52 protein-coding genes, 1 tRNA gene and 14 pseudogenes (1 of these 67 cut by a window edge) are annotated in these 55,201 nt (G+C 68.0%); 34 read left to right on the top strand and 33 right to left on the bottom strand.

Features of this window, described 5'->3' with window-relative positions:
* The 3 genes from ACWD3E_RS37580 to ACWD3E_RS37570 all read right to left on the bottom strand — a co-directional run.
* Positions 1-1,295 carry the 5' portion of a tetratricopeptide repeat protein gene (locus ACWD3E_RS37580; RefSeq protein ID WP_451391991.1) on the bottom strand. Its footprint begins 127 nt before the window's first position, so the window shows 1,295 of its 1,422 coding nt (coding positions 1-1,295); its start codon is at positions 1,293-1,295; the stop codon falls past the left edge of the window.
* 24 nt (positions 1,296-1,319) lie between these two features.
* Positions 1,320-1,748, bottom strand: coding sequence for a hypothetical protein (locus ACWD3E_RS37575; protein WP_451391990.1), 429 nt, complete (start codon positions 1,746-1,748; stop codon positions 1,320-1,322).
* A 226-nt stretch (positions 1,749-1,974) separates the two neighbouring features.
* A complete protein-coding gene (locus ACWD3E_RS37570; RefSeq protein ID WP_451391989.1) occupies positions 1,975-2,241 on the bottom strand; it encodes a hypothetical protein in 267 nt (88 codons plus the stop codon).
* A gap of 680 nt (positions 2,242-2,921) precedes the next feature.
* On the opposite strand from ACWD3E_RS37570, the gene ACWD3E_RS37565 reads away from it, so the two are divergent.
* The 3 genes and pseudogenes from ACWD3E_RS37565 (at position 2,922) to ACWD3E_RS37555 (ending at position 5,131) form a co-directional block, all read left to right on the top strand.
* Positions 2,922-3,128: a hypothetical protein gene (locus ACWD3E_RS37565; protein ID WP_451391988.1), complete on the top strand. Its 207-nt coding sequence runs from the start codon at positions 2,922-2,924 to the stop codon at positions 3,126-3,128.
* Positions 3,129-3,479: 351 nt separating this feature from the next.
* A pseudogene (locus ACWD3E_RS37560) lies at positions 3,480-4,197 on the top strand (IS701 family transposase); the annotation flags it as partial.
* Positions 4,198-4,405: 208 nt separating this feature from the next.
* A complete protein-coding gene (locus ACWD3E_RS37555; RefSeq protein ID WP_451391987.1) occupies positions 4,406-5,131 on the top strand; it encodes a hypothetical protein in 726 nt (241 codons plus the stop codon).
* Between the two features lie 1,503 nt (positions 5,132-6,634).
* Here ACWD3E_RS37555 and ACWD3E_RS37550 read toward each other — a convergent pair.
* The 3 genes from ACWD3E_RS37550 to ACWD3E_RS37540 all read right to left on the bottom strand — a co-directional run bounded on the left by ACWD3E_RS37550 (position 6,635) and on the right by ACWD3E_RS37540 (position 8,978).
* Complete coding sequence (locus tag ACWD3E_RS37550) at positions 6,635-7,159, bottom strand: peptidylprolyl isomerase (protein ID WP_451391986.1); 525 nt, start codon at positions 7,157-7,159, stop codon at positions 6,635-6,637.
* A gap of 957 nt (positions 7,160-8,116) precedes the next feature.
* Positions 8,117-8,404 (bottom strand): hypothetical protein, encoded by a 288-nt coding sequence (locus ACWD3E_RS37545; RefSeq protein WP_451391985.1) that lies wholly within the window; start codon positions 8,402-8,404, stop codon positions 8,117-8,119.
* Between the two features lie 163 nt (positions 8,405-8,567).
* Positions 8,568-8,978, bottom strand: a complete 411-nt coding sequence (locus ACWD3E_RS37540; RefSeq protein WP_451391984.1) for a hypothetical protein — start codon at positions 8,976-8,978, stop codon at positions 8,568-8,570.
* A 78-nt stretch (positions 8,979-9,056) separates the two neighbouring features.
* Here ACWD3E_RS37540 and ACWD3E_RS37535 point away from each other — a divergent pair, with 78 nt between their 5' ends.
* From ACWD3E_RS37535 to ACWD3E_RS37525, 3 genes are all read left to right on the top strand, one after another.
* Entirely contained in the window at positions 9,057-9,548 is a 492-nt protein-coding gene (locus tag ACWD3E_RS37535) for a hypothetical protein (protein WP_451391983.1), read from the top strand.
* 1,212 nt (positions 9,549-10,760) lie between these two features.
* Positions 10,761-11,879, top strand: coding sequence for a DUF6183 family protein (locus ACWD3E_RS37530; RefSeq protein ID WP_451391982.1), 1,119 nt, complete (start codon positions 10,761-10,763; stop codon positions 11,877-11,879).
* 427 nt (positions 11,880-12,306) lie between these two features.
* A complete protein-coding gene (locus ACWD3E_RS37525) occupies positions 12,307-13,134 on the top strand; it encodes an IS701 family transposase (RefSeq protein WP_451391981.1) in 828 nt (275 codons plus the stop codon).
* A 161-nt stretch (positions 13,135-13,295) separates the two neighbouring features.
* On the opposite strand, the gene ACWD3E_RS37520 is transcribed toward ACWD3E_RS37525, so the two are convergent.
* Positions 13,296-14,024, bottom strand: a complete 729-nt coding sequence (locus ACWD3E_RS37520; RefSeq protein ID WP_451391980.1) for a TetR/AcrR family transcriptional regulator — start codon at positions 14,022-14,024, stop codon at positions 13,296-13,298.
* Between the two features lie 89 nt (positions 14,025-14,113).
* On the opposite strand from ACWD3E_RS37520, the gene ACWD3E_RS37515 reads away from it, so the two are divergent.
* Positions 14,114-14,974 carry an SDR family oxidoreductase gene (locus ACWD3E_RS37515; protein WP_451391979.1) on the top strand — a complete coding sequence of 287 codons (861 nt, stop codon included), beginning with the start codon at positions 14,114-14,116 and terminating at the stop codon, positions 14,972-14,974.
* Positions 14,975-15,584: 610 nt separating this feature from the next.
* Here ACWD3E_RS37515 and ACWD3E_RS37510 read toward each other — a convergent pair.
* The 3 genes and pseudogenes from ACWD3E_RS37510 to ACWD3E_RS37500 all read right to left on the bottom strand — a co-directional run bounded on the left by ACWD3E_RS37510 (position 15,585) and on the right by ACWD3E_RS37500 (position 17,737).
* Positions 15,585-16,292 carry a transposase gene (locus tag ACWD3E_RS37510; protein ID WP_451392033.1) on the bottom strand — a complete coding sequence of 236 codons (708 nt, stop codon included), beginning with the start codon at positions 16,290-16,292 and terminating at the stop codon, positions 15,585-15,587.
* Positions 16,293-16,298: 6 nt separating this feature from the next.
* Positions 16,299-16,664 (bottom strand): annotated as a pseudogene (locus ACWD3E_RS37505) (Tn3 family transposase); the annotation flags it as partial.
* Positions 16,665-16,975: 311 nt separating this feature from the next.
* Positions 16,976-17,737 (bottom strand): alpha/beta fold hydrolase, encoded by a 762-nt coding sequence (locus ACWD3E_RS37500; protein ID WP_451391978.1) that lies wholly within the window; start codon positions 17,735-17,737, stop codon positions 16,976-16,978.
* A 62-nt stretch (positions 17,738-17,799) separates the two neighbouring features.
* Between ACWD3E_RS37500 and ACWD3E_RS37495 the strand changes: the two genes are divergently transcribed.
* Positions 17,800-18,231, top strand: coding sequence for a MarR family winged helix-turn-helix transcriptional regulator (locus ACWD3E_RS37495; RefSeq protein WP_451391977.1), 432 nt, complete (start codon positions 17,800-17,802; stop codon positions 18,229-18,231).
* Here ACWD3E_RS37495 and ACWD3E_RS37490 read toward each other — a convergent pair.
* Positions 18,172-18,957 (bottom strand): hypothetical protein, encoded by a 786-nt coding sequence (locus ACWD3E_RS37490; protein WP_451391976.1) that lies wholly within the window; start codon positions 18,955-18,957, stop codon positions 18,172-18,174. The two genes, ACWD3E_RS37495 and ACWD3E_RS37490, sit on opposite strands and share 60 nt — an antisense overlap.
* 473 nt (positions 18,958-19,430) lie before the next feature.
* Between ACWD3E_RS37490 and ACWD3E_RS37485 the strand changes: the two genes are divergently transcribed.
* Both ACWD3E_RS37485 and ACWD3E_RS37480 read left to right on the top strand, forming a co-directional pair.
* On the top strand, positions 19,431-20,000 hold the full coding sequence (locus tag ACWD3E_RS37485) for a DUF4232 domain-containing protein (protein WP_392321723.1): 570 nt from the start codon (positions 19,431-19,433) through the stop codon (positions 19,998-20,000).
* Between the two features lie 408 nt (positions 20,001-20,408).
* Positions 20,409-21,651, top strand: a pseudogene (locus ACWD3E_RS37480) (IS110 family transposase).
* A gap of 686 nt (positions 21,652-22,337) precedes the next feature.
* Here ACWD3E_RS37480 and ACWD3E_RS37475 read toward each other — a convergent pair.
* The 6 genes and pseudogenes from ACWD3E_RS37475 to ACWD3E_RS37450 all read right to left on the bottom strand — a co-directional run bounded on the left by ACWD3E_RS37475 (position 22,338) and on the right by ACWD3E_RS37450 (position 27,236).
* The gene (locus ACWD3E_RS37475; protein WP_451391975.1) at positions 22,338-23,390 is read right to left on the bottom strand and encodes a PP2C family protein-serine/threonine phosphatase; all 1,053 of its coding nucleotides are present in this window, start codon (positions 23,388-23,390) and stop codon (positions 22,338-22,340) included.
* 767 nt (positions 23,391-24,157) lie between these two features.
* Positions 24,158-24,421, bottom strand: a complete 264-nt coding sequence (locus tag ACWD3E_RS37470; protein WP_451392039.1) for a hypothetical protein — start codon at positions 24,419-24,421, stop codon at positions 24,158-24,160.
* 315 nt (positions 24,422-24,736) lie between these two features.
* A pseudogene (locus ACWD3E_RS37465) lies at positions 24,737-25,192 on the bottom strand (transposase family protein); the annotation flags it as partial.
* A 277-nt stretch (positions 25,193-25,469) separates the two neighbouring features.
* Positions 25,470-26,269, bottom strand: a pseudogene (locus ACWD3E_RS37460) (IS5 family transposase).
* A gap of 30 nt (positions 26,270-26,299) precedes the next feature.
* Positions 26,300-26,920: a hypothetical protein gene (locus tag ACWD3E_RS37455; RefSeq protein WP_451391974.1), complete on the bottom strand. Its 621-nt coding sequence runs from the start codon at positions 26,918-26,920 to the stop codon at positions 26,300-26,302.
* Between the two features lie 243 nt (positions 26,921-27,163).
* Positions 27,164-27,236: transfer RNA gene (locus ACWD3E_RS37450), tRNA-Trp, on the bottom strand.
* A gap of 182 nt (positions 27,237-27,418) precedes the next feature.
* Here ACWD3E_RS37450 and ACWD3E_RS37445 point away from each other — a divergent pair.
* Positions 27,419-27,960 (top strand): annotated as a pseudogene (locus tag ACWD3E_RS37445) (hypothetical protein); the annotation flags it as partial.
* 147 nt (positions 27,961-28,107) lie between these two features.
* Here ACWD3E_RS37445 and ACWD3E_RS37440 read toward each other — a convergent pair.
* Positions 28,108-28,449 carry a transposase gene (locus ACWD3E_RS37440; RefSeq protein ID WP_451391973.1) on the bottom strand — a complete coding sequence of 114 codons (342 nt, stop codon included), beginning with the start codon at positions 28,447-28,449 and terminating at the stop codon, positions 28,108-28,110.
* Between the two features lie 114 nt (positions 28,450-28,563).
* Positions 28,564-29,901: an aminotransferase-like domain-containing protein gene (locus ACWD3E_RS37435; protein ID WP_451391972.1), complete on the bottom strand. Its 1,338-nt coding sequence runs from the start codon at positions 29,899-29,901 to the stop codon at positions 28,564-28,566.
* Positions 29,902-29,990: 89 nt separating this feature from the next.
* Between ACWD3E_RS37435 and ACWD3E_RS37430 the strand changes: the two genes are divergently transcribed.
* The 8 genes and pseudogenes from ACWD3E_RS37430 to ACWD3E_RS37395 all read left to right on the top strand — a co-directional run bounded on the left by ACWD3E_RS37430 (position 29,991) and on the right by ACWD3E_RS37395 (position 33,437).
* Positions 29,991-30,614, top strand: coding sequence for a DJ-1/PfpI family protein (locus ACWD3E_RS37430; RefSeq protein WP_451391971.1), 624 nt, complete (start codon positions 29,991-29,993; stop codon positions 30,612-30,614).
* Between the two features lie 138 nt (positions 30,615-30,752).
* Positions 30,753-30,971, top strand: a complete 219-nt coding sequence (locus tag ACWD3E_RS37425) for a hypothetical protein (RefSeq protein WP_451391970.1) — start codon at positions 30,753-30,755, stop codon at positions 30,969-30,971.
* Between the two features lie 382 nt (positions 30,972-31,353).
* Positions 31,354-31,647, top strand: coding sequence for a ribosomal protein L7/L12 (locus ACWD3E_RS37420; RefSeq protein ID WP_451391969.1), 294 nt, complete (start codon positions 31,354-31,356; stop codon positions 31,645-31,647).
* A pseudogene (locus ACWD3E_RS37415) lies at positions 31,648-31,969 on the top strand (transposase); the annotation flags it as partial.
* A 237-nt stretch (positions 31,970-32,206) separates the two neighbouring features.
* Positions 32,207-32,530, top strand: a complete 324-nt coding sequence (locus ACWD3E_RS37410; RefSeq protein WP_451392038.1) for a hypothetical protein — start codon at positions 32,207-32,209, stop codon at positions 32,528-32,530.
* A pseudogene (locus ACWD3E_RS37405) lies at positions 32,488-32,646 on the top strand (hypothetical protein); the annotation flags it as partial. The gene ACWD3E_RS37410 and the pseudogene ACWD3E_RS37405, both read left to right, overlap by 43 nt.
* A gap of 18 nt (positions 32,647-32,664) precedes the next feature.
* A complete protein-coding gene (locus ACWD3E_RS37400; protein ID WP_451392032.1) occupies positions 32,665-33,099 on the top strand; it encodes a helicase associated domain-containing protein in 435 nt (144 codons plus the stop codon).
* A complete protein-coding gene (locus ACWD3E_RS37395; RefSeq protein WP_451391968.1) occupies positions 33,096-33,437 on the top strand; it encodes a helicase associated domain-containing protein in 342 nt (113 codons plus the stop codon). The genes ACWD3E_RS37400 and ACWD3E_RS37395 overlap by 4 nt, the downstream gene beginning before the upstream one ends.
* A 153-nt stretch (positions 33,438-33,590) precedes the next feature.
* Here the strand turns inward: ACWD3E_RS37395 and ACWD3E_RS37390 are convergent, their stop codons facing one another.
* Positions 33,591-34,058 carry a MarR family winged helix-turn-helix transcriptional regulator gene (locus tag ACWD3E_RS37390; RefSeq protein ID WP_451391967.1) on the bottom strand — a complete coding sequence of 156 codons (468 nt, stop codon included), beginning with the start codon at positions 34,056-34,058 and terminating at the stop codon, positions 33,591-33,593.
* A gap of 118 nt (positions 34,059-34,176) precedes the next feature.
* On the opposite strand from ACWD3E_RS37390, the gene ACWD3E_RS37385 reads away from it, so the two are divergent.
* The 5 genes and pseudogenes from ACWD3E_RS37385 to ACWD3E_RS37365 form a co-directional block, all read left to right on the top strand.
* Complete coding sequence (locus ACWD3E_RS37385; protein ID WP_451391966.1) at positions 34,177-34,569, top strand: nuclear transport factor 2 family protein; 393 nt, start codon at positions 34,177-34,179, stop codon at positions 34,567-34,569.
* A gap of 281 nt (positions 34,570-34,850) precedes the next feature.
* Positions 34,851-35,117 carry a hypothetical protein gene (locus ACWD3E_RS37380; protein WP_451391965.1) on the top strand — a complete coding sequence of 89 codons (267 nt, stop codon included), beginning with the start codon at positions 34,851-34,853 and terminating at the stop codon, positions 35,115-35,117.
* 422 nt (positions 35,118-35,539) lie between these two features.
* Positions 35,540-35,695: pseudogene (locus ACWD3E_RS37375) on the top strand (site-specific integrase); the annotation flags it as partial.
* Between the two features lie 259 nt (positions 35,696-35,954).
* Entirely contained in the window at positions 35,955-36,164 is a 210-nt protein-coding gene (locus ACWD3E_RS37370; protein WP_451392037.1) for a hypothetical protein, read from the top strand.
* Positions 36,165-36,289: 125 nt separating this feature from the next.
* Positions 36,290-36,407: pseudogene (locus ACWD3E_RS37365) on the top strand (ATP-binding protein); the annotation flags it as partial.
* 22 nt (positions 36,408-36,429) lie between these two features.
* Here the strand turns inward: ACWD3E_RS37365 and ACWD3E_RS37360 are convergent.
* Positions 36,430-36,888, bottom strand: coding sequence for a hypothetical protein (locus tag ACWD3E_RS37360; RefSeq protein WP_451391964.1), 459 nt, complete (start codon positions 36,886-36,888; stop codon positions 36,430-36,432).
* Positions 36,889-36,926: 38 nt separating this feature from the next.
* On the opposite strand from ACWD3E_RS37360, the gene ACWD3E_RS37355 reads away from it, so the two are divergent.
* The 4 genes from ACWD3E_RS37355 to ACWD3E_RS37340 all read left to right on the top strand — a co-directional run bounded on the left by ACWD3E_RS37355 (position 36,927) and on the right by ACWD3E_RS37340 (position 39,358).
* The gene (locus ACWD3E_RS37355) at positions 36,927-37,520 is read left to right on the top strand and encodes a hypothetical protein (RefSeq protein ID WP_451391963.1); all 594 of its coding nucleotides are present in this window, start codon (positions 36,927-36,929) and stop codon (positions 37,518-37,520) included.
* Between the two features lie 28 nt (positions 37,521-37,548).
* Positions 37,549-38,163 carry a Mu transposase domain-containing protein gene (locus ACWD3E_RS37350; protein WP_451391962.1) on the top strand — a complete coding sequence of 205 codons (615 nt, stop codon included), beginning with the start codon at positions 37,549-37,551 and terminating at the stop codon, positions 38,161-38,163.
* Between the two features lie 197 nt (positions 38,164-38,360).
* Positions 38,361-38,507 (top strand): hypothetical protein, encoded by a 147-nt coding sequence (locus tag ACWD3E_RS37345; RefSeq protein WP_451391961.1) that lies wholly within the window; start codon positions 38,361-38,363, stop codon positions 38,505-38,507.
* A 167-nt stretch (positions 38,508-38,674) separates the two neighbouring features.
* Positions 38,675-39,358 carry an ATP-binding protein gene (locus tag ACWD3E_RS37340; protein ID WP_451391960.1) on the top strand — a complete coding sequence of 228 codons (684 nt, stop codon included), beginning with the start codon at positions 38,675-38,677 and terminating at the stop codon, positions 39,356-39,358.
* Positions 39,359-39,451: 93 nt separating this feature from the next.
* Here the strand turns inward: ACWD3E_RS37340 and ACWD3E_RS37335 are convergent, their stop codons facing one another.
* From ACWD3E_RS37335 to ACWD3E_RS37320, 4 genes are all read right to left on the bottom strand, one after another.
* The gene (locus ACWD3E_RS37335) at positions 39,452-39,838 is read right to left on the bottom strand and encodes a VOC family protein (protein ID WP_451391959.1); all 387 of its coding nucleotides are present in this window, start codon (positions 39,836-39,838) and stop codon (positions 39,452-39,454) included.
* A 138-nt stretch (positions 39,839-39,976) separates the two neighbouring features.
* Positions 39,977-40,327 carry an antibiotic biosynthesis monooxygenase family protein gene (locus ACWD3E_RS37330; protein WP_451391958.1) on the bottom strand — a complete coding sequence of 117 codons (351 nt, stop codon included), beginning with the start codon at positions 40,325-40,327 and terminating at the stop codon, positions 39,977-39,979.
* A 280-nt stretch (positions 40,328-40,607) separates the two neighbouring features.
* The gene (locus tag ACWD3E_RS37325; RefSeq protein ID WP_451391957.1) at positions 40,608-41,246 is read right to left on the bottom strand and encodes a hypothetical protein; all 639 of its coding nucleotides are present in this window, start codon (positions 41,244-41,246) and stop codon (positions 40,608-40,610) included.
* A gap of 540 nt (positions 41,247-41,786) precedes the next feature.
* A complete protein-coding gene (locus ACWD3E_RS37320) occupies positions 41,787-42,710 on the bottom strand; it encodes a phosphotransferase family protein (RefSeq protein WP_451391956.1) in 924 nt (307 codons plus the stop codon).
* A 679-nt stretch (positions 42,711-43,389) separates the two neighbouring features.
* Here ACWD3E_RS37320 and ACWD3E_RS37315 point away from each other — a divergent pair.
* The 4 genes and pseudogenes from ACWD3E_RS37315 (at position 43,390) to ACWD3E_RS37300 (ending at position 45,691) form a co-directional block, all read left to right on the top strand.
* The gene (locus tag ACWD3E_RS37315; protein WP_451391955.1) at positions 43,390-44,340 is read left to right on the top strand and encodes an ankyrin repeat domain-containing protein; all 951 of its coding nucleotides are present in this window, start codon (positions 43,390-43,392) and stop codon (positions 44,338-44,340) included.
* 342 nt (positions 44,341-44,682) lie between these two features.
* A pseudogene (locus tag ACWD3E_RS37310) lies at positions 44,683-44,862 on the top strand (transposase); the annotation flags it as partial.
* Positions 44,863-45,183: 321 nt separating this feature from the next.
* Positions 45,184-45,351 (top strand): annotated as a pseudogene (locus ACWD3E_RS37305) (helix-turn-helix domain-containing protein); the annotation flags it as partial.
* Positions 45,352-45,421: 70 nt separating this feature from the next.
* Positions 45,422-45,691, top strand: a complete 270-nt coding sequence (locus ACWD3E_RS37300) for a hypothetical protein (protein ID WP_451392036.1) — start codon at positions 45,422-45,424, stop codon at positions 45,689-45,691.
* Between the two features lie 143 nt (positions 45,692-45,834).
* Here ACWD3E_RS37300 and ACWD3E_RS37295 read toward each other — a convergent pair.
* Together ACWD3E_RS37295 and ACWD3E_RS37290 are read right to left on the bottom strand one after the other, a co-directional pair.
* Positions 45,835-45,987 (bottom strand): annotated as a pseudogene (locus ACWD3E_RS37295) (integrase core domain-containing protein); the annotation flags it as partial.
* 672 nt (positions 45,988-46,659) lie between these two features.
* Positions 46,660-47,276, bottom strand: a pseudogene (locus tag ACWD3E_RS37290) (SUKH-4 family immunity protein).
* 980 nt (positions 47,277-48,256) lie between these two features.
* On the opposite strand from ACWD3E_RS37290, the gene coaD reads away from it, so the two are divergent.
* Positions 48,257-48,673, top strand: a complete 417-nt coding sequence (gene coaD / locus ACWD3E_RS37285) for a pantetheine-phosphate adenylyltransferase (protein WP_451391954.1) — start codon at positions 48,257-48,259, stop codon at positions 48,671-48,673.
* Positions 48,674-48,931: 258 nt separating this feature from the next.
* Here the strand turns inward: coaD and ACWD3E_RS37280 are convergent, their stop codons facing one another.
* From ACWD3E_RS37280 to ACWD3E_RS37260, 5 genes are all read right to left on the bottom strand, one after another.
* Positions 48,932-49,837, bottom strand: a complete 906-nt coding sequence (locus ACWD3E_RS37280) for a hypothetical protein (RefSeq protein WP_451391953.1) — start codon at positions 49,835-49,837, stop codon at positions 48,932-48,934.
* Positions 49,838-49,965: 128 nt separating this feature from the next.
* The gene (locus ACWD3E_RS37275) at positions 49,966-50,409 is read right to left on the bottom strand and encodes a peptidase inhibitor family I36 protein (RefSeq protein ID WP_451391952.1); all 444 of its coding nucleotides are present in this window, start codon (positions 50,407-50,409) and stop codon (positions 49,966-49,968) included.
* A 463-nt stretch (positions 50,410-50,872) separates the two neighbouring features.
* Positions 50,873-51,409 carry a hypothetical protein gene (locus ACWD3E_RS37270; protein WP_451391951.1) on the bottom strand — a complete coding sequence of 179 codons (537 nt, stop codon included), beginning with the start codon at positions 51,407-51,409 and terminating at the stop codon, positions 50,873-50,875.
* 119 nt (positions 51,410-51,528) lie between these two features.
* The gene (locus ACWD3E_RS37265; RefSeq protein WP_451391950.1) at positions 51,529-51,783 is read right to left on the bottom strand and encodes a hypothetical protein; all 255 of its coding nucleotides are present in this window, start codon (positions 51,781-51,783) and stop codon (positions 51,529-51,531) included.
* A gap of 808 nt (positions 51,784-52,591) precedes the next feature.
* Positions 52,592-52,990, bottom strand: a complete 399-nt coding sequence (locus ACWD3E_RS37260) for a peptidoglycan-binding domain-containing protein (RefSeq protein WP_451391949.1) — start codon at positions 52,988-52,990, stop codon at positions 52,592-52,594.
* A gap of 389 nt (positions 52,991-53,379) precedes the next feature.
* Here ACWD3E_RS37260 and ACWD3E_RS37255 point away from each other — a divergent pair, with 389 nt between their 5' ends.
* Entirely contained in the window at positions 53,380-54,348 is a 969-nt protein-coding gene (locus tag ACWD3E_RS37255; RefSeq protein ID WP_451391948.1) for a winged helix-turn-helix domain-containing protein, read from the top strand.
* A gap of 64 nt (positions 54,349-54,412) precedes the next feature.
* On the opposite strand, the gene ACWD3E_RS37250 is transcribed toward ACWD3E_RS37255, so the two are convergent.
* On the bottom strand, positions 54,413-54,991 hold the full coding sequence (locus ACWD3E_RS37250) for a hypothetical protein (RefSeq protein WP_451391947.1): 579 nt from the start codon (positions 54,989-54,991) through the stop codon (positions 54,413-54,415).
* Positions 54,992-55,201: the final 210 nt, after the last annotated feature.

The raw sequence follows: 55,201 nt of genomic DNA, 5'->3' as shown, positions 1-55,201 counted from the left end.
ATGATCCCGAGCACTGCCATGCAGTTGCCGTTGCCGGCGGCGGATCCCCTGCGGAGCCACATCTCGGCATCTTCTTCCCGGCCGCGGTCCATCCTCAGGTGGGCCACCTTGTACATGCCGTATTCGTTCCCTGCCCGGGCGGCCTGCTCGTACCACCGGTCGGCTTCGGCCAAGTCGCCCTGCCGCTCCGAAAGCAACCCCGCACTGAACATGGCCAAGTCGTTTCCGGTGGCGGCGGCCTTCCCGTACCAGTGCAGCGCATCAGTGAGGGCGCCGCGCTTCTCGAGGAGATAGGCGAGCCGGAACATCGAACGGTCGACCCTGGCCTCGGCGGCCTCCCGGTACCACTGCTCCGCCTCGGTGAACTCTCCGCGTCCTTCGAGCAGGGAGCCCAGGAAGTCCATCGCCGGCGGCACTCCGGCCTCGGCCGCCAGCCGGAACCACTGCTCCGCCTCGCCCGCCCGCCGCTGCTCATCCAGCAGGACCGCCAGCATCAGCGTCGAGCGGAGATCCCCGGCCTCGGCTCCTCGCCGGTGCCATTCCTCGGCCTCGGCGGGCCGTCCCCGTTCCTCCATCCGCCGTCCGAGTTCGAGCATCGCGGGGGTGTGCCCGAAATCGGCGGCCACTCGATAGAACTCCTCGGCCTCGGCGGACTCGCCACGCTCCTCCACCAAGGACCCGAGCAGAGTCAGCAGTTCGGCCATGAGCGTGTACCCCTCCTTCTCGGGTACGTCGTCCGCTCTCGTCAGCATCGCGGCGGCCTCACGCAGCAGCCGCTCCGCCTCGGCCGAGTCGTCGCGCTGCACCGCGAGGCGCGCGAGATCCTTCATCGCCCAGCCCTGCGTCAGAACCTGACCCGTTCCAGTGCAGTCCACGGCTCTGCGCAGCCACTCCTGCGCTTCGTCCAGCCGGCCGCTCTGCTCCAGGAGGAGCCCAAAGCGCCGCATCGAGAAGGCGTCACCACGATCCGCCCCCTTGCGGTACCACTCGCACGCGCCCTCAAGGTCACCGCGCTCCTCGAGGACGTGCCCCACCGAACCGATCGCGTGCACGTTCCCCGCGTCGGCGGCCTGACGACTCCAGCGCTCGGCCTCGGCGGACTCCCCGCGCTCCTGCAGCATCCCTCCAAAGCGGAACATACCCTCGGCATGCCCGGCCTCGGCGGCCCGCCGATACCACCGCTCGGCTTCAGAGCGGTCCTCCCGCTGCTGGAGCAGCCACCCCAGCTGGATCATCGCGTCCGGGTCGCCGCCCTCGGCGGCTTCGCGGTACTGCTGTTCCGCCTGGTCTTCCATCCGTTCCCCGTTCGTTGCGAAGCCTCAAAGGCGGCCCTTGGCGAGATCGTGCAGCATGCTCTCCTTCACCGGGGCCATGCCAATGTGCTCGATCAGTCGCTTGGCGGTGCGCTTGTCCGTCGTCGCCAGCGTCCTCGCCATGTTGGCGAACGCCCCGTCTCGTTCGTGATCTGTCCTGATGGTCAGCGCGATGCGCTCGGCTTCACGGGCATTGACGGCGACCAACTGCTCGGCCAGTACGCGCACCGAGAAGTCCCTGCCGTTCTGTACGACGTGATCCTCGTAGGTGACGGAGTTCGCGATGCGTTCGGCCTCGGCGATGTCGCCCGGTCCGATGGCCACCTGAACGGCGAGGTCGGTCAGGGCGGCTGCCCTCTGCCGCGCGTTCGGGATGGCGCGGGCCATCCGTTCGGCCTGACGTATTTCTTCTCTGAGGCGGCGGCGTCCGGCCATGGCTTCCCCCTGAGGCCCAGGCGACTGCGGTGCTCTTGATGACAGCACGTCACGTGTACGGCCGCAAGGGTGGCGAAGGACCCCGACGGCTCTCGGCCACGAGCCCGCACAGGTCCCGGGGACCGGCGGGCTCGCAACATTCACAAGTTCAACTCATTTGCATTGCGGGAGACGGGCGCGGCCCGGGCGTTGGGGCTGCGGCCGGTGGCGTGAGCGGCCCCGGCCCTCACCCGTTCGGCGCCGTTCCGCGCGGCACACGAGCGGGTCCAGGTACGACGCCATCGGCGCGGGCCTTCGGCCGTGGGCCAGCGTTGCGGAGGTCGTATTCGACGAGACCGGCCTGGTCGACGGTCAGGCCGAACAGATCGCAGATTCGGCGGGGATCGCCTCCGGTGGCCTGGGCCTCGTGAAGGAGACGGTCCTGGCGGAGGCGGCGGGCGGGCATGCCGAGTACGTCGTTGATCCAGACGTGGCTGACGGGTTCCACCGCCACATGCCGTGGTCTGGGAGAGAAACAGGTGGGGGTTGGCGGTGCGGGGCCACCGGCTGTGGCGGTAGTCCAGGTAGGTCGCGAGTCGGTCGCGTACGGCGTCGGCGAGCAGGACCGTGTGGGTGGGCAGGAACAGCCTTCCGTCGCGCAGGTCCGTGGTCAGGACGGTGCGCAGTTCCCCGGAGATGAGCGCGTGAAAGATGACCAGCGCTGACAGGGCCGCCCTCGGAGCGCCTGGTCCTGGAGGACCTGGCGGAGGTCGGTGACCTGGATCGGCAGGGGGATGGTGGCGGTCGGCATGCCGCAGAAGATCCGGGAGAGCGCGCCCAGGCCGCCCCTGCTGGACGCGTTGCTGAGCGCGGCCGACGCCGCACAGAAGGAGGCGATCCTCGCAGCGGCCCGGTCCGCCGGCCTGCTGTGGCGCTGCCCGGCCTGCCAGTGGGGCAACCCGGCTGCGGCGAGCTGTTGCGAGGGGCCAAGGCCCTGCCGAACAGCCAGGCCTGTCATAGGAGTTGACTCAGGGCGCGAGCTCCGCGAGCCGTAGGCAGGAGCCGGCCTCAGCGGGGCGGGTGTCTCCACCCCGAAGGAAAAAAAGGGGGGATGACACTCGCCAAGGTCTAGGTAGTACGGAACTCGTTCGGGCGGGGACCGCCAGACCGTTCGTCGCATCGAGGAGTACTTCCATGAGCGGAGAGACCACCGCTGTCGTCCGCGGCCGCGTCTTGGGAACCGTGCAGCTGCGCCACACCGAACGCGGCACCCCCGCCGCCCGGTTCACCGTGGTGCAGGTCCCGCGCGAGTACGACCGCACCCGAGGACAGTGGCACGACGGCCAGCCGGTCCCGGTCATCTGCACCGTCACCGGGCCTCTCGCCCGGCACGTCGCCTAATGCCTCACCGACGCCGTCCACGTGATCGCCTCCGGGAACCTGGCACTGCGCGACAACATGATCTGCCTCGACGCGGCCCAGGGTCGGCGTAGACCTCGCCCACCACGTCGCCTACATCGACGACACCCTGCCCGCCGTCCTCGCCGGACGCGGCCCCGCCCCGGCAGCACGTGCGAGCGCCGCACCCGAGCCCGCGCATCGCGCCGGGCCGGGGCCGCGTCCGGCCGCAGCTTCCGCCGCCGCACCGGCCGCCGACTGGTGGCAGTCGCAGGCGCGCAGCTCCTGGGACGCCGTCACCGCGCCCAGCCGCACCGCCCGCTGACTGCGCCCCCGATGAGGCGGCGATGCCGCGGCATGAGGCCGCCGGCCATCGTGGCCGACGCCGCCTACGGCACCAACGCCCACCTGCGGGCCGCCCTGGCGAACCGCGGAATCGACTACATGCTGGCCGTCCGAGCGGACGTGACCGCCCACCCGTCCGACGCACAGCCCGGGGCCCCCGGACCGCAACGGGCCCACCGGCTGCCGGCCCCAGCCCCGCTACCGAGACCCGGCACCCTCGGTGGCGGCCCTGACCGCCGGCCGCGGACACGATGCATTCACCCCGGTGACCTGGCGGCAGGGCTCGCGAGGACAGTTACGTTCCCGCTTCGCCGCCGTACATGTCCGCCCGGCGGGCAAGGCCGCCGAGCGTCCGATCAAAACCGCCGCCTCGGCCGAGCAGGGCTGGTGGGACGGGGTGCTGCCCGATTGCTGGCTGCTGGTCGAATGGCCCGAAAAAGCCGACGCTCCCACCGATTACTGGCTGTCCAACCTACCGGCCGACATCCCCATCATCGACCTGGTGCGGCTGGCCAAGGTCCGCTGGCGCATCGAGCACGACTACCGCGAACTCAAACACAGCCTGGGCCTGGACCACTTCGAAGGCCGCTCCTGGCCCGGCTGGCACCACCACATCACCCTCGTGACCGCCGCACATGCCTTCCTCACCGAAGAACGCCTGGCCCCAAAAGCTCCCGGGCCAGCCTCACCTTCTACCAAGTCCTCGACGCCTTGCAGAACACCCTGAGGTGCTGGACCGGCATCCGCACCACTTGCCACCAGCCCCTGCCCAGCAGAACCCTCAAGACACCAAGATCGAGAAGGACCTAACGGAGTCCTACTCGGGGCTTTCGTTTGGACCACCGGACCGTTGGGATGGCACCGGCCCTGGTCCTGGCGGCGGCGAGGATCCTCCTGCCGCCCCGGCCAGGGCTGGTAGGCTCCCGCTGTCGATCATGAGCATGGTCATTCGGTGTATGGAGACGGAGTGGGGGCCCGTGCGAGCGATTCCGATGACTATGGCACTGGCGTGTCTACTGAGCGGGGCTGTGCTCACCGGCTGCGCGACCGGTGGCGGTGGTGCTACGAAGTCCGCGGCCGACTTGCTTGACGAGGCCAACGGCACAATGCGCGCCCTGCGTTCCGTGACCGTGGAGACAACCAACACAACGGCCCACGGCACGGTGACGACCCGACTCAGCACGGATCTTAAGAACCGGTGCAAGGCGAAGACCACCTGGGCCGAGAACGGCAGCCTCGAACAGATCCGGATCGGTGAGACAGACTACGTCCGTCCGGACGAGACATACCTCGAGAACTGGAGCGGCAGGAAGATCGACGGCCTCCGACGGAAGCAGTGGGTGAAGGAACCGTCCGACGAGGCACAGCCGGGCGACGGACTGGCGACGTGCACTTGGACCTTCGCCTCGTTCGGCAACGTGAAGAAGGGCGAGGCCACCCGCATCGGCGGCCGGGAGACGGTCGCCCTGCACGTTACTGACAAGGCCGACAAAGAAGGAAAGTACACCTTCTACGTGGCCACCGAGGGTAAGCCGTACCTGCTGAGGACCGTCTACAGAGGCGGCGGAAACGTCACCACCACGTCCTTCAGCGCGTTTGACGAGCCGTTCAATGTCCAGCCTCCCGCGTCGGCAGGAGTGCTGGACTCAGAAGGACGTTGAGGGCTAGGGCGTGTCTCTTTGATGGGCTGGTCAGCGGAGCATCTGCTCGACCGGTCGCTGTAGGCGTGCTCGCCGCGGTGCACCGCGCGGAGCCGGTGGAGGTCGACGCCATCCCAGCCGCGGTTGCTGGACTCGCGGACGGCGACGCTGGCGTCGCGGGCGGCCTGGAGCGAGCACAGGGCAGGTCGTGGTCGGCGAGATACTCGCGGACCTTGGCCTCCAGCAATGCCGGGTCGCTCGGCCGGTCGGCGGGGTAGTCGTGGTGCCAGTCGCAGTCGTCCAACGGACTGGCGAGGCGTCGGGGAACCACACGGCGCTGTACTGCTCGATCGCGTCACGCAGGCCGTTGGTGTGGGCGCCTTTCCACGGCACCCAGTCGGGCCGGTGCCGCAGCCCGAGTTGTGCGGTTGAAGACCGCGCGTGGAGTCGCGGTGATCGAACGTCTTGTGCTCGGCGAACCGGAGGATGGTGACGTCGAGTTCGCCTCGGTCCTGGTGGAGGGTGGCGAGCCGCAGGCCGGCGTACTCGTTGGCCCATTTGGGTGGGGCTGAAGTTGATCCGCAGCCGCAGCCGGCCATCGGGTATGGGGGTGGCGTAGTAAGTGTCGCCGACGACGGCACTGTCGGCGAAGGGCAACTCGAGTTCGGCGAAGAACTCGCGTGCGTGCAGGACCATATGTGTCTGTCCTGTCCGAGTCAGCGGCGCGGCCCGGCCAGGGCGGGCCGGCTGGTGGTGCTCCAGCGGGGCACGCTGACCGGGGGCCTTGCGGTCGGCCGGCGGGCAGCGGCCTCCCCCGCGATCCGGGGGACAGCGCCAGGAAGCTGCGTTTTCGCAGGTCAGCCCCCGTGGGCACCTGCCTCGAGCTGACGGCACGACGACATGACCGGTGGCAGGAGGGCCATCATCCGCGCTCTTGCCGCGCTGGCGCCACGTGTCCAGCGTGCCGCTGATGCGCGGCAGAGCGACTACACGCTGTCGTCCATCGCGCCCAAGGGCGGCGGCCGAGCGTTCTTGCAGGGGGCTTGATGGATCAGGGGTTGGCAGCCGTACTTGGGGGGTTCCGGTCCAGCTCCACACTCAGAGAGGATCCGCACCGCGCCCTGTCCCCACCGGCAGGAGCTGAAACGGTGGGTGCCAGGCTGACGGAGACCAGCCACCTGCTTGCCGTTGGTGCGCGGCTCTCTCCGCCCCGCCGACACGGAGCACAGGGGGCTCCCCTCGATTGACCGTGCGTGCCGCAACGCAGTTGCGACGGTTGTCGGCGTGACAGCCAACAGGAGCATCAGGGCAGGCGCAAGCGGGAGGGGAATGACAGTTTGGTGTCGCAAAATCCCAAGCGATCTTGCTTCGCCTTCTGAGTCGCCAGGCCACCTGACGAGCCTCGCACGTTACCTGACAGCCCATCAGAACGAACGTCACCTGGGCGGACGCCGGCAACGGCTACTTCACATCACCGTGAGACCAGGCACGTAGCTGGACCCACGGTGACCGCACCACAGTTCATCAGGGCCGGCAGGCGGGCCGGACGCTGAGCAGCTCGGTCCGCAGCACGGGCGTGCCGTCGACAGGCGCCGGGTCCTGCGTAGTTGGCTCGATACCGCCAGCAGCGATCTTGTCGAGCGTCTCCAGCCCGGCGGTACCGACCGTGCCGAACACCGTGTAGTTCGGTCGCAGCGCGGAGTCGCCGTAGACGACGAAGAACTGCGAACCGTTCGTGTTCGGCCCGGCGTTGGCCATCGCCAGCAAACCGCGCCCGTAAAGGCGACGGACGCCGGTCGGATCGGTCGGTGCCGGCGGCAGGTCCACCGGCAGCTCGTCCTTGTACTCGTACCCCGGCCCACCCTCGCCAGTGCTGGTCGGGTCGCCACACTGCAGGACCTTCAGCGTCGGATACGCCGTCAGCCGATGGCACACCGTGTGGTCGTAGAACCGGTGTCGCGCCAGGTGCACGAAGCTCTGGACCGTGCACGGTGCCTTCGCCCGGTCCAAACGCAGCGGGAGCGGGCCCTGGCTGGTCCGGACAGCCATATCGAGCGTGCCGTGACTGGGGGTGTGCCGCGGGTCGGGCGGCAGGGGAACCGGCCGCGCCGCCGGCTCGTCCGGGGTCTGGGTGTACTGGCAAGGACCGTGCGTGGTTCGCGGCGGGGCATCGGAAGCGGAGGCCGTGGTGCTGCCCCCGGACGCGACCAACGCTGCTGCCGCCAATGCGGTCATGAGAGCTCGGTTCATCCTGCACACCCTCCAAAGGATCGCCAGATTTCGGATCGGTCGCAGTCTAGAGCGCGGCCCGGCGGGCGAGGACCCGCCCGCAAGCCACATCCGCCTCCCAGCCTTCGGCCCCCGGCCGCAAGCCACTTCGTTCGGATGCGGCACAGCGTCGGCCGGCCGATCAGGGCGTCCACACTCCGTCGCCCCAGCAGCACCCCTGACCTGTCGCATCTCACCAAGGCATGCAGCCGGCGCATCGGCCCAGCATCGCCGGACCACGCGTCTTCAACAAGGCGATTACCCGCACCGCCCGGGCGCGCCTCCCACCGGCCCTCGCGCGGGGTGAGGGTAGCCACCGAGCCGGCCATGACGTCGACTCCGGCCAACCACCGTCGCGACCTGAGAGCATCGGACTCATAGGCAAGCACTCCCGACCCGGACCGCCGAACCAGCCGTCGGGCGCCGATACCCGCAGCGACGCCGGTGACCCGCTCGCCGCGTACGACGAGCGCCGCCGCCCGCCGCTGGACGTCCACCGCCGGCCGCACCCGCTCCAGGTCGGCCGAAGGCAACACACGCGCGGCTCGCGCCAATCGCGCGGCTGCCAAGGTGCTCGAGTCCGACCCCCTTGTGGGTCACGCGTCCGACCCCAGGACCGGGGAGCCGTCGGGGCCAGCAGCTTGCGAGGGTGCGGGACCATCCCCGTGGGTACGGAAAGCAGACCACGAGCTCCCGTCCACGACAGCTGGAACTTGGGACCATCCCGTGGTGGCGATATCAGAAGGCGCGCGCGATGACGCCTCTGGGGTGACGGGCGATGAACAAGGCCAGGGCGCGGCGAAAGTCGCCGGTCCTGAGCCGGAAGGTGTGGCCGGGGCCGGCTGGGAGAACGTCCCCGCGGTCGTGGTCGTGGTCGTGGCAGAGCTGGTTCACGAACACGGCGAACTCGTCGAGGCTCTTGTTGGTGGTCGTCGTGCCGAGCGCGAGCTGGGTGCCCTTGCGGGATCCGGGCGAAGAGGAAGTCGAGGCTGTCTGGCAGGAGTGCTTCCAGCGTGGTGACCGCATGGGCGACGGGTTCCCCGACGACCCAGGTCGCTGGGATGCCGGCGGTGTCGTCCTCTCCTCTGAAGGCCAGGCTGTGCACCCGCCAGCGGTAGGGGGTGCGTCTTCGTCCCGTTGGATGTGAAGGCATCCTCGCCGCATGTGCTTGACTACTGGCGGGAGGGGGTTATTCCGACTGTGCACTATTCCCTCCTCGCTTGCCTATGTTGGAGTTGGTGGACATGGTGTCCGCGCACTCCGTTTCCAGCACGTCGGCCCGCCGCTTCAGGTCTGCCGCGATGTCATCCCAGTCCGGTCCATGCAGCCAGAGGTTCTCGGCGGCTTCTCGTAGCAGAGCCGGCTCGTCCGGTCGCTGCAGGAGCACCAGTCGATAGGCCAGGTTGCGAACCCAGACCGGCAGCTGGCCGTCGACCACGTGCGGGCACAGCTCACGCAGCATGGCGAGGATTGAATCCGCGTCAGCGAAGGTCAGCTCTTCAACGAAGTAGTGTTCCTGGTGGTCGCCGTCGCACTTTGGCGTAGGACGGTACTCGTCTCCGTAGAGACACCGGGCGTGCTCCGTCAGGGTGCTGTGCATGTCCTGGAGCCTATGCCGCCTTGATCCGCTGGACAGAGCCTGCCCGCTCAGCCTCCCATCTGTGAGGATCGAACAGTGATGCGAACCGTTGAGATCACCGCCGAGCTGACAGTGCCTCTCCGAGGTGAGGTCTTCCACAACCTCCACTGGCAGAAGAAGCTGGACCTGAGTTTGGATTGCTTCACCTGTGCGCGCACCGGGCGCACTACACACTTCCGATATGGCGATGAATGCGCGGTTTGTTCAGGCAGTCAGAGAGCGGAGCACCCGGCTGCGGCCCGTGTCGCCGCCTTCGACGTCACTGACGGGCAGGAGAGGACAGTGCTCCGGGCTGTCGTGGACTATTGGTGGGCGCCGTTCCATGACATCAAGCGGGACCAGCCAGCGGCCGCGCTGACGCGCGCGCCATGGGTCCGGCTGTACCTGGGATACCGCTGCCCAGAATCGCAGCAGGCCGAAGCGTTCAGTATCCAGAGCAACATGGTTCGCCCCGTGAGCCAAGCCTGTACCGACTGTGCCCGCCCTCTCGCCAGCAGCGTGCAGTCCCCCAATATCCGCTTGCTGTCTTGATCCTCATCGCCATACATCCGCGGCCGATGCAAGGAGTCGTTCAACTGTGTGGGCAGGCACTCGCTCGCTTCTTGGTCTGTGCGCCCGTCGTCCCGGCCGACCGTGCCGGTCATCGTCTGTCCTCAACCGCGGCTCGGTGCAGCGGGTCATCGACGCGAAACCCGGCTCGGTACTCGTCGGCTTCGGCATCAAGCCGGCACTCGGGGACAACTGACCACTGAGACCGACCGGCAGGAACGGCTGACAGCCGCCGAGTGGACCGACCTTGCCCAGGGCCTCGCACCGGGTGCTCCCGCCGAGCGTGCTGTCGGCGGGAGCAGTGGTCAACCAGACTCTTACGCGCCCTGCTCGTGCTGACCAACGCCGAGGTCCAGCGCTGGTACTGGTCAGCGGGTGATCGCTAGCAGGGGATCGTTTGCCGTGCGGGTAGTTCGGCCGAATCCAGGCTCCAGGCCGCCGTAGCCTCGTACTCTCCCCGGGATGGTCGCACGGGAGGAGCCCGCAGGTGGTGGACGTGTTGACGTGGGTGATGCAGCGGCGGCAGGTCCAGATGTGGAACTTCCGCCCGATCAGCGTGCGCACCCGGGCGAAAGTCCACACCTGGTCGTCCGCCCATTCATGCGCGGCCGACCCCTCACGACGGTCCACCAGCCCCGCCAACCCGTCGGTTTCATAGCGGCGGCGGTAGTTGCCCACCGTGCTGACGCTGACCTTGTGTCCCGCCGCGGTCAGCTCAGCCACCTTCGCCCGGTCTCGCGCGGTCAGTGACCGCGCAGCGTTGTACTCCGGCTTCGGCTGTGAGTCCCGGGGGGGCCTCCGGTGCCAGCCGTGCAGCACCTCCAGGACGTGATCTTCCCACCACAGGGCCTTTTCCAGCGCCGGCTGCGGGAGCGTCTCCAGCAGCGACACCGCAGGCAGCGGCATCCGTCCGGAACTGTCCACGATCTCGAACGCGGACGGACCAGCGAGGCAGTGCACCATTTGTTCTCGGCCCTCGGCGGGCGGGACGCTCGCCACTTCGGCCGCCCGCGGGTGGATCACATCGTGTGGGCGCCCCGCTGCCGGCTGCATGACGGCATGCGAGCCGCGTCACCCTCCTTCACCGATGTCAGCGTTCAAAGCCAACCCGAACTCCCCTGTGGCACGATGCGCTGACCCGGTGTCGGGACGAGACGGCCGCCCGCACAGCATGTCAGCCTAGAGTTAAGGATCATGGAAGAGCCCGAGGAGAATCTGGCCCGCCTCGTATGGAGCCAGGCCGAGCAGCGCGCCGCGCAAGGTGACACCTCGTTCGTGCGCAGGCTGGGGTCAGAGCTGGCCGACCGGCACGCCGCCGCCCGCGAACAAGTGCGGGCCTACGAACGCCAACTCGCCCACGTCATACGTGTGCTCGCGCTCACGCCCGGCCACGACAGCCTGACGCAACTGCTGCGGCTCCTCGAGGACAAACCCCCCACAGGAACGCACCCCGACCTGCGGACTCCCTTCGTCGCCTCGCTCCTCGCAGAGCATCAGCGGGTCCCCGACCTGGTCGCCACCGTCTTCGACCGGCGTGAGTGGAAGAAGCTGGACGAACTGCGCGCCTGCCTCTACCACGAGCTGCTGCTCCGCGGCGCGGACACCGACACCCACGGGCCCCTGCGGGACTGGACTCTTGTACGACCCGGCTGGCACCCTCTGGCCTGGCTTCCGACACATCGCCGCGACTTCGAAGCCGGCGTGAAATTTCCCAGCCGTTCCTTGCGCGGCTCCGCCAGCGGAGTGTCGTCCCAGCTGCCCACCACGGGCCGGATGGATCCGCCCACACCACGCTCGTCCGAACCGTCCGCCCTCCGCAACGTCGCCACTGTCGACGTGTACGAGACGATCGTCGCTGCTCCGCAGGCAGGCGACTGGGGTGCCTGCGCAGCCTGGGTCTTCCTGCTGGACGAGGCCATCACGCCCGACCAGGTGCCCGCCCTGCTCCCGACGCTGCCCATGGCCTGCATGGACGGACTCGGCCCGACGGATCGTTTCGAGATCGCAGTCCGCCCGATGAAGGACGTCTGGCATCTGCTGTTCGAAACCGCCTCGATGGGAGGCATGTACAGCTCGGGCGTGCACGGTGCCTTCGGAAGGCTGTGGGCATGGCGCTCGATGGCGGCCCTCAGCGGCGCTCCGGCAGACGCGACCGCGCCGGAGGTGGAGCAGCACGTTCTGCAGAGTACGTGGTTCCACTTCGAAGCCGCCGCAGAGTGGTTCCACAACGACATCGGCTCCGACTACGGCATCGCCGCGCTCTCCCCTGACCGCCGCCGGATAGCCGTGCTGGCAGCGACGGACACCGACTAGTAGGCGAGGAATCGCTGCCGGCCGAGCAGCAGATCGAGTGGATGGAAGAGCTGGCGAAGGCCCGGGAAGCCGCACAGGTCAGCGTGACCACGCTCAGGCAGGTGGAGGCGCTGATCCTGCAGATCTGACCGGTGCACGGCCCCGGGGCCTCGTTCCGGACCGGGGCCATCTGCTCTCACATCCGACCCGCCGGCAGGACCGCCATGCCCCGCCCGCTGGGTGCCCGGCGTCTTCCCATGCACCTCCGCCCCACACGCCCAAGGCTTCCTCGTACGACGCCGAGCTTCACGCCCATCAGCCGCTCGGCGGTCCCGACCGCCCGGCCGTGCCAGCTGCCGAAACAGCACCTCGGCAGCCGAGCGCACCCGTTTCGCGCCGCCGCACCAGGGTGCCGGTACACACCAGGGCTGGCTGACACCGGGCCCATGTGCGCGCCAGCCGGGACGCGGCTGGCGGCGGAAGGCAGCCTCACCGGCTTGCCTCCGCGATGATCGAACGGTTCCTGGACGCCGGGCACCACGTGGACTGGGTGACCGGCGACGAGGTCCATGGCGGCAACCCGAAGCTGCGGGCGGCTCTGGAGGAACGCGGCCTGGGCTATGTGCTCGCGGTGGCTTGCTCGGCCGAAGTGGCCACTGACGCGGGGAAGTTCCGCGCCTACGCACTGGCTGCAAAGCTACCCAAGCGGGCCTGGCAGCAGCTGCCCGCCGGACGCGGAGCGAAGGGACAACGTCTCTACGACTGGGCCGTCATCGACCTCGCCGACCCGGGACCGGGCCACCGTGAACTGCTGATCCGCCGCAACCGTATCACCGGCGAACTCGCCTACTACCGCGGCCACGCAACCGTATCGGTCCCGCTGAGCACCCTGGTCAAGGCGGCGGGCTCCCGGTGGCGGGTGGAGGAGACTTTCCAGGCCGAGAAGGGCCTGGCCGGGCTCGATGAGCACCAGGTCCGCCGCTACCCTTCCCGGAGCCGCTGGGTCACCCTCTCCACGCTCGCCCACGCTTTCCTCGCCGTCGTCCGCGCCGACGAACACATCCACCGGACGGGTCCGGACGGCCTCATCCCACTGACCTGCAACGAGATCCAGCGCCTGTTCCTCACCGTCGCCGTCCGGCCCTTCCGCGGCCTTGCCCACCGGCTCGGCTGGTCCGACTGGCGACGCCGCCACCAGGCACGATCACAGATCAGCCATTACCGGCGACAAGCCGCCTCCCAGACAACTAGGTGTATTGACCACGAGTGTTGTTAACAGTGGGCGGCGGAGACGTGATCAAGGTTGGCGGCGCGTTATGGGCGAGGGGAAGCCAGCCGGAGCCGTGTGGTCGCCCACTGTCTCATCTCGTGGACGCCGCTTCATCGCACGATCTCTCCTCGGGAGGTTCAACCTGCACGAGGGCGCCTGACGCGCGATCAGGCATGCGGCGCGCCACCGTCCGCCGCCAGGCGCGTGAGCCACTCACGCAGCAGGCGCTGCTCGGCGTCGCTCAGGACATCGGCGTCGTCGGGGAGGGCGGCGCGCAGCGCGCGGGCCGCCGCGGCGGGACCGGACTCCGCGGCGGGGACCGCCGGCTCGGCGCGGGTGACGGCCGCGACCATGGACTCGCGCAGGACGGTCAACAGCGCCGGATTGCGGCGGTCCACGGGGGTGGAGTGCCAGGTGGTGACCGCGCCCTGGCCGGTTGCCTGGATGATCTGGGCGGCCAGCTCCTCGTCGACCCGCAGCCACCCCCCGGCCGCCAGCCGACGCACCCGCCCATGGAGGATCTCCAAGCCCGCGCGGTGTGCTGCGTCCGATCCTCGGCCGGTCGCCCGGTTCATCACCGCGAACAACTCGGGGCGGGAGACCCCGAACTCGACCACCATGTCCCAGCCACGGCGCAGCTCCTCCACCGGGTCCTGCGGGGCGGGTTCGAGCTGCGCGCGCTTTTTCTCCAGGAACTGCGCGTAGCCGTGCTCGGCGACGGCCTCAAGGAGCCCCTCCTTGTCGCCGAAGAGGCGGTAGATCGCTGGCGGCTGCATTCCGGCCGCGGCAGCGACCGCGCGGGTGCTCACCGCGTCAGGACCGCCGTTCTCCAGCAGCTCGACGGCTGCCTCGACGATACGGCGCCGAGGGCTGTCGGTTGAGTCGCGCGTAGCCATGAACCGATGGTACCGAGGATTTGATTCCATCGGAATTTCCAGTGTTACCGTTGAAGTGATTCCAGCGGAAACAGCGTCGGGAGAACCCAATGATCATCGTGACCGGAGCCACCGGAAAGCTTGGGCGCCGCACCGTCGAGCGCCTCCTGGAGCGCGTCCCCGCCGACCGCGTCGGCGTCAGCGTCCGCGACCCCCACAAGGCCCAGGACCTCGCCGGCCGCGGCGTCCGCGTCCGGCAGGGCAGCTTCGACGACCCCGCCTCGCTCGTGCACTCCTTCGAGGGCGCCGAGCAACTGCTCCTCGTCTCCCTCGACCGCACGGGCCAGGAGTGCGTCAGCGGCCACCGCGCCGCCATCGACGCCGCCATGCAGGCCGGCGTCGGCCGCATCCTCTACACCAGCCAGATGGGCGCCGCCCACGACGCCCGCTTCCAGGCATGCCGCGACCACGCCCAGACCGAGGATCTGCTGAGCGCCACCGGCCTGCCCTGGACCGCGCTGCGCAACGGCTTCTACGCCTCCAGCGCCCTGCAGTTCCTGGAGTCCACCCGCCACACCGGCGACATTGCCCTCCCCGCCGACGGCCCCGTCGCCTGGACCGGCCACGACGACCTCGCCGAGGCCACCGCGGTGATCCTCGCCGAGGAGGCCCGCTTCGAGGGGCCCACCCCGCCGCTCACCGGCCCGGCGGCGCTCGACTTCGACACCGTCGCCGAGATCGCGTCCCAGACCACCGGACGGCCCTTCACCCGCACCGTCGTCCCCGACGACGCCTTCCGCGAGCAGGTCCTGGCGCACGGCGCCCCGGCCCCGATCGCCGACCTGATGCTGAGCATCTTCGCCGCGGCGCGGAATGGCGAGTTCACCGCTGTCGACCCCACGCTAGCCGAGTTGATCGGGCGAGAGCCCGCCACCTTCCGCACCCAGCTGGAGCGTGCCTGGGCCGAATAGATCCAGTGGGGCGCGCAGACGGCCCCGGCCTGACTCACCACCCACAAAGGCTCGTCCTCTGTCGCCCGAGGCCGTCGATCACCAGATCGGCGGCCTCGGGCACAAACCCAGGCTCCGCATCAGATTCCGCACCATCCCAGAGGTTTCCCGTGCCCCACCCCCATGCCCGCATCGGCCTCGCCGCCGCGCTCTTCGACGAAGGCGAGGTTCGCCAACTGGACGGACATGCCCTCATCGGCCATTACCGCGACGGCCTCGAACCGTCTTTTGGGGGCACCAGCTTGCCCATCAGCTCCGCTGCCCGACGGTGGATGGCCAGTTCCGCCTCCAGTTCGGCGATCCGTCGGCGTGCAGCTACGAGTTCGGCCTGGTCCTCGCTCGTCGGTCCGGGCAGCCGTTCGATGTCGATGAGGTGCTGGCGGCGCCAGACGTAGAACGTCTGCTCGCTGATGCCAAATCGTGGGCGATCTGCCGGATCGGCCGGCCGGCTTCGACGAGATCGAGGACCATGCGCCGGAACTCGGCCGGATAACTGCGGGGCAGAGAAGCCACCTTGGGTGTCTGGAGCATCATCTGTCCAGCAAAGTGACTCCACCAGACCCGGAGCACATCAGGCTCGGCAGTGCCAGTCTTCAGGGCGGCGAGGTGATTGCGGACGACTTGGACGCTCCCGTGATAGCCGCATTCGCGGATCTCCTGGAAGAGCTGCGCGCCGCTGGCGGTCCTGGGCAGAGGAGAGCAGGACGTCGAGGTCGGTGTTCTTGGACCGGCGGACGGTTTTGCGGTCCAAGCCCAGGTGGCGGCCGATGGCGCTGATCGTCCAGCCTCGTTCCAGCATCCGGTGCACATCGGCATGGCGGTGGCGGGTGCGTTCCGCCATGGACGTGCGTGGCAGCTCCGCGAGCAGCAGCACCGGAGGTACGTCCGGCACCTCCACGGTCGGGAGCTGTTCGTCTTCCAGGCGTTTTCGCCGGCAGCCGCGGTGCTGGTGGCATGCCTTCTCGACCGCGGACGACAGATTTGGGAGCAGGTGCCAGCGGTCGGCAATCTCCATGGCGTGCGGGGCGGCTTCCTTGATCGCGCGGGTGTAGGCAGCGGCCCGGTCACGGCACACGATCTCGACACCGGGGTGGTCGGTGAGCCAGGCCGCGAGCGTCTCGGAGGACCGGTCGGGCAGCATGTCGACAGGACGGCCAGTCTCGATGTCGACCAGAGGGTTGCCGTATCGGCGACCTCTCCGGAAGGCTAGTCCAAGTAGCCTTCCCAGGACCGCGGCACTACGCCGGTCGCCGTGCACCGTCCAAGCCGCCGTCGTCATCGCCATCCGCGCCAGGGCCTCATCCCGGACCTCGTGGCCCTCACCCCGCAGCTCGGCCACCGCGGCGTCGATGTAGTGCGCAGTCCGAAGGACCACCGCGTTCAGTACCAAGCCGAGCGCGCCGAGCTGGTCCTCCATCCCGTCCCGGTACGCCTGGTGGATGGTGCCGCGCTTGCCGTGGCACACGTCCCGGGCGAGCTTGTGGCGCGACTCCTGGACGGTGAGCTGCCGGTTCATCTGCCAACGGTAGGTTTCGTCGACCGGGTCGACGACGCGGAGCAGGTGTTCGGTCTTGGCGATGCGCCCGTACTCGGCAAACGCCTGCCCCAGCGGGATGGGGCGGCTCTCGCGGCCGAACAAAGACATCCAATCCGACTGAGCGATCGGCACGCCCGATCACTCCGTAGAGAACGCCGCGCACAGCTGACCGACTGAGGGGTGGCGGCGAAGTCGCACACCGGAGCGTCAGCACAGCACCAGCTGCGGCCACGCCGGCGCCGCGCGCCGGACCTTGCCGCCGGGCCCGGGGCCGGGGCCGACGGGTCGGGCTTCTCCTTCAGGTGGAGTGTCCTGGCTCACCGACCGAAACGAGCACCCCCGGCCCTTCGTCTGGACGAAGAGACAGCCAACGAGATCCTCGACAAAGTAGCCGCGTACTACCGACGAATCTCCGACTCGGGACACTAGCTGCGGATCGTCTCGGCGGCGAAGGCGTCCAGCAGGGCGAAGGTGCGCTCCGGCTGTTCCAGATGGGGCAGGTGGCCGGCTTGCGGCACCGTCACATAGCGGGCGTTCTCGAATGCCGCGGCGTAGGCCGATCCGTAGGCGGGGGTGACGATGCGATCGGCCTCTCCCCACAACACGAGCGTCGGCACGGTGACATGTGCGAGACGCGCCCGCAGGGTGGGGTCCGCCATCGCAGGGCCGCCGGAGAAGAGACGCAGGGCCGCCATATTGGCCGCCATTGCCGCACGCCGCTCGGCCGGCAAAGCCTCCGGAGCGACGTAGAAGCGCTCCGAGTCGTAGTACGCGTATGTGGCGACACCCCGGGCGTCGAGTGCGAAGAAGTCGCGCACCGGTTCCTCCTCGACCTCGATGCCGACCGCGTTCACCAGGGCGAGCCCGCTCATCAGCCCCTCCGTGTCGGCGGCCGCCATCTCCGCACCGATCCATCCGCCGAGCGAGGACCCCACGACCAGCACGTCGGACAGACGCCGGTCGCGCAGGAGCCGGAGGTAGCCGGCGGCGAGGTCGGCTACGCGGGTGACGCCATCGGGGCGCGGAGTGCCGTTCCAGCCCGGATGGGTGGGGAGCAGGGCGAGAGCGGTCGCGGCGAAGTGTTCGGCGATGGGGGCGACGGTGGCGGGGCCGCCGCCACCGTGCAGAACGAGGACGGGGCGGCCGGCGGCAGGTCCGGATGCGGCGAGCGCGAGTTCAGGAGTCATGCCACGACTGTAACTAAGGATATTTAGCTAAACAAGCTTAGTCGCCGTGCTAGTCTGCTCGCATGGCCGCTGACCTGCAGACCCTCGGGAGGGCCGTGAAGGCCGCCCAGTATCGACAGCACCGCTCCCTCGACACGCACCTCGCGTCCGTCGGCAGCACACTGGCCCAGTGGGACGCCCTCCGCGCGATCGACAATGCGCCGGGGGCCAGCGCACGGGAACTGGCCGCGACGACGTTTCAGAGCGAGCAGGCGTTCGGTACGCTCGCGGGCCGGTTGGTGGCGCAGGGCCTGGTGGAGCGGCGCAAGGGTCACGGCCGGCGCATCGAGCACCACCTCACGACCGCGGGGAGACAAGTGCTGCGGGCGGGACACGAGGTGGCGGACTCTGCGCTCACGGAGTGCTTCCAAAGGCTGACAGCAGCAGACCGGGCGTCACTGCTGCGTCTGCTGCAGAAACTCGCGGGCGGGCCGGGCGGTGACAGCGTCACCTGACATGCGTGGGCACCCATCGTTCACAGCCAAACGCCACCCCGAAAGGCAGCAGGTTGCGGGCCTGCTGGGCCGCCCGTTCGGCGGTGCATTGCGGGTGCCGCCGCCGATGTGCACCCTCCGGGTGCCGTACTCGATGAAGAACAGGACGAACAGGCGCCGCAGGAAGACCGTGTCCACGTGGAGGATGTCGACGGCGAGGATCCCCTGGCCCTGGGCGGTGAGGAACTTCGCCCAGGAGCGGCTGGCCCGCTGGGATGCCGGAGCGGCCCCGGCCCGCTGCAAGATCTCCCAGACGGTCAAGGCGGCGACCTTCCAGCCCAGGTTGAGCAGTTCGCCGTGGATCCGGCGATACCCCCATCCGTCGTTCTCGCGGGCCAGGCACAGCACCAGGGCGCGCAGTGCCTCGAGCTTGGCCGGGCGGCCCGGGCCTCGGTGCGGACAGGTCCACTTCTTCGCGACCAGCCTCGCGTGCCAGCGCAGCACGGTACGTGGGGTGACCAGCAGCCTCAGCGCCGAACGGCGACGCTTACTCAGCAGCCGGAGCAAGGCTGCGAGCACCGCGCGGTCCGCGCCGCCGAAGGCGGGCTTGGGGCTGCTGCGCTGCAGGACAGCCAGCTGGTGCCGGAGCACCAGTATCTCGACTTCCTTGGCCGTAAAGGACCGCGCCAGCAGGCGCAGCCAGCCGAGCAGCAGGCAGCCGAATCGGCAGACCAGACGGAACGTCACGACTCCCAAACGTGCGCCGACGGGGCCACGAGTCCCTTCGACGTGATCACATCATGACCCCCAAATCGCAGCTCAGCGTAGGTGACAGGACTGTCGGCACCCACAGGCCTGGCCATCGCCGCTCTACACAAGACGATCACCTGCACCACACCAATCCTCCAGGGCCAGAAGCTGTGTCGAGTTCTTGCACGACAACTTGAGTGTTTGTCAGTGCAGGTCAGCGAGTCAGCGCACCTTCGGTGCGCGCCGGGGGCGTGGTAAAACCCGTGGCGCGCTGGAGGTGCTTCTGTCTGCCTTGACGGCCATCTGCACGGGTGCAGCCTGTCGTCACCGTTCCGTCACAAGTGGTCGCCGCACGGAACCCTGCCGCTCTCCCGCCCCGTCTGCACTCACGTACCACGACCACGCGTACCGCGGGGCAACAACCGACGACCGAAACCCGCGGACGAGACGACTCAGGGGGACGACACAGCATGCGTCACAGCAACGGCATTCGCAGGGCGGCTCTGGCGACGACGGCGGTCACGGCCGTCGCGGCGGCGGTGACCGGCATCCTGCCCGGCACCGCCATGGCGGCGAGCACCACCACCTCCACCCCGCCGCCCGCCTGCCCGGCCTCCGCCCTCCAGGTCAGCGCCTGGCAGGCCGTCCACCGGCCCGTCGGGACCGGGACCGGGGCGGCGGTCGTGCAGTTCACCAACGTCTCCCGGAAGACGTGCGTCCTGAAGGGCCATCCGACGGTCGCGGGCGCCGGCAACGGCTCCCCCGCCCACAACACCCCGCTCAAGGTCACCCCCACCGGCAGGGCGGCCACCGTGACGGTCCGGCCGCACGGCAAGGCGTGGGTGAAGCTGACCTTCGTGCAGGTCCAGGGGGAGGCCGACGGCTACTGCGTGTCGGGCAAGGACCCGGTGACGTATCCGACGATGGTCATCGGGCTGCCGCACTCCGGGAAGCACCAGGTCGCCCTGAACGACGGGGTGTGGGCCGAGTGCGACAACAAGGTGACCGTCACCCCGGTCTCGGCGGTCAAGCCTTCCTGACCCCACCGTCCCCACAAATCGAGCAGCCTGCACGACGACCGCAACGCTCTGACCTGCACGTTTACGAGGCACTGCACATAAGTGCAGGTCAGCGACTCAGCGCACCTTCGGTGCGCCCCCGGCGCGCACCGAAGGTGCGCGCCGGGGGCGTGGTAAAACCCGTGGCGCGCTGGGGGTGCTTCTGTCTGCCCTGACGGGGGCTGATTCCGTCCGGGACGCTGGAGGGGCTCGTTCCGGCCGAAACCGATGCTTCTGTGATGCCGGTGAGCTCGCAGGTCAGCGTGGTGCTGGGGGCCGACCACGGGAACCGTGGAGTGTTGCTGTGAGCATGTGCGTCAGAATTCCTAATTCACCCTGGCCCTCCCGGAACGGCATACGGGTCCGTCCGGCGAGAGAGGGAGCAAGACCGTGGACGTGCTGCACGAACGCTGTGCCGGCCTCGACATCAGCAAGAAGGACGCCAAGGCGTGCGTCCGCACCCCGAGTTCGAAGCGGTGGGGGTCCTTCACGACCGAGACCACGACGTGGGGATCGACGACGAACGCGGTCCTGGATCTGCGGGACCATCTGCTCGCCGCACGGGTGACGCTGGTGGTGATCGAGGCGACCTCGACTACTGGAAGCCGTTCTACTACGTGCTGGCCGAGGGCCTGAACGTGATCCTGGTCAACGCCCGGCAGGTCAAGAACCTGCCCGGCCGCAAGACGGACGTCTCGGACGCGGCCTGGCTGGCCCAGCTCGGCGCCCACGGCCTGGTGAGGCCCTCCTTCGTCCCGCCTCAGCCGGTGCGCGAGTTGCGGGACCTGACCCGCGCCCGGACCACCGCCACCCGTGAACGAAGCCGTGTGGTCCAGCGGCTGGAGAAACTGCTGGAGGACACCGGCATCAAACTGTCCGCGGTCGCCTCCGACATCATGGGCGTCTCCGGCCGGGCCATGCTCGAAGCCCTCATCCGCGGCGAAGGCGACCCCCAAACCCTCGCGGACCTGGCCAAACGCAGGCTCCGCAACAAGATCCCCGAACTTACCGAGGCCCTGACCGGACACTTCCGCGAACACCACGCGTTCCTGACCCGCCTCCACCTGGACCAGTACGACCAGCTCACCACGATGATCGACCAGCTCAGCGAACGCACCGAAGAGGCGATGGCCCCCTTTCGCGGCGCCCTCGACCTGCTCGACACCATCCCCGGCATCAACCAGGCCGTCGCCGAAGTGATCATCGCGGAGACCGGCGGCGACATGAGCCGGTTCGCCTCCGCCAAACACCTCGCCTCCTGGGCCGGGGTCTGCCCCGGCCACCACGAGTCGGCCGGCCGCACCAAGAACACGAAGGTCCGCCCCGGAAATCCGTATCTCAAAGGCGCCCTCGGCCTTGCAGCCTTCGGCGCGGTGAGAACAGGGAAACCTACCTCGCCGCCCGCTACAAACGGCTCACCGCCCGTCGTGGCCCACTGCGGGCTCTGGTCGCCGTCGAGCACTCGATCATCACCGCGATCTGGCACATGCTCACCGACCACGTCCCCTACCAGGAGCTCGGCGGCGCCTACTTCACCCAACGTGATCCCGAACGGGCCACCCGCCGGGCGATCACCGCACTCAACCAGCTCGGATACACCGTCACCCTCAACCCGATGGAGAGCGTGGCCTGACCGACCAGAACCAAAACACCCGCCATCAGCATGGCCACAGAGCGCCCACCCCTACCCAAAACCACCCTGACCTGCTGCTATTTACGCGTCAGAGGCTTGTTGTGTCAGCCGGATGCGCCCGACACAACAAGGTGGGCGTCGGCCGACGCGGTACCTACGGTGGCCATGGGCAAAGGCGGAGTGCCCCTGCGTCCGGCCGTGGCCGCGGACGACGATGCGGGGTCGCGGTTGTGCCGTGGAGGCGGGAGCCCGCTGATGCCGGCGGCGAAGGCGACGGCGGTGTGCTGTTCGACCGCGTGCCGCTCCCGGCAGTGGCACCGGATGCGGCGGGCACGGGCGAGGGCCGAGGCGGTGACGGCCGGTGTGAGAACTGACTGCCCGGAGTGCGGAACGTCGTGGACGGTCGGCGTCGACCGTCCAGCCTCGGCTGTGTACTGCTCTCCCGCTGCCGCGAACGGGTCTGGCACAGGCGGCACACGAAGCCGGACGGGGTGTGAGGCCGCGCGTCCTGCGGCGGCAGGGCCGCCGCACGCGCCAGGTCCGCACCTGTCCGACGGTCTGCGGCCGCCGGATGGTGCCAAGTAGCGAGTGGTCGAGATGAGTTGGCGGCACGCGAAGGTCCCCCGGTCTCAGCCACCTCGAACAATTTGCGGCAAACCCGCGCAGGTCAGAGCCTCATCTCAGGCTCAGCGGCTTGGGCGCCGGCGGACGACGAGGGCAGCGATGTCGTCGTCGAGCTCACCACCGCTGTAGGCGATCAGATCGCGGTGGAGATGGTCGAGGAGATGGTGGGGCGCCTCGCCGCTCCATGAACGGATGCGTTCGGCGAGGGGGTAGAAGGCGCCGGTGCGGTCGCGGGTCTCAGTCACCCCGTCGGTGTACAGCAGGAGCTGGTCTCCAGGGTGGAAGGGTGCGAGGTCGACGTGGTACCCGTCCCCCACCAGCATGCCCAGGTTGAGTGGCGGCGAGGGGGCAACGGGCTGCAGCTCCCGGACCTCGCCGCGGTGCAGCAGCAACGGGGGCGGGTGGCCGCAGGTGAGTGTCCGGACCACCGGTTCATCATCCGGGATCTCGGCGAGCAGAGCGGTGATGAAACGTTCAGCGATCTCCGAACCCGGGACCCCCGGGTACTGGGAAGCGTGGCGGCTCATGCTCGTCTCCAGGCCGCGCGCGAGGTGGGGCAGGTCGGGCGCGTCGTGGGCGGCCTCACGGAAGGCGCTGAGCAGCGTCGCTGCCGTCTGGATCGCGAGCAGGCCCTTGCCCCGTACATCGCCGATCAGCAGCCGTACGCCGTGCGGGGTGTGTATCGCCTCGTACAGGTCGCCGCCGATCCGGGCTTCCGCCGCGGCGGCCAGGTACAGGCTCTCGAGCGAGACGTGCCCGAGGTGCCGCGGTACCGGATGCAGCACCGCCAGCTGGGCGGTCTCGGCCACTGAGCGGACCTGAACCAGCTGATGGGCGCGTCGGCCAAGCAGGCGGTTGAAGGAGACGGCGAATGCCGCAATCGCCACGAGGCTGGCCAGCTCAGAGTAGGCGGTCGCATCCCGCAGTGCATCGAAGTCCACCATCAGGCCGACAAAGATGGCGCACGCGCCCACTCCGATGAGCACGGTCCCCCACAAGGGCAACAGCGCGGCGGCAGAAACCATGGCCGTGGCGAGGAAGGCATCCGGCCTGACATCGCGGGGTGTGAAGAGGCCGACGAACAGGCCGATGAACAGCAGCAGAGCAGGCACCACGGGCAGCAACCTGCCCCGCGCACCAGCGCTGTGCGTGACTCCGCGTTCGTCAGGAGACCTTGCCACCGTGCCGCTCCCCAAGGTTGCACAGGTCGAGCAGCAACCTAGGTCCGGAAGCCAGGCCGCCGATTTGAGTAATTTTATCGCCGTAACAACCCGGTGAGCGTTGGTGACGCGCAGGTGTCGCCATCACCGATCCTTCCATTACCGTTCGGGCACCCGCCCATCGCTGCCCAACCGAACGGCAAGCGGGATCACTACCGCGCGCCACGACCCCGTGGCCTGCGAAAATAGGATGCTGATGCCTTGCGCCGCCCGACCTGGACACAAGCCGAAGAGGGCAACCCGGCCTGGTCCTCGCCCGCCTCCGCGAAACGACGCAGCCCGGGGCACGGGGACGGTGCCGCGGGCTCAGGGCTGGATCACGATGCGGACCGGGTTGCCTTCCTTGCTCTCCAGTCGCCGGATGCTTCGGTGATCTCCACCAGCCGCAGTACGGCGCTGACGGAACGGGACACATCGAGACGCCTCAGGGACACCATGCGGACGGGTTCCTGAAGGTGGGCTCCGATATCAGGTGCCCCGCTGCGGTGTGCCGCGACACCGCATACGTCGCCTCTGGCCCCAGATCCACCGGGTCGGGCAAGACACCGACCAGCACGAGCCTGCTCCGGCGGCCCAGCGCGGCGTTGGCCTGCGTCATCGTGCTGCCGCGGGCCACGACATCGAAGGCCACGTCCAGCCCCCCCCTCCGTGAGCTCGGCGATCTATTTCAGTACCCCCTCGGCGGTCGAGTCCAGGGCATGGTCGGCGCCGGGTTCCAGGGCCCGCTCGCGGGCGGCGGGCAGCGGGTCGAGCGCGATGATCGGCGCGGCACCGACCAGCCGAGCGGCCTGCACCAGGCGTGTGCCCGCGCCTGCCAGCCCCCATACGCCGACCGACTCGGCGGACCGTACCCGGCCGGTATCCACGACCGCGGGGTACGGCGTGGAGACAGCACCGGCCAGCACGGTCGCCCGCTCCAGCGCCATGCCCCGTCCGGGACGCGGCACAGCGCGGCGACCGGCACCACCACGTACTCGGTCCAGGCCTCGTCGTAGTCGAAGGCCATCACGCGCTGTCCGGGTAGTTGTCCGGCCCGCCGTCGGCGACGCATGCCCGGCACTCGCCGCAGGCACTCGCGGTGGGCGGTGACGCAGGTCTCCACAGCCCGCCCGAGCCCTTGCCATGAGTGGAACCGGTCGGCGACCTGTACCCCGGTCCCGGCAAATGATCTCCACACCCGGATGGGAGGTCAGCCACGCGGCCAGTGGCCCCGCCTCACGCGTCGGGAGCACGTCGACCACACGATGGGTTTCCCCGCAGGTCAAGACGGTGGAGTAGCTCTGGCCTCGGCGGATCGCGAAGTCGTCCACGCCCAGTACGCGCGGCGCACTCGGTTCCGGGTCCGGCAGAGCCATGACCGTGCGCAGCAAGGTCATCCGGCCCGCGTGTAGGCCCAGTCGAGTGGCCAGCCGGGCGCCGGCCCGGCCGGCGAGTGCGAGACCGGAGCGCCCCAGGACGCGGTCGAGCCGCGTGGTGAAGCGCGCGTACGGGGAAGTCAGCTCAGGAGACGACTCTGCGAATGTGCGGCGCGGGCAATGGGCAGTGCCGCAGACGAAACGCCGGACCACCAGATGGATCACGACGCTCTGCCCACCGAGCGGCCGATCCTTCAGCCTGCGCTGGTGGGAGTCATGCACCTGGCCGGAGAAGCGGCCACAGTCCGGACACGCCGCACCAGCCGCCCGGCCTCTCGCCATAACGTCGACCGCGCCGAAGGCGGCGGTCACCGCCTCGACGTCCAAGTCATAGATCCCGGCAGACACGAGAGAATCCCAGAACGATGCCTCGGCTTGCATGACCAGAACTGTTACCGGCCACGACGCTCCATCGCGGGGTCAGAACCAGACCTGACGGAGCGCGTCATTCTCCCCTGCGCGGCAGTGAGCGTGCGCGGTCTCACGCGAGCCGAGTGCTCGCAATCGAACACTGGCCACTAAGTGAGCGTTTGGTTCTCGCTTGTCTGTTTTATTTGGCTTAGCTGTCGCGCCAGTTGGTGGTGGCTTCGTGGGTGAGGCGGCGGGTCATGAGGTTGATGGCGGCCAGTTGGATCATGGCGGTTGATCGGTGGGGGTGGGTTTCGTAGTCGCGGGCCAGGCGGCGGTGGTGCATGAGCCAGCCGAGGGTGCGTTCGATGACCCAGCGGCGGGGCTGGACGTGGAAGCCGCGGGTGGCGGGGTCGCGTTGGAGGATTTCGAGGTCGATGCCGAGGTGGGCGGCTGCTTCCACGGCTTTGGTCTTGTAGCCGTTGTCGGCCCAGGCTTTGGTGATGGTGGGGTGGCGCTCGCGGACTTGGGTCAGGAGTTGGGTGCCGGCGGCGGAGTCGTGGACGCTGGCGGCGGTGACGGCGACGGCCAGCAGGAGGCCGAGTGTGTCGGTGACGATGTGCCGCTTGCGTCCGATGATTTTCTTGGCCGGGTCGATGCCTTGGCTGGTCAGGTGGACGGTGGCGGAGGTTTTGATGCTCTGACTGTCGATCAGGCAGGCGCTGGGCTCGCTCGAGCGGCCTTCGGCCTGGCGGACTTTGCCGCGTAAGAGGCCGGTGAGCTGGTCGAAGATGCCGTCGGCTTCCCAGCGGGCGAAGTAGCCGTAGACGGTCTGGTGGGGCGGAAAGTCGTGGGGCAGGTAGCGCCAGGGGATCCCGGTGCGGTCGACGTAGAGGATGGCGTTCATCAGGGCGCGCAGGTCGTGGGTGGGCTTGCGGATGCCGTTGCGGGCCTGACGCCAGGCTTCGAGGGTGAACTATCCAATAAGCGAACCAAACGCTCACTAAAAATCGCTACGTGAAGTCGTCTGCGCAACGGCAGCTACCGACGGAGCCTCCGCCCTTCATTGATCATTTCGATCTGTTCGAGAATGGTCGCATTCAGTTGTGCCCGAGCGGCCCTGGCAAGCTCCAAGGCCTCCAAGGTCTCATCGCGTATGGAGGTCTCCTCACCCATGCAACGTCGCAGGACATCTTCACGGACGGCAACCGTCGCATCGCGTAAGCGGCCTAGAACTTGAGAGGCGGCAACGTCCGTTGATCCGTCAGTACCGACTGAAGTTGCGGCAAGCGAGGGGATGCCACGTGGTGGTGTACTGATCGATTCGAGCCAAATGTCGGCATGAGCTAGATCATGTCCAGCTTCGTAGGCTTCTCTGACCGCCTGGTTCATGATCTGATCGAATCGGTCAACGTCCAAAGGTCGGCGCGTCTGCAGATCTTGGATGACCCGTTCCAGCGCATCGATCCACACCCGCCCCATAGTTCTCATCTTAAGTAGCCGAGCGATCTCCTTCTCACGCTGACGAGCTTGTTCCTCAGCCGCCTTCAGCCCAGCTTGCTGCCTCTGTAAACGCAGCGGACCGTAGACAGCCGCGACGCCAGCAACGGCAGCACCTCCCAGGGCCCCTAACAGTCCATACAACGCACTGGTGTCCGCCATGCCTCTCCTCACCCCATCGCTGCAACACTGCCAGTAGCCATACCCGGTTACTCCACCTGCACGGGAGTTCTTCTCCGAACCAGTACAGGACTCCAAGGCTCAAGACGACGCCGACGGCTGGCTCCGCAGCCGATTCGCACTGATGTCGCTGCACTATCCGGTGTAGTTCGCCCATGACGGTGACGTCGCTGACGATCGGGATCCCGCACCTCAGGGAAGTGGCTACGGTCGGCGCCATGGAGGCAGGGGTGGCAGGAGTCGAACCTGCGGCATCCGGTTTTGGAGACCGGCGCTCTGGCCTCTGGGCTACGCCCCTTCGATGGGGGTCAGCTTGGCACGCCCGGCACTCGAGCTCCACGGGATTTCGACGGGGCAGTCTCGTGGTGCCGTGACTGCGGGAGGGGGCTTCGACCTCGCCGACCGCGGCATGAGTGCCAATGGGTCGGCGGTCTCGGGGAGCGGTGAGGTGTCGTCTCGACGCTCTGGTGGAGGTCGGGGATGCCGTCGGTCGTGGGGCTGCTGGAAAAGCGTGAGCTGACCGCTCGCCGTCGTGTGGACGCGCTGCGGGAGGAGGCGGACCGTATCCAGGCCGAGCTGGTCGTGGCCGAGCGAGAGTGGAACGAGTGGGTCATCGCCCGTTCACGCGTCGACGAGGTGCTGTCCCCGGGCGAAGGCGACGTCGCCGACCCGGACGCCGCCGAGGAGCCGTCGTATCGCGGTGAACTGCCGGTGCCGCCTGCATCTTCGGAGGCGGCGAAACCGAAATCGGTGGTGCCGATGTGGCGTGCGGCCTGGCCTGGTCGGTACTGTCGGCGGACTACCAGCGGATCGTGCAGGCTCTCGCGGACCGCGCCCGCCTCGGTCAAGGTCCGCTGACGTGCCAGGAGATGGCTGGCTGCTTCGGCCTGGACCCGGCGCCCGCGAAGATCGAGGCGTTGCGCTCGAAGGCGAAGCGGCTGGCAGCGCGCGGGTGGCTGGCTGAGTCGGCGCCGGGCCGGTTCACGCTCGCGAAGGCCGTGGCCGGGCCAGGCGGCGGGTCATGCAGGGGCATCGACCAGTACACCATCGCCTCCGCGCTGCCGGTGGATCGGTCGAAGTCGGGCACGAGGCGGCGGCTTCGCATCAGGTGGGCAAACAATCGCTCCACGATCCACTGCTTGGGCAGCACGACGAAGCCGCGCATCTCGTCACTGCGCCTGACGATCGCCAGGACCAGGGCGAGGGCGGCGAGGCTCGACGAGGCTGCCGCTGTAGCCGACGTCGGCCCAGACCAGGGCCAGCAGGTGGTGCGCGGCGGCGACCTGGGCGAACAGGACGTGGGCGGCGGCGCGGTCGCCGATGTCCGCCGAGGTAACCAGCACCGCCAGCAGCAGGCCGAGGGTGTCCACCACGACGTGCCGTTTCGGCCCGTTGATCAAGCCACTTACCCGTTGCCAGTGCCAGGGAGGCGTTTTCCGGCCCTTGGCGGTATCGCCCGCCGACCACAGGCTGCCCGAGGCATGTCGACCACACCCCGCTCCGTCGCGCATACGAGGCCGCCCGGGAAGTCTCAGGTCCCAGGCCGACCGGCCACCACGCTGCAGCGCCGACGGCTCTTCGTCCGCAGAGGCCGGGGCGGGCGGAATCGGCTGGTCGCGGGGAGTTCAGGCGTAGGCGTCCTCGATAACGACTCGTCGCACTGTGCGCAGCGACGCCCGGAGACTGTCCAGATCGGTCGAGCCGAGAGCGAGGCGGAGCGCCTGTGGTGTGTGCTTCGAGGTGGTGAAGGGCTCCGCGGTGCTTACCAAGATGTGCTGACGGGCAAGGGTGGCGGTCAGGCGATCGGCGCGTGCGTCGTCGGGCAGCCTCAGCCATGTGAAGTAGGACGAGGGGTGGCTGATGAGTGGTAGGCCTGCCAGTTCTTGTCTGGCGAGTGCTTGGCGGGCCTTGGCGTCGTCTCGTTTCTGCGCTTCCAAGTGCTCCACCGTGCCGTCCTCGAGCCAGCGGCAGGCGATCGCGGTGGTGAGGGCCGGGGTGTTCCAGGTGGTCGCCCGAATCGCGCGTTCGAGCGATGGCACCCTGGACGGCGGGGCGACGACGAAGCCGACCCGGAGGCCGGTGGCGATGCTCTTGGACAGTCCCGAGACGTAGACGGTGATGTCCGGTGCACTTGCGGCCAGAGGCGGTGGAGGGTCCTCGACCAGGTAGGCGTATGCGGCGTCTTCGATGATGAGCGGACCGTGCTGCCGAGCGATCTCGATCAGACGGCTACGGTCAGTTGCTGACATGACCCACCCCAGAGGGTTGTGCAACGTTGGCATGGTGTAGATCGCGCGCACAGGGCGGGTCGCGCACAGCTTCTCGAAGGCATCGAGATCCGGCCCGTCGGTGGTTGTGGGTATGGGCTCCAGGTCGAGATGAAAGGCATGCGCGAGCACCTTGAAACCCGGGTAGGTGAGTGCGTCGACCGCGACGACGTCGCCGGCGTTGAGCGCGGCCATGACGGTGATGGCCAGGCCGTGCTGCGCACCGCTGACGACGAGGATCTCATCCGCGTCCGGAGTGATTCCTCGACGCCGCAGGTGCCGTGCGATCGAGGCCCTGTCCTGGGAACGCCCTCGATGTGGTTGGTAGCGCAGCAGCGAGTCGAGTTCACCAGAGGTGGCCACCTCTCGCAGAGCCTGCCGCAGGAGATCGGCCTGGCCGGGCAGCGACGGATAGTTGAAGTTGAGGTCGACTGCATCCGCGGCGACGACTTGCTGATCGATGCCGTGACCGGCGGGAACCGCGATGTCACGCACGAACGTGCCGCGGCCCTGCTCCCGGCTTACCAAACCCATCGCTTCCAGCTCGGCGTACACCCGGGTCGCGGTCACCACGGCGATGCCCTCGCGGGCGGCGAGCCCACGGTGTGTCGGCAGCCGCACGCCTGCGGCGAGCCGGCCTGTCCGGATGTCGGATGCGAGCGCGTCGACCAGGATTTTGTACCGCGAGGCTGCCACGCACCGAATTGTATCCATGACAATTCTTTGACTGTCCTGTTCGCGTGTTCTTACCGTCAGGACCCCACTCATCCGGAAGGACAGCCGCCGTGCACATCGCCATCCTCACCTTCGAGGGCTACAACGAGCTCGACTCCCTGATCGCGCTCGGTGTGCTCAACCGCATCAAGACCGACAACTGGCGCGTCACCATCGCCACCCCCAGCCCCAAGGTGACGTCGATGAACGGGGTGGTCATCGACCAGATGTCGACCCTTGAGGAGGCGTGCGCCGCTGACGCCGTCATCGTCGGCAGTGGCATCGCCACGCGCGAGGTCGTCGAAGACCAGGCGATCATGAACACCCTGCGCGGCCTGGACCCCTCGCGCCAACTCATCGCCGCGCAGTGCTCCGGCGCTCTCGTGTTGGCCAAGCTCGGCTTGCTCGACGACATCCCCGCCTGCACCGACCTGACCACCAAGCCCTGGGTCATCGCCGCCGGCGTCGAAGTGCTCAACCAGCCCTTCTACGCCAAGGACAACATCGCCACCGCCGGCGGTTGCCTCGCCTCGCACTACCTCGCCGCCTGGATCATCGCTCGCCTCGAGGGCAACGACGCCGCCGAAAGCGCACTGCACTATGTCGCCCCGGTCGGCGAGAAGGAGGAATACATCGAGCGCGCGTGGCGCAACATCACCCCCTACCTGCCCGCTCCCACACCGACGCTCGTCTGAAACAACCAGTCGCAAGCAGTGAGACTGAGTTGCGGCGTGGGCGGGGCAGCTACCCGGCTCCCGGCCTTGCGGGTGGTGACCGGGGCACAGTCAGGACCACGGGTCGTCCCAGCGGCCTTCGGCGTCAGGTGAGTCGGGGTGCAGCATGGTGCACAGGAATACGAGGTGCCGGGCCTGATCCCGAGGTCTGGTCGTACTCCGAAGGCATGCCCGCCGACCTGCCCCGTCCGCAGCTATGCCTCCTTCACCGACTGGCTCCGGGCAGTCGCCGATGCAGAGATACCTGCCTGGAAACAGCATGTCGCAACGGTGCGCGAGGAAATCAACGCCGACGGCAGCATCACGCTGCACTGGTAGCCCATGCCCTGGTCAGCCGACCGTCGCTCCGACCCCGTCGGAGTTCCAGTCGCGAGTTTCGACAGCACCGGCCCATCCGTCTGGTCAGCCAAGGGCTTTGCGGTACTACCAGCTCGGTGCACTGCAGAGCTGCGATTCAACACGTGACAGGCGCAGGTTCTCACGCGGCCGGCTCCCGTCAGGGCAGACAGCAGCCGTACCACCCGCCACAGGGCGTGCGGCACCAGGTCCCTGCCCGAACCGATTCTGACCATGGCTGTGGACAGCCCCGCACTGCACGCCCGTGGGCAGCGGAGCCGAAAACGCATGGGCTCCCGGCGGGCCGAACTCGATCTGCCCGGCAGGCGCATTCTCCTCAGGACGTGATCGCCGAGCTCGCCATATGCTGCAGACCATCAGCGGACCGACGGAGGGATCGGACACGGTGAGCGAATCCTTCTTGCTCGTCTGCGACGACCCGCCGCACACGGTAGTCCTGACCGACTCCGGCCCCCGGGCCATCGAGATCGTGAAGCTACTCCACAGGCGAACTGGACGGAGTTTGTGGCACTGCAAGTCCCTCATCAACGAACTGCCCGCGACCATCCTCCAAAACGTACCGGAAGAAGTCGCCACCGCCATGGTGGCCGAACTCCACGAAGCCGGTGCCGACTCGCACACGGAGGTGAATCAGTAGGCCTTCGGCAGGGGGCAGCAGACGGGCCCGTCACAGGTCGACCGGGGCCGGGCCAGGCCAGCTCGAAACACCACCTGATCACCGACGGACACGGCACCCCACGGCGGTCCTGCTGACCTTCGGCAACCGCAACGACGTCACCCAGCTCATGCCCTTGCTCGATACGATCCCGCCGATTCCCGGTCGCGTGGGCCGTCCACGCCGCAAGCCCGACTCGCTGTTCGCCGAGCGGGGCTACGACCAACATCTACCGCGACCAGGTCCGCGACGCGGCATCGTGCCCGCGATTGCGCGCCGCGGCACACGACATGGCACCGGGCTGAGCACCTGGACATCACCGACACCCAGCTCACGCCGCCGACCCCGAGCTGTACCCGCGCGAGATCCGGGCCAACTGGCTGTGCTGCGAACACAAACCCAACCACCGGCGCCGCGTGCTGGGCGAGGGCGTCGACACCAAGAACTGCGACTCCGTCTACTTCACCGACGTACGCGGCTCCATGCCCGACCTCGTCCAAGCCGTCGGCCGCGCGCTGCGGATGCAGTCGGGTGAGGGCAAGTGGCCAGCCTGGTCGTGCCGGTCCTGCTCGGACCGGGCGAGACGGCGGACAACATGCCGACCTCGCGGGCGTTCGGCGGGCTGGCAAAGCTGCTGGAGGCGCTCAGGGCGCACGACGCCCGGGTGGTGGAGCAGCTCGCCGAGCAGCAGGCACCAAGCCGCGTCAGAGGCGTTCAAAGCCGCAGCAGGACGGAAGGCAAGGGAGGCGAGAGCGACCAAAGCGACCATCTTTCAGAGCCGGCCCGGGCACTGCTGAAGTTCAGCGCACCCCGCGACGCGGCATCGAAGCCGCCGTCATCTACCAGCGCATCCACGGCGACCTGAAGGTACCGTTCACCTACCGCGTCCCCGCCAAGGACGACCAAAAGGCGCAGGCCGAGGAGTGGCCGGCCACGCTCGCGCGGTTTCCGCTCGGCCAGTGGATCGCCGACGCCAGACGCTTCCACACCCGCGGCAACATGGATACCGAGCGCGTAGAACAGCTGGAAAAGCTCGGCATGGTCTGGTCGCACTACGACGTCACCTGGGAGGAAGGACTCGCCACCGCACGCGGGTGGGCCAAGGAGAACGGGCACCTGCTGGCGCCGCTGGACGTCACCCACCAGGGTTACCCGTTGGGCATCAGGCTGAAGAACCAGCGGGCCGCCGCGCGCAAGGCCGCCGAGTTCGAACAGCGGCGTGCCGAGGGCCTGCCGGTGGAGCCGGCAGCCGGGGCGCTGTCGGAAGGGCGGCGCGAGCAGCTGGAGGACATCGCCCGCTCCTGGTGCCCGGCCTGGCCGGCGGAGTGGCAGCGCGCCTTCCAGCTGGTCCGGCTCCGCCTGGAGGCTGGCGGCGAACTACCGCTGGAGCCGGGCGACGTCGTGCCCAGGGCGAGGACCTCAGACGGTGGGTGAGGTTGGCGCGGTTCGGCTGGGACAAGCTGACGACCGTGCAGCAGTGGCTGTGCGAGCAGGTCGTCGGGATCGAGCCTGCGGCCGAGGACGAGAAGCCGCCCGCGCGCCGTACGCAGGCCGACAAGTGGGCCATGAACTACAGCGCCGCCAAGCAATTCTACGAGCGCACGGGGCACCTCCAGGTGCCGAGGAAGCACGTCGAACGGATCGTCGGCGAGGGCCAGGAGGGGCAGGAGCTCAAGCTGGGTGCGTGGATCGGGAGCCAGCGGAGCAGGGGCGCGACGCTGGCGCCGGAGCGGGTGGAGCTGCTGTCCACGATCGGGATGCGCTGCGCGTAGCGGCGTACGGACGAACAGCGGGCCGGGTGATCCTCTCCGGCCCCGCTGTCATGGGTCAGGCGGTGGTGAACTCGTGGAGGTGGCGGCCGCGCCACTCCAGCCACTGCGGGTCGTCCAGGACGGTCTACCGGATGCGCGAGATGGAGGTGACGGTCAGTCGGTTTCCCGCGTATTGCCGGGGGCGAAGGGGCCCTCGTCGACGAAGCGCCGCAACCAGCGGGCGAAGGCGCGGGCATCCTCGCGAGGCCAGGAGCCGAGCGAGTCTTCGATGCGGGAGGCCAATCGTTGTCTGGTGGTGTGCACTGCATCGCGGCCCGCGTCGGTGAGAGCGAGCAGGGTCGCGCGGCCGTCTGCGGGGTCCGGTTCTCGCCGCAGTAGGGCGGCCTGCTCCAACCGGTCGGCCCGCCGGGTGACGGTGGTGCGGTCGAGTCCGATCTCGCGACCGAGGTCGGCGGCGCTACAGGGGCCGGTTCGAGCCAGGCCGCTGAGCACTGGGTAGGTGAAGTCGTCGACCGCCTCTCCCAGGCCCTCGGTCAGCTGTGCGTAGAGGTGCTCGCGGGTGCTCCGCCGTAGGAGCAATCCCAGCGCGTCGGCGATCTCATTCCCGGTCCCGTTCGTCATGCCTCCAGATTAGCGTGCGCGGAGCACGCTTCTTGCGCTACTGTGGATGCGTGCTTCAAGCACGCATTATTTGGTTCGGCGCACCACGTCGACAGTCACAGCAACAGAAGGAAGGCTCATGTTTCGCACCGACGTCAGCACGGCTCTCACCGATCTGCTCTTCACCCCGGGACTCGATCTGGATGTGGCCGCCAACCGCCACTTCGCCCCTGACTACCGTCAGCGCACCGACGGCCGGTGGGACAATCGGCAGGAGTTCCTGGCACACATCGCCCACCTGCGCCAAGTCGTAGCCGGCGGCTCGGTCCAGGTGCACGACGAGCTCGTGGACGGCGGCCGATACGCCGACCGGCACACGGTGAACGTCACCAAGAACGACGGAGCCACCGTTCGCATGGAGGTCTACCTCTTCGGGGAGTTTGCGCCCGACGGGCGCTTCCGCCGGATCGAGGAGACCACTCTCATGCTCGAAGGCGCCGGAGACGACCGCAATCTCGGCAGTGCTCGCTGAGCAGCCACCACCAAGCCGGTCAGAGCGGCCACGGTCCGCAGAGGCCACGCCTCGCGCGATCAACGTCTACGACAAGGCCCCTGCGAGATACCTCGGCGGTCCCCACCTCCGCGTCGCGCGAAGGTACGGATCAACTCATCGCTGCGGCCTTGCCGGGGCCCTCGGGAAGGGTGTGGCGGAGGCCATCCTGATCTTCACGGAGAAGCGTCCCTGGTCGACGCTTCCGACTGGTAGGTAGGCCCTCGGAGCACCCTCTCCGAGGGCCCCGTACAGTGGCGCGCATGCCGCCTAGACCGAGACCGAAGCTGATGCTGCAGTGGTTCACCATGCCTGTGCTTTGCACCATCACGCTCGTCGTCACTCACAAGCTGAGGACCGGCCACTGGTACGTCCCATACATACCTGTGGTTGCCCTGTTCTCGATCGCCACCTTCGGGTTCTGGTACAACAGCGACCCCGAGCGTGTCCTGCGTGCGAAGACGCGCAGGACAGAGCGCGAGGCTAAGCTCCGCAGGGAGATCGAGGAAGCCCGCAACCTGCCGAGCTGAATAGTCTTCAGCGCTGTGTGCACGACGCCGGCTCCGGCCACGGCATCGGCGCCGACCTCGCCATTGCGCGTCCCTGGTCGACGCTTCGAACGCGTTCTGGACCTGGGCCGTGACCGAGGTGCTGCGGCGGACCGGAGCCCGCATCGAGGAAGTCCTGGAACTCACCCATCTGAGCCTTCGGCCATACAAGGCACCCACCGGCGAGCTGGTCCCATTGCTGCAGATCAGCCCCTCCAAGACCGACCAGGAAAGAGTCATTCCGGCCGACCCGGACCTGGTCGCCGTCCTCGCCCGCATCATCCGCAGGATCAAGGATCCTGCCGGGAAGGTCCCGCCTGAGCCGCTACGACGGCTACGAACGCACCTTCGGTCCGCCACTGCCGCACCTATTCCAACGCGTCTCGCAGCACCGTCTGCAGGTGATGTCCCCGAACCGGGTGCGGGAGTTGCTCGCGGAGCTCGTGAAACGGGCGGACATCGTCGACGTCGACGGCACGCGGCTGCGATTTACCCCGCACGACTTCCGGAGGATCCTCTCCACTGAGACCCTCAACGGTGGACTGCCGATCCACATCGCCGCCAAGGTACTTGGCCATCTCGACCTGAACACCACTCAGGGATATGTCGCGGTCTATCCCGAGCAGGTCATCCGCCACTACCGACACTTCGTCGACCAGCGCCGAGCTTCACGTCCCAGCGAAATGTACCGGGAGCCGAGCGTCGCCGAGTGGGGCGACTTCCGCGACCATTTCAGCCTTCGCAAGGTCGCCCTGGGCACTTGCGACAGACCCTATGGCACCCCCCTGCCAGCACGAGCATGCCTGCATCCTCTGCCCGATGCTCCGCCTCAACCTGGCCCAGGTCCCCCGACTGCTGGAGATCGAAGCCAACACCCGCGAACGGCTCGAAGAGGCCCACCGGATGCAGTGGCTGGGCAAGGTCGCCGCCCTGAAGGAGAGGCGGCGGCACACCGCCCAGAAGCAGCAGGCCGACCGCCTCCGGAAGCAGGCCGAGCAAGGAGTCGGCGGGCCTGGCTCCCTCCGCTGACGAAGCCACCGAAAGTGATCATTTTGAAGTGCAGAGAAGATTGACCAAGTACATCCCATTGGGCCCAGCCGTCCCCAGCTCGGCGAAGACCAGCGAGCCGGTGCCTTGCAAGAGCCAGCGCACCGGCCACCGCCATCCTCAACCGTCTCCTTCACCACTGCGGAGTTCATCTCCATCAACGGCCCCAGCTACCGGCTCAAGAACCGCCTCGCCGCCATCGAACGGGACACCCAAGTGGCCTGACCAGCAACGACAGCGCAGGCCGTTACCGGATGACAGAAATCTCCCGAAGCGGCTGCTGCCAGTCACCCAGCTCCGCAGCGAGAACCCGGCGGGCCACCCGCCGGGCCCGACTCCACCCCTCATCGACGCACAACGCGTCCGTCGTCCACCAACCAGCGTGCTCAGCACCGCTCATCTCGCTGAGAACGGCGTCGATCTCCCGCAAGTCAGGCAGGACACCGCGATCGAGTTGCCCCTCCTCCACCAGGACTTCAGCCATGCCAAAAGCGTGATAGAAGTCCAGGGCGATCTCATCCGTCACCACGTCGTGCCTGGCCAGCCAGGCAACCTGGGTTTGGGCATCAGCTGCCAGCACTGTCAGCGACTCAATCAACAAGCGCCGACGGAACGAGGGATCAGGACTCTCCATAGCACGATCGTCGCACGAGTCCACCCACCCGAGCCCACAGACGAGCACCAGGCTGAGCACCTTCATCTGCACTTTCGCAAGTACGCCGACACGTGGTCCAGAATCAGGGCATGGATGTCCCCAAGCTGCTGGAAACCGCCTCCCTGCTGGTCCCCGAAGAGATCGCCACCGAGAACGACATCACGATCAACGACGTCTGGGACTACCTCATTCACGATGAGTGGGAGGTGGCCCTCGGCCTGCTCGAGGAACTCGGCGACGTCCACCCGCTTCCGCTCAGCTTCTGGGAAGCCCTTGCCACGGCCGCCGAGCAAATGCAGCTGAAGAACAGCGCGGCCTGGTGCCACTGGCGCTGCTACGAAACCCGCAACGGGATCATCCGAGCTGACCTCACCCTCCGACCGGCGAGCGAAAGCCGACGGCAGACCGCCTTCTCCGGAGCCGGTGTTCTCCGGCCGATGTGGAATATCGGAAACCGAACCCCGACCGGCGAACCGACCCTCAACATCGCGGGCCTCTGGGTCGAACTCACACCCTTCCTAGGGCCCGGTGAGCGATCCTCGGTGCGGCTCGCACCCCTCGACTCCACGCAGTGGCGGTGCCTTCAGCCCGGCCAAACGATCACCATGCACGAAGACCGAAGCGTCGCTGGAACTGCTGTCGTCCTGGAGATTCAGGGACCCGCGGCCACCCCCACCACATAGAACTGACTGCCCCACGCTCCATCTGATAGTGCAGAGAAACGTGTTCGCCTCCTGTGGCCAGGAAGCCTTCTTCGAAGGGCACGTTCACGCGCTGCGGACGCTGGGCGGTGTCCCCCGGGCCAAGATCCGTTACGACAACCTCAAGGCCGCCGTCGCCCGGGTGCTCGGCCTGAGCCGGGCGCGGGTGGAGAGCGACCGGTGGATCGCGTTCAAGTCGCACTACGGGATCGAGAGCTTCCACTGCCGGCCCGGCATCGAGGGCGCCCACGAGAAGGGCGGGGTCGAGGGCCAGATCGGGTACTTCCGGCGCAACCACTTCGCCCCGGTGCCGGAGGTCTCCTCGCTCGCGGAGCTGAACGAGATGGTCGAGCAGTGGGACCTGCACGACGGACGGCGTCGGATCGGGGCCAGGTCGCAGACCATCGACGAGTGCTTCGCACTTGACCAGCCGTTGCTGCTGCCTCTGCCCGAGGCGCCGTTCGAGACGGGCCGGGTGATCACGCCCCGCGTCGACCGCTACAGCCAGATCGCGGTCAGGACGAACCGCTACTCGGTTCCGGTCCGTCTGATCGGCAAGCGGATCCGTGTGGTTCTGTACGCCTCCCACCTGGTTGTCTATGACCAGAACGTGGAGAGCGGCTGATCACGAAGGGCCAGTGCCGGCTCGAACTGGACCACTACCTGGAGGCCCTGATCCGCAAGCCGGGAGCCTTTCCTGGCGCCACGGCTCTCGAACAGGCCCGCCTCGCAGGCAAGTTCACCCCGCTGCATGACGCCTGGTGGTCCCAGGCCACCGAAGTCCACGGCGAGCGTGACGGCACCCGGGCCCTGATCAAGGTCTTGCTGCTGGGCCGGCACATTCCCCACGAGCACCTGGTCGCCGGGCTTGCCACCTCCCTGCGGGCGGGAGCCCTGACCGCGGACGCAGTCGCCTTGGAGACCCGCAAGGCGGCCCAGAGCGAGGGCGAGGCGCCGCTGCCTCCTTGACGGCCGCACCCGCGGGGCCAGGGATCGGCGAGCGTGACGTTCCTGCACGAGTGGAGGCTTGCGCATCTGCCACCGGACACTCGGCCGTTGCCGTCGATGACGCCCTATGACCAATTGCTCCGACGCCGCCGTGACAGCGATGGTGACCAGCGAGAGGGAGAAACCCCGTGACCCGGCCCCGCCAGCGAGGCTTGACCGAGCAGGCCGCCGACGCCGCCATCGACACCGCCTGCCGCATCCTGAGGCTGCCCTCCATCCGCAAAGAGTTTTCCGAGACCGCCGACCGGGCGCTCAAGGAGCAGATGAGCTACCGCGGCTTCCTTGCCGAGCTGCTGATGGCCGAGTGCGACGACCAGGCCCGACGCCGCACGGAACGCCGGATCAAGGCCGCCAACCTCCCGCGGGAGAAGTCGCTGCGGAGCTTCGACTTCAGCGCGAACTCGAACATCGACGCCGCCACGGTCCACACCCTGGCCAGCTGCGAGTGGGTCGAGAAGGGACAGCCGCTCTGTCTGATCGGTGACTCGAGCACCGGCAAGTCCCACCAGACGATCGCCCGCTACGGCCGTGTCGATCTTTTGTGCATCGACGAGCTCGATTACATGGAACTCGACCGGCACGGGGCCGAGTTGCCGTTCCAGGTGCTGACCGAGTGCGAGGAGAAGAACAGCGTCGCGATCGCCTCGAACGAGTCGTTCGGCGGGTGTACGAAGACGTTCACGGATCCGCGGCTCTGCGCAGCCATCGTCGACCGGCTCACGTTCGACGGCACGATCATCGAGACTGGTACCGACTCCTACCGCCTCGCATCCACACGGGCGAAGGCAGGCGCACCCGCCAAGGCCGGCTGACATCCGCCGCCCTCACACGCGACGGCCCGCTGCCCGCGCGGGCGGCGGGCCGTCCCACAAGCGAAGCCATGATCCGCTGGGCCGCCATCGGCCTCACGACCCGGTGCCGCCCGGGGTGAGGATTTCCATGAGATGTCCGTCGGGGTCGTGGAAGTAGGTGCCCCTGCGGCCTATGGTGCGCTTGCTGTGATAGATCTGCCCAATTTCTTGGCATGCGGGATCGCCGTAGTGGGTGATTCCGCCGTGCTGGATGCGGGCGAGGGCGGCGTCGAACTCCTGCTCGCTGACCATGAATGCGTAGTGGTGTGGCTCAAAGTCGTCCAGCTGGTCGTAGTCCAGGCTGACCTGGTTGGCCAGCGTGACCGGCGTGAAGTGCGCCACCGGCGGATCGACACTCAGGCCGAGGATTTCGGCCAGGAACTGCGCCGAGGCTTGCGGGTCACGGGCGGGGACGATGGTGTGATGCAGTTCCACGGTCATAGTGACTTCTCTTCAGGGACGGGCTACGCGTGGTGGGGTGCTCGGCGGCCTTGGCGACCCGGCATGGTGCATGGATGCGTGACTGCCCGGGGAGGGCAGGGCTTCTCCGGCTCCCCTCCCCCGGCTGCAGCTGCCGTGTCATACGTCGATCTGCTCGAAGATGTGTGGGTACGACACGATGTCGTCGGGGAACTCGGCAGCCATGCGCTGGAACTCCGGACTGCCGAACGCCGTGGCGAGAGCCTCGGTCGACTCCCAGACCGCGACGTTCATCAGAAGTTGGCTGTCCGCCGTTCCCTTGTGCATCTGTAGGGAGACGAATCCCGGCTGAGCCTTCATGAACTCCGCCTGCCTCCGAAAGAGGGTCAGGAACGCTTCACTCCGCTCCTTTGGGACGAAGAAGGTGTTGGCCAGGACGATGGGCCCGGTCTTCTGCTTGAACTGCGCGAACATCGGCGTATTCGGGTCCAGGCTCTGCAGCTTGGCCATCTTCGGTACTTCCTCTCGCTATCGGTTGTCCCACGGCACCGAGGCCGGCCACCGCCGTACTGAATCCGGCGACGCTCACGACGCTCGCTTGTCCGTGCGAGTACCGCTTTCTGGGGACCGTTCCATCGTCCCGGCGTAAGCGGGCCATGAAGTCAGCCGCAGTTCCCATTCCGATGGACGACTTCGGTCGGACCGCGCGAAGCCGTGCCATACCTGGGGATGACACCGGACCCTGAGGGGGCGCGGGCTCGCGGCCGACACGGGCGGAGGTGAAATTCCGTCAATCCCACGCAGTGACGTCACTTCCCGTGAACATCTCCGCTGCCGCCGAGCGCCGAGCGACTCCCGAACTGGTGGAGGGACGCTGTCGTTTGAAGTGAACGAAGCCAACGGTCCGCCCAGGGAAGCGAACTGTCCGGGAGTCGATGCTGATCTGATCGAGGGTGAGGCCGCGGAGTTCGGTGGTGGTGGCGGCGTGGAGGAGCGCGGCCAGCCCGATGAACGCCTCATGCGGGAGGACAGCTGTGCTGGTACTCCAGCGGCGGTAGAGGGCACGCTGCTCATCGAGAGTGATCGTGGCCCCCTTGAAGCCGCGTTGCTGCGGGGCGTCCAAGGTAGCGGCGGGATTATGGAGGATCAGGCCGGTGTGGTGGGCGTGGGAGAAGAACTGCTGCAGTCCTGCGGGCTGGGACATCAGCGCGTCTGCGAAGGCGCGGACTGCGGGGCGCAGCGGCGCTGGGACGGCCTGGATGCGGCGTTCGCGGCGAGCGGTCGGCTGAGCCAGGGACTCGTCCGGGTCGGTGGTGTCGATGACGAGACGGGCGGTGTGGGTGAGGGCTTCCGCAGCGTAGAAGGAGTTGTGGCGGTGTGTCTTCAGGTGCTCGGTGAAAGCATCGCACCACGAGTGGATGTTGGGCATCCGGCGGGCTCAGCCGGCGGCGCGGGTTTCCACCGTGTGGGGCGGGTGCTCATAGCAGCGCTTGCGCATGGCCCGCGCCCACTGGACCAGGACACGGCACCCCGAGCAGGCTGCCAACGGCTCCGCCCTTTCCGGATCGCTGCACGGACGGCATCGCTGGGTCGCGGCGTCCAGGGACCGCCGGCGCCCGCAGCGCTGACACGGGCCGCGCCCGTGCCCGTCTGATGCACGACGTCGGCAGGCCGCGCACCGCTGATCCGACGAGCGCCTGCCGCCGCCACAACCCGGACGCCTGCGCAAGCACCAGGCACACAGGCCAGAGCCGGGGCGTAGCCAGCGCAGCTTCATTCAGGCAGGGCAACGGCCCTGGGTGGCGCCGGGAACTGACGCTGCCATACGACCTCAAATCCGCCACCGGTGTCCTGGCCGGTCCGAGACAGGTGTCCGCGCGTCCGCGTCGGTGCAGGTCATCGGCTCTGGCCCCGAGCGGAATCGGGAGCGCGCCTTGCGCCGCCTACCAAGCACCGACGCAGGTCACTGTCACACGAGCAGCGCCTCGAGCTCCGGAAGTCGGCCGAACAGGTCGGGGAGGCCGCGAACCCCGTTGCGCACGGACTCGTGCGACAGCGCGAGGTCAGGGCCGGTGCTCGCCTCGACACCGGCGAGGCACCGGAGGATGTTCCACCTCATGTGCCCCAGCCAGCCGCCGATCATGAATACAAACCAGCTTGGACCTGACGGCGGCAGCGCTCCGCCCCCCGCGACGTAGCCGTCGAGAACCGAGCGGAAGATGGCGGGCTTGATGTCGTCCAAGCCAGGTCCCTTCGCGAGGCTCAGCGCGGTCGAGCCGAGCTCACTGGACAGGTCGAGCATCCCCGAGAGCTCCCAGTCGAGCACCACCGGCCGGCCCTCTCGAGCGAGCAGGTTCCACGGTTGGATGTCCCTGTGGGTCAGCACGACGGGGCCTGGCCGTTCGCAGGTGTCGACGAAGTGGGCAATCGCGAGGAACGTCTCGACGTGAGAGGCGAGCTCGTCGGCCCACGGCTGACCGGTCGCCGCCGCCCGCGCGGCGAGCTCGGGCCAGTCCCGTGACGTCGGGTCCTCGATCGACACATGGGTCCACGCGACGTCGAGCGCGTGGATGCGCGCGAGGATCTCACCGATCTCAAACGCGTACGCCGCCGACACCGGCGCTTCGGGCACCTTCTCGCCCTCGACCCATCGGTGAACGAGCGTGTAGCGGCTGGCCGAGATCGGCTCTGGCATCGGAATGCCGGCAGCGAAGGCCGCCCGCTCAAACCTGAACACGTCCTCGACGCGATAGGCCCAGCGGCGGTCGACGAAGTTCAACTCCTTCACCGCGAACGACCCCTGGTCGGTGTCGAGCCGGTACATCCGGTTGGCGAACCCGCCGTGGACCCGGATCATCGGCCTGATCGGCGCGCCGAGATGCGAAAGGCTCACCCACGCATTCTAGGAGCTGGCAGTTCATCGATGCACCGACTTTCCCGCGATGCATGCTCACGATCACCGCCACGCCGACGAACGGCCACAGCCCGACCACTTACCAAACACGCCTTACGGACTCTTGCCGGGACCCTATGACAGGCCGCTGACACCATCGATACAGTCGGCGCTCCCCGCGGCACTGATCACAGTGTGCAGGCCTTGGATGCATGCGGAAGGAGAGCACGTTCCTCCGTACCTGCCTGGGCACAGTGAGGTGTACGCCGACAGCTCCCGGCCCCAGGAACCAAGGGAGGCGTTGAACAGTAGCCCTTGACAGACATCCCATGAGCTGGAGAGTCAAACGGCGAGTATGTGGGCCTGGTGGTCGGCGAGCGGGGGCGGGGCCGGTTGGAGAGCGGGCCGTACGGGCGGGCGGCCGGAGAAGCAGTCGTCCTGGATCCGGACGGTGTCGGCCGGGTTCCTCGTCGTCGTGGCGCCCGGCCGCCACACCGCTGGCGCTGATTGCCAGGGCCCACACGCCGACTGCCCGGCGCTCCTGACGTCGCAGCAGGCACCCGGCCGACCGGCTCGGCGCGGACCGGATCGGCTTCGGAACGACGGCTGTCGGACCCGCATGCGATCGTGTGCGGAGGGGCTGACGCCCGCGCTGGTGCGGAGAGGACGGAGAGGCACGATGACAGGCTGGGCCGGTGTGACCTGGGAAAGCTGGCGAGACCACGGCGACATCCGCGCGCGGCTCAACGCGGGCGCTGACCCGGATGCGTGGGGCGGGGGGCGCCCTCTGCACCGGGCGGCAGGGTTTGGCTCTCCCGAGGTGGTGGCCGAACTGGCAGGCCGTGTCTCGAACGTGGACGCGCTGGAGTACGGGACGACGGCGCTGTGGGAGGCCGTCATGGAGGACCAACCGGACAATGCCCGGGCCCTCGTGGCCGCTGGTGCCGATCCCTGGCGGCCCCAGCTTGGCGGCTGGTCGCCGGGCCGCCTCGCCCTGGCCGGGCCGGTCCCCGACCTGTTCCCTGTCCCCGACGAAGAACCCGGCCTGACGGCAGCCGAGCAGGCCACCGTCCAGCGCGGTCGGCAACTCGTCGAGGCTCTCGGCCGTTTCCATTACGAGGGCACCGGCCTTGCTTGCATCGCCGGCATCGACGCCGCCGAGGCGATCCGCCGCCTGGATGCAAGGCCGGTGGACGAGGAGTTCGTGGCGGACTTCCTCAACGACCCGTACGAGTACGACATGGACGAGAGCCTGCTCATCGCCGGCGTCACGACCGTGCCTGGCGGATGCATCGTCACCCAGCCCTGGGGTTACACCCCGTCCACCCCGGGTGCGATGACCCGCCTGACCACGGGTACGGTCGGCTACGGCCTCTACGCCAACCCCAAGAGCGGCAACCAGGGCAGCATCGTCCGCAACAGCACCGTAGAGGGATGGGACCTCCACCCCGGCGGCGGCCCTCTCCCTGACGACACCCCTGAGGAGGTCCTGGCCAGCTATCTCTACCGCCATCACGCCGTCGCCTACGCCTGCGCCTTCGCGGGTCTCCGACCCACCAGCGCCCGCGCCGTCACCGGCCCCGCCGACACCTGGGTCCGGCTGCCCGACCTCGACTACTGGGAGCACTGACCTACCCGCAGGCCCCGGATGGCAGCCACACGGCGGTGGCCCGCAGGATCGAGATGAAGCTCAGCACAATGAACTTGGCAGGGCGACAGCCTCCTACACTCCATGGCCGGGTGCCCGAGCTGTAGCCATGAGCGCGCGGCACCGTCAAGCGGCGAGTGCATGGGTTTGGTGGGACCAGGCTGTCGCCTCGTCGTATGGTGTGCCGGTTTTGAGGCAGCCGTGCAGGATCCCGATGACCCGGTTGGCGAGTTGGCGCAGGACGGCGTTGAATTCGATGCCGCGGGCTCGTTGCTGCTCGTAGTAGGCCCTGGCGCCGGGGAGATCCGCAGCGCGGAGAAGGCTTCACACCGTCTCGGCCGGCACCGTTGGGTCGTCGAGAGGACGGTGTCCTGGCTGGCGGGCTGCCGTCGGCTCCACCGCCGCTACGAGCGAAAGGCTGAGCGCTTCCTCGCCTTCGGCGGCATCGCGGCAGCCCTGATCTGCCACCGGCGTCTGATCAATGGAGCAGCGTCTCGTGCATGACGCGCCCACTAGGCCGGGGCTAGGCAGAGTGGAGAGGTGGTCGGGCAGGTCGAGGATGAGACCGGTCCGCAGGAAGGCGACCTGCGGACCGCGCAAACGGCGCAGTTCGTGGGCGGCATCGGCCGGCGATCACCCGTAGAGCAAGCGGGCTCCCGGGCTGTTGCCCTTGAAGCGCTGGCCCATGGCGATCTCATCGCAGACTCACCCGCGAATCCACCCCGAACTGGCGCGACACCTGAACCTCGAACCAAACAACCTCGCCGGGACAAAACACTCTTTAAGGGCTCAAACTCGGATACGCACGATAGCCGTGTATGAGACATGTCCAATCGGGACTTGTCTCGTCTTGCTCCGCCAGCGGTGCTGGTCAAGCGGCTCTTCACGGTCTCGTACAGCCTCAAGGGCATGTCAGAGGCGCTGCACCGGATGGGCTGGAGCGTACTCCCGGTGCGCCGCGCGGTGGAACGTGACGAGGCGGCGGTGGCCGCCTGGCGCAAGGCGGCCTCTCGGTTGCCTCGTTCGTGCGGTGCGCGAACGAGCCGCCTCTATAGTCGGGTCCATGGAAGGGATCAACGAAGACGGCGAGCCGCAGCTCGGGCGTGCGGCTCGCATCGCAGTGTCGGTGGCCTGCGGTCTATCCGTCGCCGGGCTGGTGGCGGGCATCACGTGGTGGGCGGACGGGTGGCACCACTTCTTCTTCGCCTGGGTTGCGGCGAAGCTGGGGGTCAAGGCGGCCGTCGGTGCGCCGGTGGCGTTCGCCGCCCTGGCGGCCTGGGTCAGGAAGCGCCGGTCGGCCTCAGCCGGTGAGGGTGGTTCGGAGGGCGCGTAGCGCGGCGTCGGGGGAGTCGGCCGCGGTTAAGGCGGCACCTGAATCACAGGGGCGCCACCGAAACCATCAACGTAACACCGGCACACACCACGGCGTCCCGGTGCTCACGTGCCGTGGGTGACCGGGAAGGCCGTGCGTCAAAACCGCCGGGGTATCAGCGCGGACAGCGCCGCGAACCAGACCCGGTCCGTGGGCTCGTAACGGACCGGGCCCTGCAATTGCCAGCGCAGCACCGCGTTCTCGTGCCGCAGCACGAGCAACTCGGCGTCCTTGGAGGTGTCGCACCCCAAGACCACTCGTTCCCACTGTCCTCACCCGCACCGCGAGGACGCCAGAAATCACCACAAGACTGACGCCATTACACGATCCAAGTCACACATCGAACCACGGCCGTGCCAGCACGTACGGCCACTGGCGCTGCCCTTCGCGGATGACACGGACTACCGGCAATCGTGGAGGCCATAGCCGAGAGATCGGGCGACCCATCTCCATCCACCAGTCTTCACAATCACTCACCGAGGCCCCTCGGAGACATCCATCGGTCCTCGCAGGGGCCAACTCCACATCCTCGCGGACTGCTGAACGCCGTAGGGCCACCTACCGATCGTCGTCACACACCCCGACACGCCAACGAGGCGTTCTCGGAACTCGACAACATTCTGGACCCGCTTGATCAACATCTGTTGCCCGAACTCGGAAGAGCTCTCAGCCCACGAAGCTTCACTCCAAGCAGCCCCGGCCAGCAGCACAGGCTCTTCATGACACCGGTGCCTGACGCACCCGCGCCAGCTCCGCGCACACACGGGCCAGTGACAACCGCTGCCCGACAGCGAGGTCAAATTACCGACGGTCAGCGGTGGATCCGTGGTGACCGGCACATCCGGGCGCGTGCCGCCGACGCCGGTCCGCAGGAAGGCGGCCTGCACACCGCGCCCACCGCGCGGTGCGCAGGCGGCATCGGCCGGCGATCACCCGTAGAGCGAGCGGGCTCCCGGGCTGTTGCCCTTGAAGCGCTGGCCCATGGCGATCTCATCGCCCACTACGGACCAGACGGTCTCGTCGTCCTGGAAGGGGCGCGGGTCGATGCTGCTCGTCTCCTCACGGACTCGATCGACCTCGCCGTCCAGGCGCTCGAAGTCGGCTTCCTCGTCGCCGTCGTCGCCGCTGAAGGTGAACTCCTCGAGCAGGCACTGGAACCGGAGGGTGACCTGGACGAGGGAGGAGACGTCCGTGTGAGTTCCTGCACGGTCTCCTCGTCGGCGTCGAAGGCGTACACCTTGCCGGAGGCGGGGTCGAAGGCGAGGTGGGCGTTGAGCAGCCAGCCGATGACGGGCCATTCACCCGCCTCCTCCGAGGCGCCCTCGAAGTCCTCGGCGTCGACGACGTCCTGGACAAGGGGCAGCCGGCCGGTGTCCTCGTCGGGCTCACGCAGCCAGAGCGTCCCGGTGGGGACGCCGACGGTCTGCAGCAGGCGGGCGCCCTCCGTGTCCGCGGTGGAGGGCGGGAAGGCGGTGGCGGGCAGGGTCGCGAGTCGGTCCTCGCCGAAGATGTCGGCGAGATCGCTGCGGGTGACGTCGAAAAGCACTGCCTGAACTCCGAACTCCGCGGCGGCACGGGCGCCGTAGGACTCTCAGTGAATGGAAGCGGTCACAATGACGGCGTTGCGGATCGAGGCGCTTCCGGCGACTGCTCCTCGACGACCTCCTGCAACACAGCGGAGCACACACCGCTGGCTGAACCGCACGCGACCTCGACACCGCCCTCTACCGGACGGGCAGACCCAACCACGCAGCAGGCCGCTGACCAGCACAAACCCGCACCAGCCCTTTAGACGCCGGACACCAACACCACACCGCCGTTATCACCCAACCCCGAACGACCCCAGGCCGGACACTCCGTCAAAACCTCGCAGTCCAGACCCACCACCAGCCACCACCCCCAACACTCCCCAACACAAACCGATCAGCCCACCCCCACCCCATCCACCACCCCGGACAACAACACGAGAACTCCCACGTGTCGCCACCGAACCCGACCGCACAAGGCCGTTCCCCGAGACCGTCGACCGCACGCTGACCGGCCTGAACCACCGCGTCGACCTTGTGCTCCTACTCGGTGACGCACTCCACGACGGTGTCCACCGGAGCGTCCTTCGCCACCGCTATCCACGGCTCGGACGACGCCTCATCCGTGTCGCACTCCAGCACCAGCCACCACGCAGGTTCAAACGCCGAAGCCCCGACGCCAGCACAATATTCGAGGCCATCAACCATCTGGACATCGACGACACCATCGGCCGCACCTGACCGGACACGATGACCAACCCCCACCCGCCCTCCGAGCTCCCGGCAGGTCCGGCCCATCGCCGGCGAAGGCATCAACCCCTTCATCGAACGTCTCGCCGCTGCCAACCACCCAAGAGTGTGTTCCACATGACCGTGATCTACGTGCGACGTTGCGGTTGTCCCGTCTCGCCGGGCGTTCTCCCTGGCACGCTTGATCTTGGTGGCTCGACTGCCCTGGCATTTCACTACCGGGGCCGGCCGCTTGTTATTCTTTCCGATCATGCGAGCCCTCTTCCCAGGATCCTTCGACCCGGTCACTCAGGGGCACCAGGACGTTCTCCGCCGCGCCGCCCTCCTGTTCGACGAGGTCGTCGTCTGCGTGATGTTCAATTCGAACAAGACCGGCCGCTTCCCCATCACCGAACGGCTGGACCGGCTCCGCGTGGCAGCAACTGACCTGAGCAACGTCACGGTCGACTCCCACACCGGCGGCCTGCTGGTCGACTACTGCCGCCGAGCCGGAATCGACGTCGTCATCCGCGGAGTCCGCAACGTTCACGACCTGGAGTACGAAATGCCGATGGCCCGCATGAACCACGAACTGGCCGGAGTCGAAACGTTCTTCATCGCTGCAGACCCCGCCCTGGCCCACGTCTCCTCCACCCTCGTCACCGCGATGAGTCAACACGAACGATGATTCGAGCAAGCTTCTTCCAGCAGGTGAGGGCCGCAGCAAGGGTGAGGAAGGCGGCGAATAGGTCGCCCCGGCGCTCAGGCGTTCGGAGGAGTCGATGCCGCGGCGGGCCCGAGGAGGTCGTGTCCTGATACGTCCCGCACGGGTGAACTGGGGCACCGCAACGCGCCATCGCGCACTCGCGGAAGCCCGCCTTCCAACTGGCGGAGTACGCCTGGGAGTGAGGGCCCAGGGCCGCCGCGCGGCCCGCAAGATGCGGCCTCAGCGGCTGGCCAGCCCGGTGACGAGCTGCTCGATCTGGGCGGCCTGCGCGTCACGCTCCGCCTTGAGCCTGGCGAACGCCTTCGGCTGCTGGGCGATCGCGGCCTTCTGGTAGTCGGCTTCGACGGCGAACCAGATCCCGACCAGGTTGGTGCGCGTCTTGCAGTCCACATCGGCCTGCGCCATGCGGATCTCGGCGGCGTCCGGCTTGGGCTCCTTCACGGACGGCAGATCCGCTCCGGCCTCCATCGGGTTCGGCGCGCTGAAACCGTCGCCGCGCATGCACTCCGACCAGCGCCCGAAAACCTTTTGCACACGCGGATCAGCCATCGAGTGAGCGAAACTCTCTCCCTTGGTCCGCGCGGCGAGTTGGGACGTGCCGCCGCTTGAGCCCGGCCCGCCCGTATGGAGCGAGCTGAGCTCGGTGTTGACCTTGCCCTGGCATCCTCCGGTCGGCACCGCCTGCCCGTTCGAGCTGGTCATCGGCTTGCCGGCGGCGTCCCGACCGAGCAGCACGGCGTTCTCCGCCGGGGAGAGCGTGGCTTGCGGGGCAGCAATGCCGCGTCTGGGCAGGTGGTATCCCCAGGTGCTGACGCTTGCCGGATCGGTCACGCCGTAGCGACGGAACATGACGGAGTCGGAGGGCGAGACGACCGGACTCGGCGCCACTGGCAGGTCGAAGCCGTACCGCTTCATGCACACAGCGACCTTCTCGGCGTTCACCCACTTCAGTTCAGCCGACTGCTGGGGTGTGAGCATGTAGTCCACGATCGGCAACCGGAGCGTGGCAACCTGCTTGGGACCGGGGGTGGGCGTCGGTACCGCAGCGGGTGGCAGCGCCGGGGCGGGCGGCGATGCCGCCTGCTCGGCGGAGCACCCACTTGCCGCCAGGGCGATCAGCGCCATCGCCAGGAGCCGCCGTCGGCGGACTCTCGCTGCGGCAGTCACGGTTCTTCTCCTCCGAGTTCGCGAGGCGGCCTGCCCGCCGGTGTCAGCCGACGGGCAGGCCTTGGGCATGCATGGGACGGGGACCGTCAGACGGTGGGGCAGTAGGAGCGCGAGGCATCGTCCATGGCGATCGACGCTTCGTTGTTCTTCAGCCACGAGTTGAGGTTGCCGCCCATGCTGGGGCTCAACCAGTTCTCGTCTCCCACGAAATTGGGGTAGACCCAAATGCCCACGTCGCAGGCGCTCGCGTTCTCGGCGGATGCGGCGTCGTTCCTCACGGGGTTACCGTCACTGAAGTTACCGGACAGCGTGGGAACGGCCTGGGCGCTGCTGGACCAGATGCCGCCACCATGGTTGGAGTTGTACCAGAGACAAAAGTAGGCCCCCGGGGCGGAGTTGGAGCAGGTGAACGTGTGCCAGCTGTCGATGTTGACGTAGCTGGCGTTGGCCTGCCCGGCCAGGCCGCCGAGCGCAAGCACGGCGGCCGCGCCGACCAAGGCGACGCGTGATCCTGTCTTCATCACGGACATTTCGAGTTCTCCTCCGTTGGGCAGGTCAGGTGGTGCGGCGTCCGGTTCCTGAGCGCGAAGGGGCAGGCGGAAGCGGCCCCCTCGGTGGGAACAGTAGATCTTGAATCGAACCGGTGTATGTACAGTTTCGGCCAATCCGGTGGCCGATCCGATGGTCAGCGCAGTCCCCGGCACCGAAGCACAATCGAGGATTAACCGGACGTCCGCCGATACCTGCCGAGTCGGTGATCTCCGTCGGCGGTAGCTACCGATCCCTGCGGCTCACAGGAAGACGCCGCGTGACTTGGCCAATGTGCCGGATGAGTCCGTAACCCTTGGAAGTCGTTGTCGTACCGATCAAGGAGCTTGTCGATCGAACGGGAGTCTCGTTCGGGTGATCGCGGTCGGTGCCGGACGTGGTTGAGGTCCCCGAACAGCCGTCTCGAGCACGCCGTCAAATCGCTTGGGTGCTCCCGGTACCCGACTACTCGGGCCGGTTCGTTGCCGTGGCGCTGGCACAGACGGGGTGGGTGCGGGCGGCATAGGAGCGAGCGGCCACGACGAGGCCGAGGCCCAGACCACCGAATGCCAGGCCACCGAACTCGACAAACCAGGTGATCCCCGAGCTGGTGGTGAACGGCGGGGACGGCTTGATCTCGGGCAGCACGCCGACGGCCATGAGCGGGGCCATGACGATGAGGACGGCTCCGTACATTGTCAGGGGGATGCCAGTCAGCCAGGCCGGGATCAGTGGCAGCAGGCGCGGGACCCGTCGTCCGGACAGGGCCAGCGTCCAGCGGGGGAACACCTGCCCCCACGCGTACAGCAGCCCCAGCAGCAGGAAGACCCCGACCATCGCGGCCAGCACAGTTACGTCGATCCCCAGCGAAGCGGCTGCCTTCGACGGCCCCGACGCGCCGACGCTGGTCGTTCTCTGCCAATCATCGGCCGAGACGCCGAGTGCGTCGCCGCCCAGCGTCCAGATGGTTTTAAGTCCTGCCCACGGCAGGAGTCCGCACATGAGCCGACGAGGAGCAGAAGCGCGGCGCCGACCGTGTTCAACAGCACCTGAGCCAACACGTGACTTCGAACGCCGCACCAGCAGAGCCGAGGCGACGGTCTACTGGTCGATGACCCTGCTCATGACCCGCCGCCTGGTCCGGCCACACCCTTCGCGAGCGTGAATCGACCCGGCGCGGGCTCGGCCAGCCAGCCACGGGCCACCAGGCGCTTCGCCTTCGAACGCAGCGCCTTCACCTTCGCCGGCACCACCTCCATACCGAAGGCACAGGCCAACTGCTGGCAGATCAGCGGAGGCACCGACCAGGCCAGCCCCTCACACCACACCAGCACCACCGATTTCGGCTTCGCCGCCTCCGGGGGCCCGGGCAGCACCGACTGCGTATCCGCCCCCGCAGAACCTAGACGGCCCGGGGACCCGCGGCGCTGTCGCCGCCAGGAGCGAGCACCCACTCCCCCATTCCCGCTCCGCCACGGCCAACTCGGCCTGGATGCGGTCGACCTCCTCCCACAGACCGTCCACACGATGACGGGCAACACGCTCATGATGTTCCAACAGTCCGACCGTCCTTCGGCCCCACCCGGTCCGCCGGCCGGACATCGATCAGCAAGCCAGCCCCGCCCTCCAGGCGCGCGAAGTAGTGGGGCGTGTGCGAGATCCGACGCGCGGCCCCGGCCACGACACCCGGAACTGCTGTAAGGCCAGTCCCACCACCCGCCGATCGTGATCGAGCAACATCGCCCGATCCCGCTCCAGCCAGGACTCGAACCCCGCCAATGACTCCGTCGTCGCAGCCCAGTACCAGCCCGTGAAGTGCCGCTGCCCGGGGGGCGACCCGAGCCGCTGCCCCGAGCACCGACTTCCGCAGCCCGCCACCGTCCCCGCCGGCCCACTCGACCTCGACCCGTTCCAGATCCAGGTCCATCGCCACCCCCGACAGTCACGTACATGCCGTGGTATATCCTCACGGTCCCGGCCGACCGGCCGGAGCCAGCGGGCTTCTGAACTGCGGTTTCTCTGTTCGATGCCGCCCCGTGGACAGAACACCTGGGCACCCGCCGGAGGTGAAGGAGATCCCCGAGGCATACCTCGAAATCCGCCTTCTCAGCCTGGTGGCTTGCCGACAACGATGTTCCGTCCCCCGTTCCACGGAACATCAGGGTTCCGGCCGCCGCCGACCCGTCAGAAGTACGAAGGGACGTAGTTGTAGCAGTAGTTGCGACCGCCGTAGTAGCTGTCCCCGTCGAGCAGCAGCCAGCCGCCGGTGCCCTTGCCCACGATGCCGTCCTGGCTCAGACCGTGACGCGAAACTCCCTGGTACCACTCGACCCACTTCTTCGTCTGGGGCCCCCAGAGGTGGTCCTCCGCCAATGGCCGGCCCTTGCCCTTCGACTGCGCCACGTCGTTGACCAGGTGCTGAACGCACCAGACCCCATGGATGTTGTTGGGGTAGCCGTCACCGATGTACGGGGCACTCGGCGAGGCCGAGGCCTGAGTGGCGAGCGCACCGGTCATGCCGGTGAGAAGCAATGCGGTACCTACGGCGGTCGCCGCCACCTTGCGGATACGTGTGCCGTTCATGATGCTGCCTCTGCTTTCTGTCGTTCGATGGTGTGCCCGGCCCGATCAGACTTGCGAAGTACCGTGTTGCTGTCCGGCCGATGGAGCCGACCCAAGCCATCGATGCTGTCGTGCGGATCGATCACCCATCACGCCGTCTAGCTCCCCCCGCCGGCGCCCGCTTGGCTCCAGCCACTGCCTGGGGCCGCTGCGGCCTATAGGCTTCTCAGGGACGGGCGTCCGATTTACGCCTTCTTTCTCCGGCCTCTGATGGTCGAGACTCGGCAAGCTCCGTACAACTCCATGGTCGGCAGTCCGCCCGGAGCGCTGCAAAGGATTCGGTCTTGCCCGAACAGTGCAGCTCCGACGCAGGCTGACGCCGGCTGACACAGGGGAGTTCGATGCTTTGCGTGCACTTCACGCTGGAGGACCTTCTGCAGGTCACCTTGGCGCCAGCTCCAGCACCGCTGATGGAACTAGTCCTCGCCACAGCCATGCTGCAACAGCAGGGCATCGACCCGGTCTTCTCCCGATGGCAGCAACGAACGCTCCGGACTTTCCCGCGCGCCGCACGCCCTCTTTTGGAACTCGTACCTCCGACGGGGAAAGGACCGCTGTTCCTTGATCCCCTCAGCCGGGGACTCGATGACGGGCTGGACCAGGTACGGTCGAGCCCCACCGCGTTCGTGCGCGCCGAACTGCAGCGTGCATGCGCCGCCGGTCGCCCGCGAACTCCGTGGAAAATCCACCTCGCCGAACAGGACCAAGCTGCCTGGCAGTTACTTGAAGGCGCGGTACGCGCCGGGTACAACGGTCTCCTGGCCCCCGCCTGGGACCGAATCACCTCCGGGTTCGACGCGGAGCAGGCATGGCGCACCCAGATTCTCGCCCGGCACGGGATCCGCGCGATGCTGGCCGGTCTGACCTCTGGGATCTGCTGGCGCGGAGCCGTCCTGGAGATCGACTCCCCCGAGAACCGTGAGATCCACCTGGCCGGGCGCGGCATCACCCTGCTGCCTTCGGCGTCCTGGGCCGGCCGGCCTCTGGTCGGCGACTACCCCCACCGTCCTGCGCTACTGGTCTACCGCGCGGTGACTGCGCTGACGCTGCTGGAGGAATCCACGACCAACGATCCGGTGGCTGCCCTCCTGGGGCGCACCCGGGCCGCCATCCTCGCCCTGCTCACCCGACAGCGGACCACCACCGAGGTGGCACGTGACCTCCGCATCAGCAAGTCCTCCGCCTCCGAGCACGCCAAGGCGCTTCGGCATGCGGGCTTGATTGTCAGCCAGCGCGAAGGCCAAGCCGTTTGGCACACCTGCACGCCACTTGGGCTGGTACTCATCAGCAGGAGCAACGCAGCCGAGACGGCCCCGTAGTCCCAGCTCAGACACCAGGGAGCAAGTAACCCGCCGGTAGCGGAGACGACCTGCCTGGAACTGCCTACGCACGCAGACGTACTGGTCTACTCAACCCCGGCTGATCTGTGGGCCAGCCAATGCGCTGCTCGATGAAGGTGCGGATGGTCCAGTCCGTCACGGCGCGGGCCGCTCCCAAGAAGATGCTGCGGCTTGCCCGCCGGGGCGGGCTCAGAACTCGTACCGTCAGGGTGGCCGCCAACCAGACTGTCTCGGTCAGGTCGTACGCCTCGAATATCTCCATGATCTCTCTGTCAGACTTCACCACAAGACCTCTTCGACCGGTTCGCCGACGCTTCGTAAACACCGACAAACCGGACGGAGAGGCCGCTTCAGATAAGGAAACGATCAGGAACACCGCAGGCCGGAGCGTACGGGCTGTGAAAGTCTGCGCTGCGTGGGCATAGCGAAAAGGGGCACGCGGACGATTGTTGTCGACGGCGAAAGTTACCGTTGGGTGGTCGCACCCAACGACGAGCCCGGTCTGGCCATCGTCGTCGTGCACGGGGAAGCAGACGGGCAGCGCATGGTGACGTGGCTCGAGCACGGAGTGGTGATCGCACCGGGATTGGTTGCGGCTGCCATTCGCCAGGCTTTGCTCCACTATGACTGGACACCTCGGCAGCCTGGCAAGCAGCTCACGTTGCGATGCCAGGACTTGGATCCCGATGCGGCGAATCTCAGAGTAGTCGCCTGGCCATCCGGTTGAGCCCTGTCTCAGATGCCATCCGCTTTCCGAACGTGATCGTTTAGTTCGGGTGGGTGGGCATGAACTCCCTTTCGTGGCGGGAGAGATGGGCGTGGTTCGTCCGCT

The sequence above is a fragment of the Streptomyces sp. NPDC002676 genome (genome assembly GCF_053592455.1).
This window is presented reverse-complemented; position numbering and strand designations above follow the sequence as displayed.

Bases quoted from the DNA above. Each gene is read 5' to 3' on its own strand.
- coaD (WP_451391954.1), top strand. From the start codon at position 48,257: ATGCGAGCCCTCTTCCCAGGATCCTTCGACCCGGTCACTCAGGGGCAC.
- ACWD3E_RS37470 (WP_451392039.1), bottom strand. From the start codon at position 24,421: ATGGCGCTGGAGCGGGCGACCGTGCTGGCCGGTGCTGTCTCCACGCCG.
- ACWD3E_RS37270 (WP_451391951.1), bottom strand. From the start codon at position 51,409: ATGTGCGGACTCCTGCCGTGGGCAGGACTTAAAACCATCTGGACGCTG.
- ACWD3E_RS37550 (WP_451391986.1), bottom strand. From the start codon at position 7,159: ATGGCTGTCCGGACCAGCCAGGGCCCGCTCCCGCTGCGTTTGGACCGG.
- ACWD3E_RS37440 (WP_451391973.1), bottom strand. From the start codon at position 28,449: ATGCGCGACGGAGCGGGGTGTGGTCGACATGCCTCGGGCAGCCTGTGG.
- ACWD3E_RS37530 (WP_451391982.1), top strand. From the start codon at position 10,761: ATGGAAGAGCCCGAGGAGAATCTGGCCCGCCTCGTATGGAGCCAGGCC.
- ACWD3E_RS37520 (WP_451391980.1), bottom strand. From the start codon at position 14,024: ATGGCTACGCGCGACTCAACCGACAGCCCTCGGCGCCGTATCGTCGAG.
- ACWD3E_RS37380 (WP_451391965.1), top strand. From the start codon at position 34,851: ATGCCGCCTAGACCGAGACCGAAGCTGATGCTGCAGTGGTTCACCATG.
- ACWD3E_RS37275 (WP_451391952.1), bottom strand. From the start codon at position 50,409: ATGTCCGTGATGAAGACAGGATCACGCGTCGCCTTGGTCGGCGCGGCC.
- ACWD3E_RS37510 (WP_451392033.1), bottom strand. From the start codon at position 16,292: ATGACGACGGCGGCTTGGACGGTGCACGGCGACCGGCGTAGTGCCGCG.
- ACWD3E_RS37455 (WP_451391974.1), bottom strand. From the start codon at position 26,920: ATGGCGGACACCAGTGCGTTGTATGGACTGTTAGGGGCCCTGGGAGGT.
- ACWD3E_RS37355 (WP_451391963.1), top strand. From the start codon at position 36,927: ATGGATGTCCCCAAGCTGCTGGAAACCGCCTCCCTGCTGGTCCCCGAA.
- ACWD3E_RS37330 (WP_451391958.1), bottom strand. From the start codon at position 40,327: ATGGCCAAGCTGCAGAGCCTGGACCCGAATACGCCGATGTTCGCGCAG.
- ACWD3E_RS37260 (WP_451391949.1), bottom strand. From the start codon at position 52,990: ATGAACGGCACACGTATCCGCAAGGTGGCGGCGACCGCCGTAGGTACC.
- ACWD3E_RS37485 (WP_392321723.1), top strand. From the start codon at position 19,431: ATGCGTCACAGCAACGGCATTCGCAGGGCGGCTCTGGCGACGACGGCG.
- ACWD3E_RS37385 (WP_451391966.1), top strand. From the start codon at position 34,177: ATGTTTCGCACCGACGTCAGCACGGCTCTCACCGATCTGCTCTTCACC.
- ACWD3E_RS37535 (WP_451391983.1), top strand. From the start codon at position 9,057: ATGCGAACCGTTGAGATCACCGCCGAGCTGACAGTGCCTCTCCGAGGT.
- ACWD3E_RS37400 (WP_451392032.1), top strand. From the start codon at position 32,665: ATGGATACCGAGCGCGTAGAACAGCTGGAAAAGCTCGGCATGGTCTGG.
- ACWD3E_RS37545 (WP_451391985.1), bottom strand. From the start codon at position 8,404: ATGCGGTCACCACGCTGGAAGCACTCCTGCCAGACAGCCTCGACTTCC.
- ACWD3E_RS37335 (WP_451391959.1), bottom strand. From the start codon at position 39,838: ATGACCGTGGAACTGCATCACACCATCGTCCCCGCCCGTGACCCGCAA.
- ACWD3E_RS37300 (WP_451392036.1), top strand. From the start codon at position 45,422: ATGGAAGGGATCAACGAAGACGGCGAGCCGCAGCTCGGGCGTGCGGCT.
- ACWD3E_RS37390 (WP_451391967.1), bottom strand. From the start codon at position 34,058: ATGACGAACGGGACCGGGAATGAGATCGCCGACGCGCTGGGATTGCTC.
- ACWD3E_RS37325 (WP_451391957.1), bottom strand. From the start codon at position 41,246: ATGCCCAACATCCACTCGTGGTGCGATGCTTTCACCGAGCACCTGAAG.
- ACWD3E_RS37495 (WP_451391977.1), top strand. From the start codon at position 17,800: ATGGCCGCTGACCTGCAGACCCTCGGGAGGGCCGTGAAGGCCGCCCAG.
- ACWD3E_RS37420 (WP_451391969.1), top strand. From the start codon at position 31,354: ATGCTGCAGACCATCAGCGGACCGACGGAGGGATCGGACACGGTGAGC.
- ACWD3E_RS37280 (WP_451391953.1), bottom strand. From the start codon at position 49,837: ATGGCGCTGATCGCCCTGGCGGCAAGTGGGTGCTCCGCCGAGCAGGCG.
- ACWD3E_RS37540 (WP_451391984.1), bottom strand. From the start codon at position 8,978: ATGCACAGCACCCTGACGGAGCACGCCCGGTGTCTCTACGGAGACGAG.
- ACWD3E_RS37555 (WP_451391987.1), top strand. From the start codon at position 4,406: ATGAGCATGGTCATTCGGTGTATGGAGACGGAGTGGGGGCCCGTGCGA.
- ACWD3E_RS37575 (WP_451391990.1), bottom strand. From the start codon at position 1,748: ATGGCCGGACGCCGCCGCCTCAGAGAAGAAATACGTCAGGCCGAACGG.
- ACWD3E_RS37515 (WP_451391979.1), top strand. From the start codon at position 14,114: ATGATCATCGTGACCGGAGCCACCGGAAAGCTTGGGCGCCGCACCGTC.
- ACWD3E_RS37565 (WP_451391988.1), top strand. From the start codon at position 2,922: ATGAGCGGAGAGACCACCGCTGTCGTCCGCGGCCGCGTCTTGGGAACC.
- ACWD3E_RS37315 (WP_451391955.1), top strand. From the start codon at position 43,390: ATGACAGGCTGGGCCGGTGTGACCTGGGAAAGCTGGCGAGACCACGGC.
- ACWD3E_RS37370 (WP_451392037.1), top strand. From the start codon at position 35,955: ATGCTCCGCCTCAACCTGGCCCAGGTCCCCCGACTGCTGGAGATCGAA.
- ACWD3E_RS37500 (WP_451391978.1), bottom strand. From the start codon at position 17,737: ATGACTCCTGAACTCGCGCTCGCCGCATCCGGACCTGCCGCCGGCCGC.